At 58.4% G+C, this 41,999-nt stretch carries 32 protein-coding genes, 1 tRNA gene and 1 rRNA gene (1 of these 34 running past the window's edge); 15 read left to right on the forward strand and 19 right to left on the reverse strand.

The features are described from left to right. The 3 genes in view from K334_RS0102885 to K334_RS0102895 are tightly spaced (at most 54 nt apart) and all read left to right on the forward strand, a layout consistent with a single transcriptional unit that may run on beyond the window. Positions 1 to 2,568, forward strand: the 3' portion of a protein-coding gene (locus K334_RS0102885; protein WP_027444482.1) for a calcium-translocating P-type ATPase, PMCA-type. It extends 18 nt beyond the left edge of the window; only the last 2,568 of its 2,586 coding nucleotides appear in the window; its start codon lies off the left edge, out of view; its stop codon occupies positions 2,566 to 2,568. A gap of 5 nt (positions 2,569 to 2,573) precedes the next feature. After that, positions 2,574 to 3,515: a bifunctional riboflavin kinase/FAD synthetase gene (locus tag K334_RS0102890; RefSeq protein WP_027444483.1), complete on the forward strand. Its 942-nt coding sequence runs from the start codon at positions 2,574 to 2,576 to the stop codon at positions 3,513 to 3,515. 54 nt (positions 3,516 to 3,569) lie between these two features. Then, positions 3,570 to 4,400 carry a CPBP family intramembrane glutamic endopeptidase gene (locus K334_RS0102895; RefSeq protein ID WP_025881612.1) on the forward strand — a complete coding sequence of 277 codons (831 nt, stop codon included), beginning with the start codon at positions 3,570 to 3,572 and terminating at the stop codon, positions 4,398 to 4,400. Positions 4,401 to 4,790: 390 nt separating this feature from the next. On the opposite strand, the gene K334_RS0102900 is transcribed toward K334_RS0102895, so the two are convergent. After that, the gene (locus K334_RS0102900; RefSeq protein ID WP_027444484.1) at positions 4,791 to 6,053 is read right to left on the reverse strand and encodes a peptidase U32 family protein; all 1,263 of its coding nucleotides are present in this window, start codon (positions 6,051 to 6,053) and stop codon (positions 4,791 to 4,793) included. 236 nt (positions 6,054 to 6,289) lie between these two features. On the opposite strand from K334_RS0102900, the gene K334_RS0102905 reads away from it, so the two are divergent. The 5 genes from K334_RS0102905 to K334_RS0102925 are packed head-to-tail and all read left to right on the forward strand — an operon-like array spanning position 6,290 to position 9,981. Continuing rightward, on the forward strand, positions 6,290 to 6,709 hold the full coding sequence (locus K334_RS0102905; protein ID WP_025881610.1) for a hypothetical protein: 420 nt from the start codon (positions 6,290 to 6,292) through the stop codon (positions 6,707 to 6,709). Positions 6,710 to 6,716: 7 nt separating this feature from the next. Then, a complete protein-coding gene (locus K334_RS0102910; RefSeq protein WP_025881609.1) occupies positions 6,717 to 7,259 on the forward strand; it encodes an RNA polymerase sigma factor in 543 nt (180 codons plus the stop codon). Then, positions 7,256 to 8,473, forward strand: coding sequence for a hypothetical protein (locus K334_RS0102915; RefSeq protein WP_027444485.1), 1,218 nt, complete (start codon positions 7,256 to 7,258; stop codon positions 8,471 to 8,473). Before K334_RS0102910 ends, K334_RS0102915 begins: the two co-directional genes overlap by 4 nt. Before the next feature lie 14 nt (positions 8,474 to 8,487). Beyond that, positions 8,488 to 9,141 (forward strand): hypothetical protein, encoded by a 654-nt coding sequence (locus tag K334_RS0102920; RefSeq protein WP_154655533.1) that lies wholly within the window; start codon positions 8,488 to 8,490, stop codon positions 9,139 to 9,141. Positions 9,142 to 9,156: 15 nt separating this feature from the next. Further along, complete coding sequence (locus tag K334_RS0102925) at positions 9,157 to 9,981, forward strand: hypothetical protein (protein WP_025882280.1); 825 nt, start codon at positions 9,157 to 9,159, stop codon at positions 9,979 to 9,981. 46 nt (positions 9,982 to 10,027) lie between these two features. Here the strand turns inward: K334_RS0102925 and K334_RS0102930 are convergent, their stop codons facing one another. Further along, positions 10,028 to 11,968, reverse strand: coding sequence for an AAA domain-containing protein (locus tag K334_RS0102930; RefSeq protein ID WP_025882281.1), 1,941 nt, complete (start codon positions 11,966 to 11,968; stop codon positions 10,028 to 10,030). Between the two features lie 52 nt (positions 11,969 to 12,020). Next, the gene (gene dinB / locus K334_RS0102935) at positions 12,021 to 13,109 is read right to left on the reverse strand and encodes a DNA polymerase IV (RefSeq protein WP_021589889.1); all 1,089 of its coding nucleotides are present in this window, start codon (positions 13,107 to 13,109) and stop codon (positions 12,021 to 12,023) included. A gap of 424 nt (positions 13,110 to 13,533) precedes the next feature. Here dinB and K334_RS0102940 point away from each other — a divergent pair, with 424 nt between their 5' ends. The 7 genes from K334_RS0102940 (at position 13,534) to K334_RS15375 (ending at position 22,609) form a co-directional block, all read left to right on the forward strand. Then, positions 13,534 to 14,022 carry a hypothetical protein gene (locus tag K334_RS0102940; RefSeq protein WP_025882282.1) on the forward strand — a complete coding sequence of 163 codons (489 nt, stop codon included), beginning with the start codon at positions 13,534 to 13,536 and terminating at the stop codon, positions 14,020 to 14,022. Positions 14,023 to 14,036: 14 nt separating this feature from the next. Continuing rightward, positions 14,037 to 16,247 carry a TonB-dependent receptor gene (locus K334_RS0102945; RefSeq protein ID WP_027444487.1) on the forward strand — a complete coding sequence of 737 codons (2,211 nt, stop codon included), beginning with the start codon at positions 14,037 to 14,039 and terminating at the stop codon, positions 16,245 to 16,247. 29 nt (positions 16,248 to 16,276) lie between these two features. Beyond that, a complete protein-coding gene (locus K334_RS0102950) occupies positions 16,277 to 20,500 on the forward strand; it encodes a cobaltochelatase subunit CobN (RefSeq protein WP_036889844.1) in 4,224 nt (1,407 codons plus the stop codon). Continuing rightward, positions 20,500 to 21,237 (forward strand): hypothetical protein, encoded by a 738-nt coding sequence (locus K334_RS13405; protein ID WP_025882166.1) that lies wholly within the window; start codon positions 20,500 to 20,502, stop codon positions 21,235 to 21,237. The genes K334_RS0102950 and K334_RS13405 overlap by 1 nt, the downstream gene beginning before the upstream one ends. 27 nt (positions 21,238 to 21,264) lie before the next feature. After that, positions 21,265 to 21,819: a MotA/TolQ/ExbB proton channel family protein gene (locus K334_RS0102960; RefSeq protein ID WP_021589906.1), complete on the forward strand. Its 555-nt coding sequence runs from the start codon at positions 21,265 to 21,267 to the stop codon at positions 21,817 to 21,819. Next, positions 21,816 to 22,145 (forward strand): DUF2149 domain-containing protein, encoded by a 330-nt coding sequence (locus K334_RS0102965; RefSeq protein ID WP_021589910.1) that lies wholly within the window; start codon positions 21,816 to 21,818, stop codon positions 22,143 to 22,145. The genes K334_RS0102960 and K334_RS0102965 overlap by 4 nt, the downstream gene beginning before the upstream one ends. A gap of 329 nt (positions 22,146 to 22,474) precedes the next feature. Then, the gene (locus tag K334_RS15375) at positions 22,475 to 22,609 is read left to right on the forward strand and encodes a hypothetical protein (RefSeq protein WP_262499399.1); all 135 of its coding nucleotides are present in this window, start codon (positions 22,475 to 22,477) and stop codon (positions 22,607 to 22,609) included. A 963-nt stretch (positions 22,610 to 23,572) separates the two neighbouring features. On the opposite strand, the gene K334_RS13410 is transcribed toward K334_RS15375, so the two are convergent. The 16 genes from K334_RS13410 to rrf form a co-directional block, all read right to left on the reverse strand. Beyond that, on the reverse strand, positions 23,573 to 25,024 hold the full coding sequence (locus K334_RS13410; protein ID WP_025882169.1) for a glycosyl hydrolase family 18 protein: 1,452 nt from the start codon (positions 25,022 to 25,024) through the stop codon (positions 23,573 to 23,575). Between the two features lie 122 nt (positions 25,025 to 25,146). Then, the gene (locus K334_RS0102980; protein ID WP_027444489.1) at positions 25,147 to 27,069 is read right to left on the reverse strand and encodes a SusD/RagB family nutrient-binding outer membrane lipoprotein; all 1,923 of its coding nucleotides are present in this window, start codon (positions 27,067 to 27,069) and stop codon (positions 25,147 to 25,149) included. 48 nt (positions 27,070 to 27,117) lie between these two features. Further along, positions 27,118 to 30,327 carry a SusC/RagA family TonB-linked outer membrane protein gene (locus tag K334_RS0102985; RefSeq protein WP_081658014.1) on the reverse strand — a complete coding sequence of 1,070 codons (3,210 nt, stop codon included), beginning with the start codon at positions 30,325 to 30,327 and terminating at the stop codon, positions 27,118 to 27,120. Positions 30,328 to 30,911: 584 nt separating this feature from the next. Then, a complete protein-coding gene (locus tag K334_RS0102990) occupies positions 30,912 to 32,453 on the reverse strand; it encodes a YifB family Mg chelatase-like AAA ATPase (RefSeq protein ID WP_021590333.1) in 1,542 nt (513 codons plus the stop codon). A 153-nt stretch (positions 32,454 to 32,606) separates the two neighbouring features. Continuing rightward, positions 32,607 to 33,620, reverse strand: a complete 1,014-nt coding sequence (locus K334_RS0102995; RefSeq protein WP_025882172.1) for a TlpA disulfide reductase family protein — start codon at positions 33,618 to 33,620, stop codon at positions 32,607 to 32,609. Next, entirely contained in the window at positions 33,617 to 35,293 is a 1,677-nt protein-coding gene (locus tag K334_RS0103000) for a tetratricopeptide repeat protein (RefSeq protein ID WP_027444491.1), read from the reverse strand. Before K334_RS0103000 ends, K334_RS0102995 begins: the two co-directional genes overlap by 4 nt. 26 nt (positions 35,294 to 35,319) lie before the next feature. Continuing rightward, positions 35,320 to 35,405 (reverse strand) — tRNA-Leu (locus tag K334_RS0103005). Positions 35,406 to 35,483: 78 nt separating this feature from the next. Beyond that, the gene (locus K334_RS0103010; RefSeq protein ID WP_027444492.1) at positions 35,484 to 36,062 is read right to left on the reverse strand and encodes a hypothetical protein; all 579 of its coding nucleotides are present in this window, start codon (positions 36,060 to 36,062) and stop codon (positions 35,484 to 35,486) included. Further along, positions 36,034 to 37,374, reverse strand: a complete 1,341-nt coding sequence (gene argH / locus K334_RS0103015; RefSeq protein WP_025882351.1) for an argininosuccinate lyase — start codon at positions 37,372 to 37,374, stop codon at positions 36,034 to 36,036. The genes K334_RS0103010 and argH overlap by 29 nt, the downstream gene beginning before the upstream one ends. A gap of 314 nt (positions 37,375 to 37,688) precedes the next feature. Further along, positions 37,689 to 37,916: a hypothetical protein gene (locus K334_RS14720; RefSeq protein ID WP_154655534.1), complete on the reverse strand. Its 228-nt coding sequence runs from the start codon at positions 37,914 to 37,916 to the stop codon at positions 37,689 to 37,691. A gap of 79 nt (positions 37,917 to 37,995) precedes the next feature. Further along, positions 37,996 to 38,409, reverse strand: coding sequence for an SRPBCC family protein (locus tag K334_RS0103025; protein ID WP_025882349.1), 414 nt, complete (start codon positions 38,407 to 38,409; stop codon positions 37,996 to 37,998). 46 nt (positions 38,410 to 38,455) lie between these two features. Further along, the gene (gene pyrE, locus K334_RS0103030) at positions 38,456 to 39,088 is read right to left on the reverse strand and encodes an orotate phosphoribosyltransferase (protein WP_025882348.1); all 633 of its coding nucleotides are present in this window, start codon (positions 39,086 to 39,088) and stop codon (positions 38,456 to 38,458) included. A 96-nt stretch (positions 39,089 to 39,184) separates the two neighbouring features. After that, entirely contained in the window at positions 39,185 to 39,889 is a 705-nt protein-coding gene (locus K334_RS0103035; protein ID WP_051218639.1) for a ComF family protein, read from the reverse strand. Beyond that, positions 39,870 to 40,382 carry a regulatory protein RecX gene (locus K334_RS0103040; RefSeq protein ID WP_021590299.1) on the reverse strand — a complete coding sequence of 171 codons (513 nt, stop codon included), beginning with the start codon at positions 40,380 to 40,382 and terminating at the stop codon, positions 39,870 to 39,872. Before K334_RS0103040 ends, K334_RS0103035 begins: the two co-directional genes overlap by 20 nt. Then, entirely contained in the window at positions 40,372 to 41,244 is an 873-nt protein-coding gene (prmC, locus tag K334_RS0103045; protein WP_025882346.1) for a peptide chain release factor N(5)-glutamine methyltransferase, read from the reverse strand. The genes K334_RS0103040 and prmC overlap by 11 nt, the downstream gene beginning before the upstream one ends. A 472-nt stretch (positions 41,245 to 41,716) precedes the next feature. After that, positions 41,717 to 41,829: ribosomal RNA gene (rrf, locus tag K334_RS0103055) — 5S ribosomal RNA — on the reverse strand. Positions 41,830 to 41,999 lie beyond the last annotated feature (170 nt).

Consider the following 41,999-nt stretch of genomic DNA (forward strand, 5'->3'; position numbering starts at 1 on the left):
GGTAACCATTCTTTGGCGGGACTGTCCGACGAACAGGTCGCCGCCAGCAGGGCACGGCACGGCGAAAACGTGCTGACACCGCCCAAGAAGACATCCCTATGGACGCTTTATCTCGACAAATACAACGACCCCATCATCCGGATACTTCTTGTGGCGGCGGCGATTTCGCTTGTATTCGCCTTCATCGAACAGGATTTCGTCGAGACGATCGGCATTTTCCTGGCCATCGTTTTCGCCACCACCGTGGGCTTCTATTTCGAGCGCGACGCCGCCAGGAAGTTCAACATGCTCACGGCCATGGACGACGACCAACAGGTGAAGGTGCGCCGGGGCGGCCGTGTGGTTGAAATCAGACGGCGCGACGTGGTCGTGGGCGACATCGTCCTGATAGAGACGGGCGACGAGGTGCCCGCCGACGGACGCCTGGCGCAGGCCACCGACTTGCAGATTGACGAGTCGTCGCTCACGGGCGAACCCATCGCCGACAAACGCGTACAGGTCGATGAGGCCGAAACCGACGCGGCCGACGGGGCCACTTATTCGGTCGACATGGTGCTGCGGTCGACGATGGTGATGGCGGGGCGGGGCGAATACGTCGTGACGGCCGTCGGCGACGCCACCGAGATAGGGCAGGTGGCCCGCAAGTCGACCGAGATGACGGCCGTGAAGACGCCGCTCAACGTGCAGCTCGACAAGTTGGCCGTCATGATTTCAAAGGTGGGGGCGGGCGTGGCCATCGCCGCCTTCGTCCTTTTCCTGGGCCATGACATCCTGACCGACAGCCTCTGGCACACACGCGACTACATGCACATGGCCCAGATGGTGCTCAAATACTTCATGATGGCCGTGACGCTCATCGTGATGGCCGTGCCCGAAGGGCTGCCGATGGCTGTCACGCTGGCCCTGGCGCTCAACATGCGGCGCATGCTCAAGTCGAACAACCTGGTCAGAAAACTGCACGCGTGCGAGACCATGGGGGCCGTGACGGTCATCTGCACCGACAAGACCGGCACGCTGACGCAGAACCGGATGCGTGTGGCGCAACCTGCCGCAGCCACTGCCGCAGCAGACCCGTTGCTCGACATCGCCATCGCGCTCAACTCCACGGCCGAACTCAATGGGCAGGAGGTCATCGGCAACCCCACCGAGGGCGCGCTGTTGCTGTGGCTCCAAGACCGTGGCGTCGACTACCGCGTCCTGCGGCGGCGTTACGAGCCGACAGCCCGCGAGCCGTTTTCCACCGAACGTAAGTATATGTCGACCACAGTCATGGTCGACGGCACGGCGCACCGCTTTGTGAAGGGCGCGCCGGAAATCGTGATGGACATGTGCGCCATGCCGCCCGAAGAGCGGACGGCCATCGAGCAGAGGCTTTCAGCCTATCAGCGGCAGGCCATGCGCACGCTGGCCTTCGCCGTGGACGGCCGCTTCCAGCAGGTGTTTGCCATCAGCGACCCCGTCCGCGAGGAGGTTCTCGCCGCCATCCGCCGGTGCCACGACGCCGGGATAGAGGTGAAAATCGTCACCGGAGACACCGCCGCCACGGCCGCGGAGATAGGAAGACAGATTGGCGTCGTCGGCAAAGAAGAGCTGTCCACCAACCCCCACCATCCCGAAGACACCCTAATCACCGGCCCCGCTTGGGCTGCGCTCTCCGACGAGGACGCGTTCCGGCTGGCCCCCTCCATCAAGGTGATGAGCCGCGCCCGTCCGTCGGACAAGCAGCGGCTGGTGGAAATGCTGCAACGGCACGGCGAAATCGTAGCCGTGACGGGCGACGGCACCAACGACGCGCCCGCCCTGCATCATGCCCACGTGGGTCTGTCGCTCGGTTCGGGCACCAGCGTGGCCAAGGAGGCCAGCGACATGACGCTGCTCGACGACTCCTTCGGCTCCATTGTCAATGCCGTCATGTGGGGACGCTCCCTCTACAAGAACATCCAGCGGTTTCTTTACTTCCAACTCGTCGTCAACCTGACGGCCCTGCTGCTCGTGTTGGCCGGTTCGTTGGTGGGCACCGAACTGCCACTGACCGTGACGCAGATTCTCTGGGTCAACCTCATCATGGACACTTTCGCGGCCATGGCCCTGGCGTCGCTGCCCCCTTCGCGCGAGGTTATGGGTGAAGCGCCCCGCAACACGGCCGATTTCATTCTCTCGAAGGCCATGTTCCGTGGCATTGTCTTCACGGGAGCGGCGTTCTTCGTGGTGCTGTTGGCCTTTCTCATCTATTGCGAACGGATACTTCCGGGCGGCATGGGCACCCATGAACTGACCCTCTTCTTCACCACTTTCGTCATGTTGCAGTTCTGGAACCTGTTCAACGCGAAATGCCTGGGCGGCCACCACTCGGCTTTCAGACGGCTGTGGACCGACCGCGGCCTGCTCTTCGTGCTGCTCATCATCCTTGGCGGCCAGTGGCTCATCGTCGAATTTGGCGGCAGAATGTTCCGTACCGACGGCATGTCGGCCCGCGAATGGCTCATGGTCGTGGGCGCCACGTCGGCCGTGTTGTGGCTGGGCGAGGCCTATCGTGGCGTCTGCCGGCTTCTGGAGAGGAAACGATAAAGCGTATGGAAATCATCAAAGTCAACCCCGACACGGGCAACCTGCCGCCCACGGTGGCCACCATCGGCTTCTTCGACGGCGTCCATCGCGGCCATCAATACCTCATCCGGAACATGGTGGAGGAGGCCCGGCTGAGCCACATGGTGTCGACCGTCATCACCTTCGACCGCCATCCCCGCCAAGTGCTGCAGAGCGACTACCAGCCCCGCCTGCTGACCCCGCTCGACAGCAAGCTGCTGCTGCTCTCCAAGACCGGTTGCGACCAGGCGGCCGTGCTCCCGTTCACCCGCGAGATGGCCGCGCTCTCGGCCCACGACTTCATGCGTCGGGTGCTGGTCGACAAGCTCAACGTGCGCAAACTCATCATCGGCTACGACAACCGCTTCGGCCACGACCGCACGGAAGGCTTCGACGACTACGTGCGCTACGGCCGCGAGATGGGCATGGAGGTCATCCGCAACCGGGCCTTCGCCATCGAAGGCGCGCATGTCAGTTCGTCGATGATACGGTCGTTGCTCGAAGAGGGCAGGGTCGACATGGGCCACCGGTGCCTGGGCTACCCCTATACGCTCTCGGGAAAGGTCGTCGGCGGCTATCGAAACGGCCGCAAACTGGGCTTTCCCACGGCCAACATCGATGTTGCGGGGACATGCCAACTGATTCCCGAAGCGGGCGTCTATGCCGTGCGTGTCAGGCTGGAGCACAGCGTGGCGCAGCTGCCCGGCATGATGAACATCGGCGTCCGTCCCACCTTCGGAGGGCAGGCGCAGACGCTCGAAGTCCACATCTTCGACTTCGAAGACAATCTCTACGGGCGGCAGGTCATGGTGTCGTTCGTACAACGCATCCGTTCGGAGCGCAAGTTCGACAACCTGTTGCAGCTGACCGAACAGCTGAAGGCCGACCGCGCCAAGGCCGCCGAACTGCTGGGGCTGAAGGAGTTGTAGGCCCGGGCGGCGCGAATTGCGGCATGTTTATAGTTTAACGCAAATGAAATACGTATGAAACCCATCGTGAAACAATCCCTCAACGTCCTGTTTTATGTAGTCATCTTCTTTCTCCTGCAAATCGTCACGATGCAGTTGGCCACATGGGGCTACTACATCCGTCAAGGCAGCGGCGTGTCGGAAGCCTTTGCGCAGTTGACGCGACACGGCCCGTTGCTCAAGGGGCCGGTGGTGTTGGCCGCCACGGTGCTCAGCAGCGTGATGACGATCGTCCTGTTCCTGCGGCTGCGCTGGACGCCCGTCGGCCGCGACTATCTCCGCAGCCGGCCCTGGACGGCCCTGGTCTGGACGGGGGTGGCCACGTTGGGAACCATCATCCCCTCGATATGGCTCAACGAACAGCTCTCGCTCGACATGCCCGAGCACGTGGAACGTCTGCTCGTCGACATCATGCGCCAGCCCCTGGGCTATCTCTTCATCGGCATACTGGCCCCCGTGGCCGAGGAAGTGGTGTTCCGAGGCGCCGTCTTGCGCAGCCTGCTCACGGTGATGGAGGGCCGCTGGCGCTGGGGAGCCATTGCCGTTTCGGCCGTCATCTTCGGTGCCGTCCATGGCAACGAGTCCCAATTCCTGCATGCCGTATTGACGGGCGTGCTCCTGGGGTGGATGTATGAGCGCACCCGCAGCATTGTTCCGGGCCTGGTCTGCCATTGGGTCAACAATTCATTGGCCTTCCTGGCCACCAATCTCGCCCCCGGCATTGACGACATGAAGCTCGTCGACCTGGCCGGCGGCAGCCAGTTGCGCGTCGTCTTATGGCTCTTCTTCTCGCTTTGCATCTTCGTGCCCGCGCTGTATCAGATGAATCGGCGGTTGAAACGATGAAAGGTAAAAGGGTAAAAAAGTAAAAGGCTTTTGGAAAGGTAAAAAGGTAAAAAAGTAACAAGGACTCCGTGAAAGCTGGCCCGTGGCGTTGTGAAAGCTGCCGTTTCAGAAAGCAAAAGCTGCCCTTCTGCCTTGTGAAAGCAGCCCTTTCGTCGGCTAACGGCGGCCCTTCCGCCCAGGCTTTTTCACCCTTTTACTTTTTAGATGGCTTCACCCAAGTGGGCGATGGTATCGCCCACTACACCGAACAACCTGGGAGGATGAACTGCTTGAAACTTTGCGCCTTTTCTTTTTACCTTTTTACCCTTTTACCTTCTCTTTTTTGCCCTTTTACCTTCTCTTTTTTACCCTTTCACCTTCCCCTTTTCCCCTTTTCACCCTTTTATCTTTTCATCCTTTCACCTTTCCTTCCACGCTTGTCAATTTAAACAGCTTGTCGTTGGGGCGCACCTTGCCCGGCACGGGGATGGAAACGCGCCACCCCTTCTCCGCCTTGTCCACCGGTTGGAGGTCATAGCGTATCTCCTTGGCGTCGAAAAACAGCACGCCGGTGGTCGGACCGGTGACCAGGAGCCTGTCGCCCAGGCTCACTTCAGACGCCTCGACGGCCATTTCGGCCACGCCGAGCTTGGAGAAATACTTCACGACCTTGCCCACCAGCACCTTCTTTTCCGTGGCCGCACTGCCGTAGTGCTCGTTCCATTCGCCCAAGGTCTGGCCCTGGTAGTAGCCATCCCAGAAGCCGCGGTTGAACACGGTGGCCAGCCGTTCGTCCCAACGGTCTTTCTTTTCTTCGGTGAAAGTGCCGTCGAGTACGCTCCGAATGGCCTCCCGATAGCAGCTGACGACGGTGTGTACGTATTCAGGACCACGTGCCCTGCCTTCTATTTTAAACACCCTGACGCCGCTCTCCATCATCCGGTCGATGAAGCGGAGGGTCTTCAGGTCCTTCGGACTCATGATGTATTTGTTGTCAATCTCAAGCTGGTTGCCCGTCTCGTTGTCGGTGACGGTGTACGACCGTCGGCATATCTGCACGCATTCGCCACGGTTTGCCGAGCGGTTGGCGTTGGCCAGGCTCATGTAGCACTTGCCGCTGACGGCCATGCAGAGGGCGCCGTGGCAGAACATCTCTATGCGGATGGGTTCCCCCTTGGGGCCGCGGATGTGCTGCTCGTCGATCTGTCGGTGGATGGCCGCCACCTGGTCCATGTTCAGTTCGCGCGCCAGCACCACCACGTCGGCAAACCGTGCGTAGAACTTGAGGGCTTCTATGTTCGAGATGTTGAGCTGTGTGGAGAGGTGAACCTCCACGCCCACCTCGTTGCAGTAGGCCATCACGGCCACGTCGCCGGCGATGACGGCCGAGATTCGGGCCTCTTTGGCGGCGTCGACAATCTCCCGCATCGTTCCGAGGTCTTCGTCGTAGATGATGGTGTTGACCGTCAGATAGGTCTTGATGTCGTGTTCGGCGCACGTGGCGGCTATCTCCCGCAGGTCGTCGATGGTGAAATGGTTGGCCGAATGCGACCGCATGTTGAGTTGGCCAATGCCGAAATAAACCGAGTCGGCCCCGGCTTGGATGGCTGCCGCCAGGCTTTCGCGCGAGCCTACGGGAGCCATGATTTCAAAGTCGGATATTTTTTGTTGCATAGTCTTTTATTTTAATGAGAAATGTGAAGTGTGAAATGAGAAGTGTGCAGTGTGAAATGAGAAGTTGCTCTCACGTTTTCACATCCTCATTTCACACTTCTCATTGCCTGCAAAAGTACGAAAATAAAGTGACAAGGCCGTTTTTTCATGCCGCAAATCATTTTTTTGCGTTTTTACATGCAAGATTTGCGGCACCAAAGAGTTATGAAGGTAGAACAACCAAAAGACGACAGAGCATGAGACAATATCTATTCGTACTGCTGCTGACCTGTCTCGGCGTCCTCACGGGGTGCGCGACGGACGGCGACAACATGGGTGGATCGAACCAGGAGAACCCCGGCGCGGCGCAACGGTGGCTGGGCGTGTATGCCATCGACGTGACCGACAGCCGCGGGGAGACCACCCAGACCACGCTCAAGGTGACCGGTACGGAGATGACCTTCAGCCGGCTGCCGGGCTATGGAGCCTCCGTGACGGCCTACTATATGCACACGGGCAGCTCCGAAAGCAACGAGTATTTCGACCTGACGGTGAAGGACGACCTGACGGCGGGCAAGTGGATGGCCGTCTATCAGAAGAAGACGGGCCTGTGGAGCGGCTTTGTAAGCCCCGGCGGGCAGACTTGCCGGTTCACGGCTACCAAACGGGTGCGTTGAAAGACGGATGGAATCGGAAGAAATCATCTTGGACGGAATCCGGCGGGGCGACCGTCGGGCCATGAAACAGCTGTATGACGGTTGCGCCGCACGTGCCATGGCCGTCAGCCACCGCTACGTGGCCGACACAGACGCCCGCAAGGACATCGTCCAGGAGAGCTTCATCCAGGTGCTGACGCACGTCAATGACTTTCAATATCGGGGCGAAGGCTCGCTCACGGCATGGCTGTTGCGCATCGTCGTCAACCGGTCGGTGGACTATCTGCGGAAACACGAGCGATGGGTGTCGGCCGACAGCATGCCCGAGTTGCCCGACGAGGACGAGCCGCCTGTGGAACAGGTGCCCCCCGAGGCCGTCGCCGACATGCTGGGGCAGCTGCCCGCCGGCTATCGGACGGTCTTCAACCTCTACGTTTTCGAACAACGGTCGCACAAGGAGATAGCCCGACTGCTGCATATCAAGGAGAACAGTTCGGCTTCGCAATACTCCAGAGCCAGGAAAATGCTGGCCCACATGATTAAGGAATACATCAAGACGCAAGGACAATGAAACAAACGGATTGGACAGACAGGCTGCGCAAGCGGATGGAACGGCAGGAAGAACCTGTCGGCGACGAGTTGTGGGCCGGCATTGAGCAGGCGCTCGACGACAGGTCGGTCGCCGTGGCCGCCCGTCGGCTGGCCTTGCGTCGGTGGGTGGCGGCCGCAGCCGTCGTCGTGGCGGTGGCAGGGGGCGGCATTCTCTGGCTCAGTCGCCACAAGGAGCTGACCGACAGGCCGATGGCTGCAGAGCAAACGCTGCTGCAAAGGCGCGACGCCATCCGGCAATCGTTGGGCCTCGTGCCGTCGGAACCGGCCGGAACATCGGCTTTCGTGGCAAAGAACGAGCCTTCGCCGCATGGACAGGTGGCGCCCTCCACCTCGCTTTCACCCTCCATGGTGGCCGTGACGAAACCCGATTGCAGTGAGCCGACGGTGCCGCCTGTGGCCGATGAACCGACGGCGACGCCACGCCCTTCGCAGCCGAAGCCTGCCCCCGACATGCTGCCGCAGCCTGCCGAGCCTATGGACGGGCACCTGCCGCGCCGTGCGTCGGCCTCTTCCGTCGGCCTGCGGCTCCACGCCACCAACGGACTCTTGGCCTACACCCGGCACGACAGGGTGGAGATGGCCCCCGAACGGCAGAACGAATATCATGCGGCCAAGGCCAACCGGCTGCCTTCGAGGGCGGCCGGAACGGGCGACGAAGCCCCTGCCTACCTGGTGGGCTATGGCGAAAAGGCACGCCACGACCTGCCCGTTTCGGTGGGGCTGACGGTCGACGTGCCGCTCGGCGGGGGCTGGAGCCTGACCACGGGCGTGGTCTACACCCGGCTGAACGCCACCTTCACCCAGCAGATGCGGGGCCTGACCATCGAAAGCCGGCAGCAACTGGACGACGTGGGACTGCCGTTGCAGTTGAGCCACAGCCTTTGGCACAGCCGCCGGCTGGCCGTCTACGCCACAGGCGGTGGCCAAGTGGACTTCAATGTCAGGGCACGCATGCGGACCGAAGGCTCCCGTCAACCCATGAAGCGTGACCGCCCGCAGCTGTCGGCAGTCGTCGGCGTGGGTGCCGTGTGGCGACTGACGCCTGCCGTGGGCCTCTATGCCGAGCCGTCGGTGCGCTATTCGCCCGACAACGGCAGCGGCGTTTCCACCTATTTCAAGGAGAAACCCTTCAGTCCCGCCTTGCAATTGGGACTCAAGATACAAACGAAATGACACAACATGACCCTATGAAAACAATCTTTATGAAAGCGGCAAGGCCTGCACAGAGGTGCTTGCTCGCGCTGTTGCTGGCCCTGCCGGTCGCAGCCGGCGCGCAAAACGACGACATCCCCACCCGCGAAGTGTCGGTGGGCATGGGCTTTGGAACCTCCAATCTGGGCTGGGACCTCAGCCGCAAGGATGTCTACGGTATGGATTCGGGCCACGACATGCCGCTCGGCACCTATCGGAGTCTGAGAATCTACGACGACGGCAGCGTGCAACCGCCCTGCTTCGCCATCGGTTATCGGCGCGACTTCAAGGCCGGCTGCTGGCTGGCCTACGGCGTGACGGCCTCGTATGAGTGTAAGGAAAACAAGTGGAAGGAGCGCGTTTCCGACCGAACCGTGGCGTCGTCGCGCGACAGCTACTGCACCCTCATGCCGGCCTTGCGCCTCTATTACCTACGCCACAGGGGCTTCCGGATGTACGGCGAGGTCGGCGTGGGCGCGTCGCTGCGCTATGTTCGCCAAGAGGGGGAGGCCTCGGGAAGCCGCAGCGTCCACTTCATGGGCCACTTCACGGGCTTCGGAATGCAGGTGGGCAGGCGGCTGTTCTTCGGCACCGAACTGGGCTACGGCAGCCTTGGCGTGGCCCGGATGACGGCCGGCTATCGATTCTAACTTTAAAATGACAAGATGATGAAGAAGATTTCATACCTTTTCGCGGCCCTCTTCGCGGCTGCAAGCTGCCTGACCGGTTGTTTCTACTGGTCGCCAAACGGCTACGAACCTCGTTCGGCGGAGCGGGCGGCCTACAATTATGTGCAGAACAGCAACCAACCGCTCACCGACATGCTCTTCACGGCCTATCTGTCGCACCGCTATTTCGCCCTGTCGACCGACGCCGACCGCAAGACTTTCATGGATACATACTTTCCGGAGTGCCAAATCTACGACACGCTGAAGGCTGACGGCACCCGCAACTGGCGGCTGGAACGCCGCAAGGCCGACTATCATTTCGACCACTTCCTGTTCTCCGAGACGCCGCAAGGGCTGCTTCGGGCCACCTTGCTCGGCGCGCATCAGAGCACGGAGATCAACACGAAGTACCAATTCACGGTTCGGCAAGGCGCCGACGGGCATTGGACGCTGACCGACTATGCGGCCGTCATCCGTAACGATTACAGCGACCGAGGCTACGGAAGGCTGGCGTTCGACATCAGCAGCAAGCAGTTGGACGTGGTCTGGACGCAGCCGAAGAACGATTCGCTCTACTGCGAACTCACGGGCACCATCCAAATGGCCAGTGCCGAGACGCCGTCGCTGCTGATAGCGGCCGAAATCCAGGAGCCGCTGCGGGCACGGGTGGGCAAAGACCACTTCGCCGTCGTCAGCTATCCTTGGGTGAAAGGGCGGCTGTCGCTGGCCGTGACGGATGGCGGAACCCACCAGACGGACTACGTGAGCGTGGTGTTGTCGGGCAACGACGACGGCCAGGCGTTGGTGGAGATGAAGAAGTGACGGGTCTTCGTCCGTCCGTCTCTCGCCAACCCTTCGTTTCCGCCCCTCATTCCCCGTTCGCCGTTTCCCCATCGCTCACCGCGTATTCGTAGAGTTTCTTGTAGAAAGGGTGTCGGGTCAGCGTTCCGACGTCGCCGAGGATGATGAGTTTCATGCGGGCGCGGGTGATGGCCACGTTCATTCGCCGCAGGTCGCGCAGGAATCCAATCTGTCCTTCGTCGTTGCTGCGCACCAGCGACACGAGGATGACGTCGCGTTCCTGTCCTTGGAAGCCGTCGACCGTGTTGACGCTGATGAGCTGCCGGTAGGGTTTGAAGAACGCTTCGTGCTTGATGAGGCCGCGCAGATACTGCACCTGCGCCCGATAAGGCGAGATGACGCCCACGTCGATGCGCTCGTCGAGCAGCCGTTGCCGGCCGATCTTCGTGAAATAATCCTGCAAGGTGTCGAGCGTGAGCCGGGCCTCGGCCTTGTTGACGCGGCCGAAAGAACTGCCCACGAAGGACTCGCCGTAGGTTCCGGTGGCGTTGTCCAGGCCCTCCTGGCCGGCAGGAGCTGTGTCGGCATGCCGGCTGTCGCGCCATTCGATGGGGCGGTCGTAGTCGAGTATGCCCCTATACTTGATTTGTGGCGCGCTCTCCACCTGTCCGTGATAGAACCAGTCGCTCGAAAATCGCATGATTTTCTCGTTCATCCGATATTGTATCTTGAGCAAAGTGACCACTTCGGGCTTGTTTTCGACGATGCGTTCCATGAGCGTCTTGCCCAGTCCGGCCCGCAACGCGGCGATACTTTTCACCGTCGGAGGCAGCTGGCAGTGGTCGCCCGCCAGCACCACGCGCGTCACGCGTCGCATCGGAATCCAGCAGGCAGCCTCCAGGGCCTGTGCCGCCTCGTCGATGAAGAGCGTTCCGAACTTCATTCCCTCAAGCGTTCGATGGGTCGAACCCACGAGGGTTGAGGCGATGACACGGGCTTCGCCGAAGAGGTCGGCGTTGATTCTGATCTCCAGTTCGGTGGCGCGCGCCTTCAGCCGCTCCATTTTCTGATGGCGGTTTTCGCCCCCTTTCCGCCGTTGGGCGCGCAGTTCGCGGATGGCCTTGCGCAGACTCCACAGCTGCGGGTAGTCGGGATGGGCCTCGAAACGCCGCTCGTAGGTGAAGCCCAACATCTTGTCGTTCACCCGGGTGGGGTTTCCGATGCGCAGCACGTTGACCCCTCGGTCCACCAATTTCTCACAAATCCAGTCCACCGCCATGTTGCTTTGCGCGCAGACGAGCACCTGGCTCTCGCGCATCAGCGTCTCGTTGATGGCTTCCACCAGCGTCGTGGTCTTGCCGGTGCCCGGCGGTCCGTGGACAACAGCCACGTCCTTGGCCCGCAACACCTCGTTCACGGCCCGCTCCTGGGTGGGGTTGAGCCATGGGAAGGCCGTCGGCTGAAAGGTGAATCGTTCCGCTTTCCGGTTGGAATGGAACAGCTCGCGCAGGTGGGCCAGCCGATTGTCCTTGGCCGTCATCACCCGGTCGAGCGCGTCGAACATGGCCTTGTAGCTCGTCTCGTCGAACGACAGCTGCACGCCCATGGGCGTTTCGGCCGACTGGAGGTCGAGCAGAGGCGCCGAGTCGGGCACGATGACGACCATGCGGTCGCCGTCGACGTAGGAGACGGTGCCCGTGAACAAATAGGTGATGGGTTGGTGGGTGGTAGGTTGTGGGGGCTTTTCGCGGAAAAACATGACCGGACGGCCGAACTCGAAGTTGTGTTCGATGTCCTGGTCGGTGGTGCGGAACACCTCGATGGCCCGCTGGTTGAGCGAGTTGTAGAAGCTCTTGCCCATCCGCAGCGGGAACCACGCGTCGCCCCGCTTCACCTTTCGGGCCATGCCGGCGGCCTCGGTCTGTCGCCGAAACTCCTCTTTCTCCGCGTAATACTCCATCTGGAGCAGCAGTTTCTGGCGTTTCAATTCTTCAATGGCTGCGTGCATGCTTCTTGTTTTTGTGCAAAGGTAGTTCAATTTTGCGTGTTCTCTGCCGCGTTCAATCCTTAAATTCCAATTCCAACTGCACCCACTCCCGTCTTTTCTGTTCATCTCCGTCGCCCGGATTCGACACCGACAGGCCGATGAGACGGATGGGATGGGCCGCTGAATAGTCCACTTCGGCCATCAGTTTCTTGGCCAACGGCAGGATGTCGGCTTTGCTTTTCAGGAACTTTCGCTGCGTCGCGCTGCGCGTTATCTGCTGGAAATCGTTGTATTTCACCTTCAGTGTGAGCGTCTTTCCTTCGAAATCGTCCTTGGCAATGCGCTCCGTGAGTTCGAGCACGGTGTGATATAGCTCGATGACGACGGCCGACCGGCTGCCTATGTCCTCCATGAACGTGTGCTCGCAGCCCACCGATTTGCGCACGCGCTCCACCACTACAGGCCGTTGGTCAATGCCCCGGGCGAAGTCATGGAACAGCTGTCCCGCCTTGCCGAACACCTCTTTCAGGTGTTCGAGCGAGCATTTGCGCAGGTCGCGGCCCGTGAAAATGCCCATGTAGTGCATGCGTTCGGCCGTCTTGGGCCCCACGCCCCACAGCTTTTCGACGCGCAGTCGGGCGATGAAGTCGAGCGCCTTGTCGGGATGGATGGTGCAGAGGCCGTCTGGCTTGCGCTCTTCCGAAGCGATCTTGGCCAGCAGCTTGTTGTAGGAGACGCCCGCCGAGGCCGTCAGCTGCAGCTCGTCCCTGATGCGCCGCTTGATTTCGCGGGCGATGTCGACCGCCAGTTCCATGCCGCGCTTGTTCTCCGTCACGTCCAGGAAGGCCTCGTCGATGGACAGCGGTTCGATCATGTCGGTGTAGTCGTGGAAGATGGCCTGCACCTGGGCCGACACTTCGCGGTACACGTCGTAGCGCGAGGGCACCACGATGAGCTGCGGGCACATGCGTTTGGCCATCATCATCGACATGGCCGAACGCACGCCGAACTTCCGCGCTTCGTAGCTGGCCGTCGACACGACGCCCCGCTCGCCGTCATAGCCGATGGCGATGGGCTTTCCGCGCAGCTCGGGATGGTCCCGTTGCTCCACGCTGGCGAAGAAAGCGTCCATGTCGATATGAATGATTTTGCGCTGCGGCACGCTTGTCAGGGGCTACCTGTTGACGAGTAGCCATACAAAAGTACGCAAACTTTTTGTTTTCTTCGGCTATACCTAAAAGAAATGAAGTGAAGGGATAAAGGTAAAAAAGGTAAAAAGTGAAAGGGTAAAAAGTGAAAGGGTCGCTTTTAGCTTGTAAAAAGGCTGCTTTTGGCGTGTAAAAGGGCAGCTTTTAGCGGCTGAAAGGATAGCTTTTGGAGCCTAAAAGGGCTGCTTTTGAAAATCCGTTGCATGGCGGGCCTTGGCCGGGAACCATCATTTGTAGGTATCGGCGGGCCGCTTAAAATCACGATATATGGTGATTGCAGGGCTTTCGCAGGCGTTTTACCTTTGCATCGTCATTCCGACAACAGCTGGGATGGCTGTTCTCATCAACCTATTTTTTATCAAATTAAAACAAAAAACAATGAAACTCAAACTATTTCTTTTCATGGCGCTCGCCACATTCTTCTTCTCTTCATGTAGCAAAGACGACAACAAAGAACCCGTCAAGACCTCTGCCGACAAGGTGACAGGCGTGTATGAAGTTCATACGGCGGCCGCTTTCTCCAAAGTTACCAAGCCGATGGAGAACGACGGCGACAAGGTGACGGTGACGAAGGTGGGCGACAACACGGTCAACGTCATTTACGCGGGCAAGACCTGGGGCGCCGGCACCTTTGAAAAGGTCACCGTGGCCGCCAGCGCCGACGGCAAGGAGTATGCCATTTCGGGGCAAGGTACGATGAAGATGGCCATGCGTGGCAACGCTCCCAAGGACTATCCGGCTACGCTGAAAGCCACCGTTCAGGAGGGAAAGAAAGTCTTTAATTTCAAGATTACGGTGCCGGACGTCATGGGTGGAACGGTTATTACCCTTACACCGGCCTCCAACGCTCCGCAAACTGGTAAATAATCAGCCCCCAGTCTATGCGATTTAAGTTATTCATGCTGTCGATTCTGTCGGCACTGACCTTGTCCGTGTCGGCCGAACCGATAGTCGGCGGTCCCTCTGTCACCATCAGGGGGACCGTTGTTGATGAAAAGGGTCAGCCGCTTCCGGCCGCTTCGGTGGTGGTGGAAGGCACGACCATCGGCACGGGAACGACCAGCGACGGTCGCTTCACGCTGCAGCTGCGCCACGCCAACCCCGTGCTGCGCGTCAGCTTCATGGGCTATCAGACCCAACGCTGCAAGATCACCAACACTCGGGATGACATCAAGGTGCGCCTGACGCCGTCGGACAACCAGCTGAACACCGTCGTCGTGACGGGTTCGCGTGTCGAGCGGCAGCTGAAAGACGTGCCCGTCATCACCCGGGTCATCTCTTCGAGAGACATCCAGCGCATCAATCCCGTCGACCTCGCCCAGCTGTTGCAATACGAGTTGCCCGGGTTGCAGATCGGTTACAACACGATGAGCCAGACCGAGGAAATCAGTTACCAGGGTCTGGGGGGCGAATATGTGGTGTTTCTGCTCGACGGAGAGCGCATATCGGGCGAGGGCGCCGACCACAACATCGACTTCTCGCGCTTCAACATCAACGACATCGAGCGCATCGAGGTGGTTCGCGGCGCGGCTTCCACGCTGTATGACAGCAACGCTCTGGGCGGGGTTGTCAACATCATCACCAAGAATGCCAACCGTCCCGTGACCGCCAACGTGGCCGCCCGCTATGCCGGCAGCCACGGACAGAACTACTCCTTGCAGGCCGGAACGCGCCAAAGCCGGCTCACGACGCTCACGTCGGTGGGCTACCGGCAGCGCGACAGCTACACCATCGAGGAGGAACAGGGCAAGAAGATGACCACCGTCAAGCCCGACGGCAGCCGGGAGACCGAGCAATATGCCGGCATTCCCACCACCATCCACGGTTACGAAATCTGGGATGTGAGCCAGAAGATAGGCTACAGCCTCACCGACCATCTCAAGGCGGAGGTGAAAGCCGGCTACTATCACAACCGGAAGGCCCACCGGTTGGGCGAGACTTACCACCGCATCTTCCAAGACTACACGCTCGGCGGACGGCTCAACTGGATGATGAACGCCAACCATCAGATGAACTTCGTCTATCAGTTCGACCGCTACGACAAGAACCAGGACACCATCAGAGGGGGCTCCGGCAACATCTACAGCAACCGAATGCACGTGGGACGGCTCAGCTATTCGGGCCACATGGGCCGTCACCGGCTGTCGGCCGGCATGGAATATACGCACGAATATCTGCACCATTACTTCATGCCCGACTCGGGATCGGCCAGCCGCTATCAGGCCGCCGCCTTCCTGCAAGAGGAGTGGCAGCTGACCGACGGGCTGACGATTGTGGCCGGACTGCGGGCCGACATCGAGAAGCTCTACCACTTCCACCTGACGCCGAAGCTCACGGTGATGTACCGTCCGTGGCGCGACTTCACTTTCCGAGCCAACTACGCGGAGGGCTATCGGTCGCCTTCGCTCAAGGAACTCTACCAGGAATACGACATGGGAGGCCTGGGAATGTTCACCCTTTGGGGCAATCCGAAGCTGCGACCGGAGAAGAGTCGGCAGTACAGCGCGTCGGTGGAGTACAACCACAACGGGCTGAACGCCTCGGTGTCGCTCTACCACAACCGCTTCAGAGACAAGATTTCCTACGCCCGAATGGACAACGGCACGCGCGACATGCAGTATGTCAATGCCGAGAAAGCACGCACCACGGGCGTCGAAATCATGGCCCGCTACCGCCTGGCGCAGAACTTCGACCTCACGGGCAGCTACGCCTATGTGGACGACTACGAAGAGACCGACGGGCTGAACACCAGCTATGTGCGCCCCCACAGCATGACCTTCGGGGCTTGCTATCGCAGAACGTTGCTGAAAGTGGACTGGACAGCGGCTCTTAACGGGCAGTGGACATCGCGCCTGCGCACCAATACGCTCAACCGCGACGGCAGCTACTACTACGTCGTCTACGACCCGCGGACGATGTGCAATCTCAATCTTTCGGCCCGTTTCCTGCGTGGCGTCACGGCAGGACTCATGATTGAGAACCTCTTCGGCTATCAGGACAAGTCGAGCGACCGCGCCGTGCAGGTGCCGCAGCAGGGCCGCAACTACGTGGCCACGCTGCGTCTGGACCTGGCCGACGTGTTCAAGTGGTGACATCTTATCATTCCCAAACACTCAAACTGATGAAACGACTTTTCAACAAACGCTTTTTATGGGCCTTCGGGCTGCTTCTTCTCGTGGTCTTCGCCGTCTACGGATGGCGCCATTGGATTGGTTCCACGCGGATAGCCTTCGTCAACTATCAGGCCATCGAGCTGGGACAGATCGCCAAGGCCAACGACAACGCCTCCATCAAGGTGGCTCAGGTGGACGTGGAACACCTGGACGAACTGAAGGACTACGACATGATCATGGTCACGGCGATGGGCCTTCAGCTCGACTCCGCGCAGCGCGAACAGCTGCGCGAGGCCTCGCTGTCCGTGCCCACCTTCACCCGGCTGGTCACGAATCCGGCCAACGACATCAACACCGTCGACTCCGTGGACGGCGATTTCCTGCGGCAGTATCTGGAAAACGGCAGCCGCCGCAACTATCGCAGCATGCTCAACTACATCCGAAAGTTCATCGACGGCAAGAAATTCCGCAGCATTGAGCCGGATGTGGTGGAGCTGCGGCCCGACAACATGCTGCTGCATGTCGACCCGAAGCACCCCGACGACGATGAACTGGGCTTCAACACGGTGGCCGACTACAACGCTTTCCTGCGCCGCAACGGCCTCTATCGCCCGCATGCGCCAAGCATTTTGGTCACCGGAATGATGGGAATCGCCTCGTCGTTGGTCGATGGGTTTGAACGTCAGGGCTTCACGGTCTATCGGGTGAACAGGCTCCGTGAGTTTGTCATGAACCATCACATCGACTCCATCCGCCCCGCGGCCGTCGTCAACATGGCCCACGGGCGCGTCGGCGACTATCTGGTGCGCTATCTCGAAAAGGCCAACATCCCCATGTTCGCGCCGCTCAACGTGAACCGCCTCGTCGACGACTGGCAGAACGACAAGCAAGGCATGATGGGCGGATTCCTGTCGCAGAGCGTCGTCGTTCCCGAGATCGACGGCGCCATCCGGCCCTATGTCGTCTTCGCGCACCGCGTGGGCAAGGACGGACTTCATGAGGCCTTTGCCGTTCCGGAGCGGCTCGACGCGTTTGTCAAGACCGTCGGAAACTATGTCAGACTGCAGTCCAAGCCCAACCATCGCAAGCGGGTGGCCATCTATTATTACAAGGGTCCCGGCACAAGCGCGCTCACGGCGTCGGGCATGGAGGTGGCACCTTCCTTGTATAACGTGCTGAAACGCATGCACGCCGAGGGCTACAACCTCAGCGGTCTGCCCGCCAGTGCCGAGCAATTGGAGCACGGCATACAGCAACATAGCTATGACCACAAGCCCATGGTCTTTGGAAATGTGGCGTTGTTGCCCCAGCTGATGAGCGGCGAAGGCACCGACTCGTTCAAGATTATCCATGGAACCAACCAGGATCCGCCCCAGGCTTACGTCCGTTCCTACCAATGGACGCAGCGTCATTTCAAAGCCGACGCGCTCATCCACTTCGGCACCCACGGTTCATTGGAGTACACGCCGCGCAAGCAAGTGGCCCTTTCCGGCAACGACTGGCCCGACCGTCTCGTCGGAACCATGCCCCACTTCTACATCTATACCATCGGAAATGTGGGCGAAGCGATGATTGCCAAGCGGCGTTCCTACGCCCAAATACAGAGCCATCTCACCCCTCCTTTCATGCAGAGTGGGCTTCGGCAGACCTACGCCAGGCTGAGTGACGCCATCGAACTATATAATAAGGAGATGCAGCAGGCCGACAACCGCCCGACGCAGGCTTCACGACAAGCGGCTCTGAAGGTGAAGAGGCTGACGGTGGAGATGAACATCGACCGCGACCTGGGTCTCGACCGGAAGCGCATGGACGTGCCTTATACGCAGTCGGAGATTGAGCGCGTCGAAGCCTTCGCCGAGGAACTGGCCAACGAAAAGGTGACAGGACAGCTCTATGTGATGGGCCGGCCCTACGCGCCGGAGCGCGTCGTGAGCAGCGTCTACGCCATGTGCACCGACCCGATAGCCTACGGCCGCCTGTCGATAGACCGCCTGAAACAGCGCGCCGACGGCCAGGTCGACCGCCATCAGGGCGTCTTCGACCGCCGCTATCGCCAGCCGGCGCACGCGTTGGTGGCCCGACTGTTGGCCAACCCCCGCCTGGCCACCGACGAACTCGTGCGCCGTGAGGCCGGCATCACACGGCAGGAACTGGCGATGGCACGTGAGGTGGACCGCATGCAGCAGGCCCCCGACGCCATCTCGATGATGATGCAACTGGGCGAAGGCATGGCGCAGAAACCCGAAAAGGCCAAGAAGCGCGAGCGACTCACGGTGAGCCAGCTGCGCGCGAAGGGCGTGAAGCGCGAGAAGAAAGTGCAGCAGATACCGAAGTTCGTCTACGACAAGATGGCGCAGACGGGCAAGTTCCCCGAAAAGATGATGTTGGCCATCCGCCGACAGCAGAAGTGGTACCACGGCAGCAAGGAGGAAGCGCAGGACAAAGCCATGGCGGCCAAGGGCGCAAAGGGCATGGACAAGCGCGGCCATGCGGGCGGAATGGGCAACCACAGCGGTGCCCGCAGGAAGTATTCGCAGCAGCAGGTGCAGCTGGCCCAGGCCATCATCGCGCTGGAAAAGGCCGTGAAGAACGTGGACCTGTACCGCCGTGAAATCGCCGAAGCCCCCGAAGCCGAGATGCGTTCGCTCATGAACGCGCTCAACGGAGGCTACACGCGGCCGTCGTCGGGCGGCGACCTCATCGTCAACCCGTCGACCTTGCCCACCGGCCGCAACCTTTATGCGGTCAACGCGGAGACCTGTCCCACCGAAAACGCGTGGGAAAAGGGCTGCCAACTGGCCGAAAACGCCATCCAACTCTATCGCCAACGTCACGGCGGACAATATCCTCGCAAGGTGAGCTACACGCTTTGGAGTTCGGAATTTGTCGAGACCGAGGGCGCCAGCGTGGCCCAAGTGCTCTACATGTTGGGTGTGGAACCCGTGTGGGACGCCTTCGGCCGCGTGAACGACGTGCGCCTGATACCCTCCGAAAGGCTTGGTCGGCCCCGCATCGACGTGGTGGTTCAGACCAGCGGACAGCTGCGCGACCTCGCCGCCAGCAGGCTTTTCCTTATCAACAAGGCCGTTCTCCTGGCCGCAAAAGCCGGCAACGGCAAGTATGGCAATGAAGTGGCCAAGGGCGTGAAGGAGTCTGAACGGACGCTCGAAGACGCCGGAATGTCGCCTGCCGAAGCCCGCGAGGTGGCCACATACAGGGTCTTCGGCGGCATGAATGGTGGATATGGAACGGGCATACAAGCCATGGTCGAGCAGGGAGACAAGTGGGAATCGGAGCGTCAGATAGCCGAAGTGTACCTGCACAACATGGGCGCTTTCTACGGCGACGAGAAGCGTTGGGAAGACGTTCGGCAGTCGGCTTTCAAAGCCGCGCTCACCCGCACCGACGTCGTCATCCAGCCCCGGCAGAGCAATACGTGGGGCCCCATCAGCCTGGACCATGTATATGAGTTCATGGGAGGCCTCAACCTGGCCGTCCGCAACGTGACGGGCAAGGACCCCGACGCCTATATGAGCGACTACCGGAACCACAACCGCATGCGGATGCAGGAGGTGAAGGAAGCCATCGGAGCCGAAAGCCGCACCACCATCTTCAATCCCAACTACCTCAAAGAGAAGCTGAAAGGCGGTGCCACCACAGCGGGCGACATCGCGGAGACCGTCACCAACCTCTACGGATGGAACGTGATGAAGCCCAAAGCCATAGACAAGGAGTTGTGGGACGCCGTCTACAAGACCTATATCGACGACCAGTACAAGCTCGGCACACGCGAGTTTCTGGAGCAGAAGAGCCCGGCCGCGCTCGAAGAGATGACCGCCGTGATGATGGAAACCATCCGGAAGGGAATGTGGAAGGCCACGCCCGAACAGACACGGGAGCTGGCCCGCCTGCATGCCGCCACCGTAGCGAAGCACGGAGCCTCGCAATCCACGTTCGTGACGAGCAACGAGAAGCTGCGGGCGTTCATCGACGCGAAACTCGACGCGCAGCAGCGGCAGGCCTACCGCGCCCAAATGAAGTCGGCACGGCAGCGCGACGACAACGCGAAGGCCGGCAAGGGAACCGTGATGGAGAAGCAGGAACTGACATCGGAACAGGTGAAACAGCGGCAGCAGTTCATCAACGGGGCCATCACTTTCGCGGTGACGCTGGTCGCGCTGGTCGTCATCGGCTGGTGGCTGCGCCGTCGCCGCAGACAAATAGGAGGCTGATGGAGACGGTCGTAACCCTCATGATGTTGCTCACGGTGGGCTGTTTCCTTCTGAAACAGACCTTCATGGGCGTGCGGCAGATACTCGTCACGGCCGTCGTTGTCATGATGTTCGTGGCACTGATGTGGCCTTTTGCCATCACGCAGAGCAAGACCCAGATCGCGTCGTGGCTCTCCAATCCGCAGCTTATGCTGGATGTGGCCGTGCTGTTGAGTGTCGACATCGCGCTCGAAATAGCCTTTTGTGTGACCGATGTCGACGTGCGGACGTCGCGGAAGGTGAGTCGCAGGAAGCGGATGTGGTTCCGTTTTCTGCGCCATTTTCCCGGTCTGCTCGTTTTCCCCGTCTTCTTTGCGGTGCTCGTGTGGGCCATTTTCGCCCTGCCCGGCGTCGACTTCGCACTGGTCGGCTGGTCGTTGGGCGTGGCCCTGCTGTTCGTTCTCCCGCTGCTCGCGTATCTGTTGCGCCGCCTGGTGCCTGAGGAGGAACTGCGGTTGGAACTCCTTTTCCTATGCAACCTGCTGCTCGGAGGCCTCGGGGTCATCGCGACGGTCAACGGAACGACGGCCGTCAATGGCGTGTCGCAGGTGAACTATGCCGCGCTGGGGGCCATGGCGGCCCTCATCCTCGTGTTCGGCGGTGTCGGATTCGTGGCGCGGCGCGTCCGCCAGAAACGTGCCGTCGCACGGCTGCAACGTAAACAATACGGGCGGACAGCGTGTCCGTCCCATCCATAAGAAACTTATTTTAGAATAGAAAAAGACATGAAATTTATTTCCGACATTTTGTTTTGGATTTCCTCGGGCCTGCTCGTGCCCGTGGTGGTGCTGCTCATTTATTTCTTCGGGCGCAGCCTCTTGCTGCTCGGCAGCTTCTTCGGCCAGTATCTGAGCATGCGCAAGGAGAGTGCCATCGAGGCCGAACAGTTGGCCGAAGGCAAATCGGTGGCGGCCGCGTATGCCCGCCTGGTCATTGAAAACAGGCAGAGTCAGGCCCGCATGGAGCACCTTCTGGCCGAGTATGAAACCTATTGCGAGAAGGAGCTTTCGCTGCCGAACACGCTCATCAAGATGGGCCCCATGCTCGGACTGATGGGCACCTTGATTCCGATGGGCCCCGCGCTCGTGGGCCTGTCGACGGGCGACATCGCCACCATGGCCTACAACATGCAGGTGGCTTTCGCCACGACCGTCATCGGACTCTTTGCCGCCGGCATCGGCTTCGTCACCAAGCAGGCGCGCCAACGCTGGTATAAGAAGAGCCTGAACGACCTCACCTATCTCGTCGACTTGCAGCAGGAAGGGGGAGAAAAGGCATGAGGCGGCGCAGACGGTATGGCTTCATGGGTGAGGACGACGACCCCATGAGCAACGTGGGCAACCTTTTCGACGCGGCGATGGTGTTTGCCGTGGCGCTGATGGTGGCCCTCGTGACACGTTACAGCATGACGGAGATGTTCTCGAAAGATGATTTCACGATGGTGAAGAACCCGGGAAAGGAGAACATGGAGATTATCTCGAAGGAGGGAAAGAAAATCAACCGCTACACGCCGTCGAAGAATCAGAACGCCAAAGGCTCGCGAGGAAAGAAGGTGGGCGTAGCTTATGAGCTGGACAACGGCGAGATCATCTATGTGCCGGAATGAAAGAAAGGTAAAAAGGTGGCCCTTGGAAAGGTAAAAAGGTAAAAAGGCCTTTTTAGCCTTTTAGAGTGTGTAAAGTAAACCGTGTCGGGTCGGTGCATGGGAGCATAGCCATGGTGCATTGCGCACTACCGCCTTGGCGGTTGGTCCTTTTAGAGGGCGGGGTTGCGAGCGAAGCGAGCTACCCTGCCTGGTTTGCGGCGGAGACATCTAGGCCGAAGGTCTTGGTCTTTTTTACGTTTGTGGTGGGATGTTGTCGGGTGTAAAGGGTGAGCCGTCGGAATTGTCAATGGCTTTTGAAGCATGCAAAGGCATGAGCGACAAGGGCGAATATGAAGGGTATGGTTGCCGGCGGCTACCCCTGGATGGCGGGTGGGCAGACTCGCCCGACGGTACCCGAGGCTTTCCTGCGGGCGTTGAAGCCGGCGGCTTCACCTCCTGCACAGCTTGCGACAGGCATTTCTTGATACCCAATGGTTCATTGCACCATGACCATATACCAATGAACCGATTTGGGATAAAAGGACCAAGACCTTCGGCCTAGATGTCTCCGCCGCAAACCAGGCAGGGTAGCTCGCTTCGCTCGCAACCCCGCCCTCTAAAAGGACCAACCGCCAAGGCGGTAGTGCGCAATGCACCATGGCTATGCTCCCATGCACCGACCCGACACGGTTTGCTTTACACGCTCTCGTTTCCCGGGGTTCGGAAAGTCCGCCGTCATTTGCCGGGACGTTTGCCCACATTGGGCATTCAACATCTGTTTTGCCTTGACGTTTGCTCAAGTTGAGCATTTAACATCTGTCTTGCTTTGACGTTTGCTCAAGTTGAGCATTTAACATCTGTCTTGCTTTGACGTTTGCTCAAGTTGAGCATTTAACATCTGTCTTGCTTTGACGATTTCTCCCGCCGCGCATTCAACGTCTGTTTTGACGTGACATCTTCCGAGCCACGATTTTCGATTTTCGAGAGTGTGTTGTTGGCTTCCATCATCATTCATTCGTTGATTCTCCCTCCTTTGGGAGGGTCGGGGTGGGTTTTTCAGTTGTGATTGTACTGCTGTTGGCTTCCTCTGTCTTATATTGAAATTCTTCGAGAGGTCAGAAGAGAAACTCCCATGTCTTTCTTGGCCGCCTGCGGCCCCTATGTCTTTGTCCTTGCTGCTCGAAAAACAGAGAGTGTAAAGTGAACCGACCTGACACGGTTCACTTTACACTCTCAATCCCCAACAACTGGTCGCTTTGGCATGAAGGCTTGCGCTTCAAATCCCAACAATCAATTTGAGTTGAAGGGATAAAAAACAAAAAAGGACAGAACAATCGCATGGAAAAGCGAAAGGCAAATCACTCAGAAAGAACGATGAAGAGCTATCATAGTCGTTCTTTCGGAGTGATTCTTTCAGCCGAGCCTCTTGTCAAGATTGACGATGGGCGCTACTGGTGCAGCAACCACTTGACGGCCTGCTCCGTGGCAGCCACGTCGCTGACGGCGCGAGGCATGTAGCCGAGGGGCGCGTCGCGCTTGTAAAGGACGGTGCGGACATGCTTGTCGTAGTTGTGGCGATAGAAGTCGGTGTACCACTTCCAGGTGGTCGCCGTGTCGGCATGGAGAGCCAGGTAGCTGCCACGGGCCTGGTCGATGTATTTCTCGAAGTCGGCACGGGCCTCGGCCGGCCACTCGTCGGGCTGCAGGCCGGCGTCATAGACGAGATGATAGCGGTCGAAGAGGCGGGGCGTGTAGGCGTCGCCCTTGCGGAAAGCCTCAACCTCGAAGCCGTTGGAGGCACCCATGCGGTTCAAGGCGTCGAGCGCGGCCGGGTCGTCGCCAGCCGTGAGCAGCAACACGCGTTTCTGCGGCACCGTCGCACGGCCGTTCCGCATGAGCGAAAGGTGGATGGTGCGCATCAGGTCGAGCTGCGCGTTGTCTTCGGTCGTCTCCCAATACATGCCGCCCAGCAGGCCCCGATCGATGATGTACTGGCACTTGGCGGCGATGGAACGGGGATTCTCGGCGCCCCATACGAGCTGGCCCGACCAGTCGGTGAGGTAAGGCACCTGGCCGACAGCGTCCCAATGTTCTTGGTAGAGGCCAGCCGTGTAGCCCGTCTTCATGTACTTGTCGAGGATGGCATTGCCGTGATCGCCACGTCCGTAGAGCGGCATGCCGAGGCAGAGTTTCTCCTTGGGCACGCCATTACGGATGTGAGCCTCAACGGCTTCGCTAACGGTGATGCGACCCGAGAGGGGCGAGCGGAAGAGCGTTGTGTGATGTTGGGGCGGATTGGCCACGTCGTAAGCCATGATGTTGACAAAGTCCATGTACTTGATACAGGCCGGGAAATCGACATACTTGCCATCGGCGATGGTGGCACAGGTGAGGAGTTTGTCCTTGCCCAGCACCTTACGCAGGTCGCGCATCAAGAGAGTGAAGTTCTTGGTGTCGTCGGGCGACGAGGAGATTCCGGCCTCGCTGCTCGTGGGATATTCCCAATCGATGTCGATACCGTCGAGTCCATACTCCTTGACGATGCGTCCGCAGTCGCGCGCAAAGGCCATGCGGCATTTGGCATTGGCGGCCATTTCGGAGAAGTTACCACTGGACCAACCGCCTACCGATAGCTGAATTTTCAGACCGGGCTTCAGCTTTTTCAAGCCCACCACTTTCTTCAGGAACTCCGGATTCTGCACATCGCAGCCGTCGAAGGTCTTGTTTACATGACCGAAAGCATAGTTGATATTGGTCATGAGCGACGGGTCGGGCAGGCGCAGGTCGGTCCATGAGCACACGTAGGCTACCACAATTTTCTGCTTGGGCTGAGCCGTCACGGCACCGAAGGCCGGCAACAGCAGACAGGCAAGCAAGATGCGGGAGAGAAATTTCATCATGATGATTGAGGATTTGTTGTGGAATGAAATGAAAAAAGAATGAGAGGATGTGCCCAAACAAGCACATCCTCTTCCTATAGTCTAATGCGTGGGCAGGCAAGTGTGCCTTTTATCCCTCCACATTATTTCTTGATGGCCCACCACAATGGAGTCATCATGGTATTTTGCTCTGCTCCCAACAACTTCAGAGCATTCTGATATTGTTCTTTGTCAGAGTTTTCAAATACAGAGGGGTATCTCATGCGCTGTGTGAAGTGATACCATTTCTGTCCATTCTTGTAGCTGTCAGGCGCGAAGAGGCCGTCGAAATCAGAACCGGTTTGGGTCGTTTCGTTTCCAGGCACTTCAAAGAACGGCAATCCCAGGCGACGACGGTCGTTCCAACTTTGAACCACACCATAAGGCGTATTGGCGATATACTTCTGCGTGATGATCTTGGTGAGCTTGTCGTTGAGCTTATGACCCTTGTACAGAATCTTGCTTGCGTCAGGATAGTGGTAAGTCATCTTCTTGGCTTCTTTGGTATAGCCGTCTTTATAGTCAGCTTCAAAGTCTGTCGGCTCCGTCGTATGGTCGAAGTTGACCGATGTGCCTACTCTGTTGTAGTTGGTGGAAGCAAGGTATTTGTCGGCATATTTGTCAAGGCCGTAATAGGTAAAGTTGACTTTCACACCCTTTTCGTATGCCGCTTTGGCCGTCATCGGGGTCGTCCAACCGTAAACTGCACCTTCGGCCAGCAGGAAGCAGGTCTCCCAAGGAGCCATCCAAATGCGCTTCTTGCTGTTGTTGCGGTATTCCTTGCTGAGCATGGGCGTCGTGTCCCACGCGTTGTTCAACACCTGGTTGAACGCAAATGTTTCAGGATTCCACGCACTGCGTGAGCCGGCAGGGTAGCCGTTCCACGTAAAGGCTGCGTCAACCTTCACCAGAATCTTTTTCTTATCCTTGTCTGTGGGGTCAATCATACCATATTTCGCATGGTTCTTTTTCCCTTGTGCTGCCTGGTCAGGCCAGTTGGTTGCGGTTGTATCATTGGTAAGACACCACACCACCAAAGCGCGCGGGTCGAGATATTCGGGAATGCCGTCCATCCACAACTGCTTGGTCGGATTGTCGGTCAGGGCCGGAAAATGCTTCTCATATTTTTCGCCCACATAGGTCATTGGCTTGGTGTGCTTTTCCAAGTCGGGACGAATCGTTTTCACGGGAACATCTCCCAAACCGGCCAAAAGGTTGCACATGGTTGACGAGATGCAGTGGTCGCTCCATCCGCGGTTCATCACCCCTTCATAGGCAGACCATCCGCCATTCTCTTGAAAACCGAACAGGTCGCCGGCTTCGGTCAGGAGCGGCAGCTTTGCAGCCTCTTCAAACTCGCTCTTGGCTTTCGCGTTGTCCACTTCCGTCAACTGGAGCGCATAGCGCAGGCGCAGGCTGTTGGCGAGTTTCTGCCATTGTGTGGCGTTGTATTTGAAGGCAGGGTCGCCCTTAGCTTCTGCGTCTGTCGGGGTTACCTTCAAATCAAGCGAACTACTTGCTTCTTTCAGTTCGGTGAAGAAGAAGTCGAAGACCTCTTTCTCCGAATTGAATTTGGGAGCCACGCCGGAGAAAGCATTGAGAGGATAAGGACCGAAGGAGTTTACGAAATCGGCAATCAGCATGACACGCCATATACGTGCTATCTGCTTTACGTTCTTATAGAATCCTATTTCGTGGTCGTTCGAGCCCTTGTTCTTGTCCGCCAGCTCGATGGCCGCAGTCGCGCTTTTAATCCAGTTTGAAGAATAGGTGTACAAACGGTCGTTGAATTGATCGTTGTATCTTGCGGTGGCACCCATGGTGTTTTCGCCCACGACACGGGCGATGGAAGCCCAGTTGTAGACGAACACACGCTCGGCGATGTCCGGGTCCATCTGTGCCTCATAGAAAGACTTGTTCAATGAATAGTCGGGATGCACGGCGTCGTCGCCAGCAGCCGACGGGTCGACGTTGATTTCTTCGAAATCGGAACAAGAGCCTAACATGGCGACAGCCAATGCTGCCATTGACAAAATTTTATATGTTGCTTTCATATTGTTCTTTATATTAAGTTTTTAGAAACCAAGTGAAACATTGAAGATGAACGTGCGTGACGTGGGAGGAGCCGCATATTCGAAGCCCGTTGCGTTCGTGTTGGTCGCAAAGACCGATTCCGGGTCGACACCGTGCAGATGGCTCTTCAACATCAATACGTTGTTGCAGGAAACACCAAGCTTGACTTGTTGCAACAACATGTTCTTTGGTTTGAAGCTGTATGACAGCGAAACGTTGCGCAGGCGCACGTTCGTTGCGGAATAGAGGTTGGCTTCGCCGATACCCAGGTTTCCGGCACCGGTTACGGCCGCCCAATATTGCTGCTGCGTGATTTCCTTCGTGTTTGCGGTATAACCACCCTTTCCGTCAGCTATCACGCCGTCCACAACCAGCTTCTCGCGCTTGCCGCCGGGAGCGGTGACGGCAGCGACACCATTTTTCTGGAGCAACATGTTGGAACCGGAGAAGATGTGACCGCCGAACCGACCGTCGATCATGAAGCTCAACGCGAAGTTCTTGTAGGTGAAAGTGTTGGTCCATCCCAAGAGACAGTCGGCCTGCTGGTCGCCAATCTTCTTGACTTTCGGGTCGGCCTGTGGAAGACCGTTTGCGTTGAGCAGCAGCTTGCCATAGTCTGGACTCTTCTCGTCGGTGACGCGGAGGTATGTGGTTCCCCAGATTTCACCATAGTTTCCACCAGCCTTGGCAATGATTTTCATATTGTCATAGCCACCGAGGATGTACTCTTCGATACCATCGGTGAACTTGATGATCTTGTTCTTGTTGTTCGAGAAGTTCACCTGGGTGTCCCAACGGAAGTCTCTTGTCAATACAGGGTTGGCGTTGAGCATGATTTCAAAACCTGAGTTCTGGATGTCACCCGCATTGATTTTCCTCTGCTCGTAACCGGACAAGGAGTTCATCGGCAGGTTCAGCAACTGGCGGCGTGCGTTGGATTTGTACCAAGCCACGTCAAGTCCCAAACGATTGTTCAAGAAACGGATTTCCAAACCGGCCTCCCATGAAGAAATCAACTCGCTGCGCACGTTGCTGTCATACAGCGTGGAACCCATTGAGGCTCCGACACCTTCTGTATACGGTATGCTGCCAATGGAATAAGTGTTGTAGAGTTGATAGGGGTCAAGGTCGTTACCCACCTGCGCGAACGAAACGCGCGCCTTCGCGTAGCTGAACCACTTGGGAAGCGGGTTGTCCATCTTGTTCAACATGTCGCTGACCACCCATGAAGCACTGACAGACGGATAGAAATAAGAGCGGTTGTCCTTGCTCAATGTGGAAGACCAGTCGTTGCGGAAGGTTCCTTCGAGAAAAGCCCAGCCGTCATAGTTGACGCTCAACGAACCGTAAACGGAGTTGGTCTTGCGATGGCTGTACGAAGGACTTACCGTAAGGTCAGAGTTCTTGCCATTTTTCAACCAGAACAGGTTTGGCGCGATGAGCTCTTTGAGCGAGTTGGAGAGGCCCGTGCTCTTGCGTTCCATCAGGTTGCCACCCAATGTGACTACACCACCGAACTTGCCGATTACGTTGTCTTTCTGCGCGGTGAGCAACAGGCTGAAGTTGTTCTCGTAGAACTTTTGCTCGCCGAACGAGTACTTGCCTGTCTTGGACGAAGGACTTCCGGCATACAGCTTGGTCTCGCTTTCGGTGAAATACATGTCGCTTCCGGCTTTCGCCTCTGCGCTCAGCCAGTCGGTGAACTGGTATTTCAGAGCGAAGTTCAGCAAGAAACGGTTGCGGGTGTCTTCGTTCGTGTTGTAGTCTTTTGACCAATAGGGGTTCTGACCGTTACCTTTCTCCCACCAGTACATGTTTCCGTTCTCAGGATTGACAGCTTGTTTGAACTGTCTGATGTCCAACGAAATGGGCATGGCGAACATGTTGTAGAAATAGTTGTTGACATTGGCACCCGATATAGGACGGTTCTTGGCGTAGGAACGGATGTACTGTATCTTGGCGTCAAGGCTCCACCGGTCGTCGTTGCCGAAGTTGGTGAAGATGCGCGACATCAAGTTGGTGCGGTTGTATTTCGCTCCAGGAATCTTGCTGCCGTCGTCCATGCGCGTACCTGAAACATAGACTGACGTCTTGTTGAATTGCTGCGAGAAAGCTGCGCTCTCAACCAAGTTGACACCCGTCTTGAAGAAGTTCTTCACGTTGTCGAAGTACTGCATGTTCTGTTCCTTGCCAGCCCAGTCGGTATATTTCTGTCCGGCAATCTCCGGTCCCCAGTTGCTTCCCGACGTAGGGTTGTGGATACCTTCGCTACCCTGTCCGAAAGTCGTCTGACGGTCAGGGGTGAGGAAGAGTCCTTCGATGGACAGGGAAGAGGAGATGGTGATACCGAGTCCTTTCGACTTGGACCCCTTCTTGGTTGTAATCAGGATGACGCCGTTGCCCGCACGCGAGCCATAGAGAGCCGCGGCCGACGCGCCTTTCAACACGGAGAGCGACGCAATGTCCTCCGAATTGATATCCGCCAGACCGTTACCCATGTCGGTTCCTGGATTCCAGAAGTCGTTGTTGCCCGTTCCGGTGAAGTTGTCCAACGGCACTCCGTCGACAACAATCAGCGGTTGGTTCGTACCCGTCACGGAGCTGCTACCACGCAACTGAATCTTCGACGATCCGGCAGGGCCGTTGCTTGAGCGGATGATCTGCAAACCGGAAACCTGACCCGTCAGCGCGTTGGCCAAGTTGTTTTCTCGGGCAGCCACCAGCTGGTCGCCTTTCACCTCCTGAATGGCATAACCCAATGCTTTCTTCTCACGTCTGATACCGAGGGCGGTCACCACAACCTCATCGATACTCTTGCTGTCTTCCTTCAAGACGATGTTCATCTCTCCCCGACTTGAAGCGGCTACTTCCTGGGCGGTATATCCGATGTACGAGATTTTGAGCTTTGAACCAGCCGCTACGTCGATGGAGAACTTTCCATTGACGTCTGTGACAGTTGCCTTCTTGGTTCCGACAGCGGCGACGGTCACGCCGACAAGCGGCTCTCCACTGGCGTCGGTAACAACTCCTCTGATTGCGGTCGACTTTTGTTGTGCAACATTGCTTTCAGGGGAAACTGCTGCTGACGCAGACACGCAGACAGAACCACTTACTAAAAATCCGAACGCAAGCGCCAACACCTTCGTATTGGCCGGCAATGGACAATGCCAAGACTGGAAGCGTTCCAAATAAGTTAACTTGGACTTTTTCATTTTTACATTGTTTGGTTTTTAATTATATATATTAAGGCAAATTTTGAGCGCTGTAAAGGTAATGTGTTGTAACTGATACAGTATCTTTTTATTCGTTAAATATATCTAAAAGGCCGCCTATCAGGCGAATTATACCACAAAATGCCTATTTCCAAGCGACGCATGAGTGCCCCAAACAGACTTTCATACGCCAAAAACGACGACTTCAAGACCTAATATACGCGCAGCCCGTGCTTCTCATCCGAAGCTCCGCATATATATAATTAGGTATAGCTTAACGTTGTGTAAATTCGTATCTCTATCACAGTATTCCATTGTAGTCCGGTATTGTTCTACGGATAATCATTAAATAATCCGTAGAACATTTGAACTTATTTACAGACGAGTTTGTAAATGACAACAACCGACAAACCCAATGGAAGCTGTTTCTCAAAAAGATTCAGTGGAAAGAATCTCTTGACTTCGGTACAGTCATGCAAGTCATTGATGAAAGGCTGAAACCTATGGCAGATAAATATTGGAAGAGCCAAAAACAACAAATGGCGGTAGGTAGAAACATCTGCCGCTTTTCCTTTCAGAACAGACTATCTTTCCGCCCAGTCGCCACGGTCGAGGCGGCGGTAGTTGATGGCTTCGGCCAGATGGGTGGTCGTCACGCGGTCGTTGCCGGCCAGGTCGGCGATGGTGCGGGCCACTTTCAGGATGCGGCTATAGGCACGGGCCGAGAGCGAAAGGCGTTCCATGGCCAGGCGCAGCAGGTCGATGCCGTCCTGGTCGGGCTCGGCATACTGATGAATCATGCGCTCGGTCATCTGGGCGTTGCAGTGTACGCCCTTCACGGCCTTGAAACGTTCGGTCTGGACGGCACGGGCACGAATCACACGCTCACGGATGGCCGCGCTGGGCTCGCCCGGGTCGGCCTTCGAAATTTCCTTGAAGGGCACGGGGATGATCTCCACCTGGATGTCGATGCGGTCGAGCAGCGGACCGCTGATCTTGTTCATGTAGCGGTGTATCTGGCCGGGCGTGCAGACGCAGTGGTGCGTGGGGTCGCCATAGTAGCCGCAGGGACAGGGGTTCATGCTGGCCACGAACATGAAACCGCAAGGGAAGTCGACGTGATACTTGGAACGCGAGATGGCGATGTGGCGGTCTTCGAGGGGCTGGCGCAGCACTTCGAGCGTGTGCTTGTTGAACTCGGGCAGCTCGTCGCAGAAGAGCACGCCGTTGTGGGCCAGCGAAATCTCGCCCGGCTGCGGGCTATTGCCGCCGCCCACGAGGGCCACTTCCGAAATGGTGTGATGGGGCGCACGGAACGGCCGCCGGCTGATGAGCGACGTGTCCTTGCCGGTCTTGCCGGCAATGCTGTGAATCTGGGTCGTCTCCAGGCTCTCCGAGAGCGACAGCGGCGGCAGAATGCTCGGCAACCGCTTGGCCATCATACTCTTGCCAGAGCCCGGCGGGCCCACCATGATGAGATTGTGGCCCCCGGCGGCGGCCACTTCCATGGCCCGCTTCACGTTTTCCTGTCCACGAACGTCTGCAAAGTCGAGGTCGAAGGCATATTGTTTTTCATAGAACACACGTCGGGTGTCGATGACGGTGGGCGCAAACGACTTCGCGCCGGTCAGGAACTGAATCACCTCGACGATGGACTCCATGCCGTAGACGTCGAGGTTGTTGACGACAGCCGCCTCGTTCACGTTCTGCTTCGGCACGATGAGCCCCTTGAAATGTTCGGCGCGTGCCCTGATGGCGATGGGCAACGCTCCGCGAACGGGCTGCAAACGCCCGTCGAGTCCCAGTTCCCCCACCAACATGTAGCGCCCGAGTTCCTCGGCTACGATGGTGCCGTTGGCGGCCAGGATGGCGATGGCCAGCGGCAGGTCGAAGCTACTGCCTTCCTTGCGGAGGTCGGCGGGGGCCATGTTGACGGTGATGTCGGCCTTCGGAAACTTGAAACCGTTGTACAGCAGGGCGGCGGCAATGCGGTCGCGGCCCTCGCGCACGGCCTCGTCGCCCAACCCCGTGAGATGATACATAACACCGGGATTGAGGCTGACCTCTATCGTGATGGTGGTGACTTCCAGGCCGTTGACGGCCGCACAGTAGGTTTTGACAAGCATGGCATTAAAAGGTTGGACCCACCCCGGCCCTCCCAAAGGGAGGGGGAATCAACAGGCACAAGGGGCCTGGTCGACGCATGGGAATGGGTGTAGAAAGTATTATCGACAAATGGAGATGGGCGCATGGCCCTTTGCGAGCGGTCAGTCCACCCTTCATTTGGGAGAGTCGGGGAGGGTCAACGCCTGCTCTATCTCCTGCGCCGAGCGCCCGCGGGCGACGACATTGCCGTTCTTCAGGATAATGTTGTCGGGGATGGAGGTCAGACCGAGCCGTCGGATGAGCTTGCCGTCGAACATGCGGCCGTCGCAGACGGTGGGCCACGAGATGGAATCGTTCTTCATGGCGTTGCGGCATTCCTGGGGCGACGCGTCGACGTTGATACTCAGCAGCTTCAGGCGGTGGCCGTTCTTGCGCTGCAAGGCCTTGAGCCGCCGCTGGATGTCCATGCTCTCATAGCTCCACGAGGCCCACACGTTGACGACGGCCATGGGGGCGGCCTTCAGGTCGGCGGCCGACACGGGGCGGCCGTTCATGTCCGTGGCCTGGAAATCCTTGAGACGACCCGCAAGCGTGACGTCCTTCATCTGTCGGGCGGCGGGCAGCAGGCGGTTGAGATAGCCGTTGCGGGGCTGCTCGGGGGCCATGAGCGTCAGCAGCCGCAAGGCCTTGGCATAGTCGGGACGGGGCGTCTGCATGAAATACAGGTCGACGAGATAGGGCGACACGGCCGACTCGGGATGGTCTTCGACGAATGTTTCAGCATACTTCTTCATCTCGGGCGGCGACGCGTCGGCCACTTGCCGGCGGAACTGCGTCATCAGTTCGTTGTCCTTGGTGCCCTTCACCTCCAACTCCTTCAGGTGGGAGGCGTCGCCCCTGAGGTCTACCTGCTTGCCCGGAGCCGCGAAGACGGGCTGCCGGGAGAAGTTGGGGAAGACGACGACCAGCACGCACGGCTGCTCGCAGGGCATGTCGTAGACGAAGCGGCCGCCGTCCACCTTGATGGTGTCGACACCGGCCAGGCCGCCGTCGGGGCTGTACACATAGAACTCACCCTGGTTCAGGTTGATGAGCCGGCCTTCAATCTTGAAATGATGGTCGTCAGTCCCACAGGAAACCAGAACCAGGGTGAGCAGTAAAAGCAGCGTTGAGCTTATTTGTTTCATCTATTGATCTTGGCAAATTCCAGATCCTTGTCGGCATAGCCTGCCAGCGACGGGTCTTTCTGCAACGCTTCCTTCAGGTAGGAGCCGGCGGCATAGCTGTTGCCTTGGCGCGCGCTGACGATGGCGTGCAGGTAACTGGTCATGGCGTCGGGGTTCTTAATGCTCTTCAAGGTCTTCTTGGCGGCGTCGTAGTCCTTGGCCAGCAACTGGGCGAGGGCCGCGCTGTTGCAAGCCTCGTCCTTCAGTTCGTCGGCGGCACGGCTGTAGTTGCCACGCGCGATGTCGAGGTTGCCGAGCACCTTGTTGAAGCCGTTGGCGTTGACGGCATTGGACAGATGGCCTTCGGCCTCCTCCAGCTTGCCTTTCTGCAAACTTATGAGGGCCTTGTTGGCATAAGGCTCCTGGGCCTTGGCGTCGACGCGCAGCGCACGCTCGAGATAGCTTTCGGCCGTGGCGTCATCGCCCTTCTCGAATGCCAGCGCAGCCAGGTTGTTGTAGGCGCGATAGTCCTTGTCGTAGAGTTCGGCGGTCTTCTTGTAGATGGCTTCCTTCTTGGCTGCGTCGTTTTCGAGCGAAGCCGCGTAGAGCAGTTCCTCGATGTCGAGCTTGGCCGGGTCGGCGGCATACTGCGCCTGGATCTGTTCGTCGCTGCGGCCGATGGTCTCGTAGTTGATGATGAGGCGTGCGCGGCGCAGTTCGGGCAGAATCTGGTCGGCCAGTTCGCGGAAGCCTTCGCTCATGTTGCGAATCTGCTGCTCGCGCTCCTGCGGGTCTTTATACATGGAGAGCACGCGCAGGATGACGTCCTTGTCCTGGATGTTGCTGGCCTGCACCAGCTGCTGGAAGCCGTCCCAGTCCTGCGCCGTGTAGTGGGCGTCGATGTCGGTCTCCACCTTGGTGCTCTTGAGCTGTCCCTTCACGTAGCTTTCGCTGACGTCCTGGCGCTTGTTGGCCAGCTTGTCGTTGAAGCTGAAACCGCCTTCGGGCGACGCATAGGCGGCCACCTCGACATTCTTGATGGCCAGCCGCTCACGGTCGGCGTTGATGGCGCGCAGCATTCTGACGAACTCCTGCACGCTGTTGTTCTTCAGTTCGCTCTTGCGCAGGTTGGCCTGGTTGATGAGGAAGCGCACGTTGGCCTCCTGCTTCCTGGCGTTGACGCGCTGGAAGGAGTCGGGGGCGACACAGGCGCCGCCGTTCATCATGGTGCGGCGGTAGAGCTGCGACGTGGCGAGCACGCCGTCGGCCACCTTGACGGCCGGAATCTGCACCTGCTTCTTGTCCACGCGGGCCTTGAAGGTGAGGTACATTTCGCTCTTCTGCATCTCGGGCACGTAGTCGAACGACGTGTTCATCGTGTAGCGACCGCCCAGGCGATAGGAGATCGTCTGGTTGTTGCCCATCACCTTCTCGCCCTGGAACGTGGCACCGGTGCCTTGGGCGGTGCGTCCGTCGGCATAGCGGAGTTCGGGAACGACGGTGACCGTGGCGTTCTTCTTCAGATACTTCTCGGGGAACTGGCCGGTGATGGTGGCCGGCACTTTGCCGCCCGTGGTTTCGAGCGGGTTGGGCGCTACGTTGAAGTTGTCGGCCGACAACGCTCCCATCTTGGAACAAGAGGAAAGAAGGACGAAGGAGAATGCTGAAAAGACAAGGATTAGATTCTTACGCATGATCATAAAATGAGGTTTGTAATACGTGCCGCGAGCGGGACTCGAACCCGCACAGCCATTACTGGCCAAGGGATTTTAAGTCCCTCGTGTCTACCAATTCCACCATTGCGGCCTTTCGAATTGTTAAAAAATGAATTTTCTGTGCAAAGATAGCTGTTAATCCATGAACGGCCAAAGGCTATTAACATTTTTAATATTTATTGTGCACCAACAGGAAGCGGCCTGTAGACTGGGCCACATACTCCATCAGCTTCTTGCCTGCGGGCCCTTCGACAACGGCTCCGTGGTCGTGCAGGCTGTAGGCGCGGCGGCAGCGCGGGCAGGCGAGCCGCGCACCGGCGGCTGCGAAGGCGAGGGGGCGGCCCGTCTGCCCGCTCTCGGCCAGGCAGTTGGGGCATTGGGCGTCGTAGGCCAGCAGGCCGTTGTGGTAGCTCTGCCCCACCACGATGCCGTTGTCCGCGCCCAGGATGCAGGCGCGCTGCCGCTCTTCGGCCGTGGTCAGGGCCACGCTCTCGGCCGTGCCGGAAGCCAGGCGCAGGTCGATGTGGCGGACGCCGCCCTGCCAACGCTGGCTGACATGGACGAAAGTGCCCGGGACGAGGGGGTTGACGACCTGGTTGAGGAGCGTGTTGTTGTGGACGGACAGGTCGAACTGGAACTGGCAACGATAGTCGTTGCTGTAGAGCCGGTCGCCTCCGCAGGCCGTCAGACCCAGGAGAACCGGCAGCGTCCATGCCATTCTAACGGCCCAGCAGCGCAGCTTCGGCATGGTTGGCTCGTTCGAAATGGAAACCGCGCAGCGTCTCGTCCATCAGCTCGGATATGCGGTCGTTGCAAAGGTTGCCCATACTTCCTTCGTGGGTGTGGGCCACGTGGCGGTCGGCGTGGAACCGGCCGGCCTCCACCGCCAGCCCCACCTGCCTGTAGGCGTCGCGGAAGGGCATGCCGGCGGCGGCCAGGCGGTTCACCTCCTCCACCGAGAAGATGGGGTCGTAGAGAGGGTTGTCGAGGATGTGGCGGTCCACTTCCATCCTGCCCGTGATGTAGGCGGCCATCCGCAGGCAGTCGGTCAGTTCGCCGAAAGCCGGCAGAAAGACCTCCTTGATGACCTGGAGGTCGCGGAAGTAGCCGCTGGGCAGGTTGTTCATGACGAGCGTCACCTGCTGGGGCAGCCCCTGGAGCTTGTTGCTCTTGGCCCTGATGAGTTCGAAGACGTCGGGGTTCTTCTTGTGGGGCATGATGCTCGAACCGGTGGTGCACTCCTTGGGCAGGCTGACGAAGCCGAAGTTCTGCGAGCTGAAGAGACAGGCGTCGAAGGCGAGCTTGGCCAGCGTGGCGGCGACGGTGGCCAGGGCGAAGGCCACGTTGCGTTCCATCTTGCCGCGACCCATCTGCGCATAGACCACGTTGTAGTCCATCGAGTCGAAGCCGAGCAGGCGGGTGGTCATCGCCCGGTCGAGAGGGAACGACGAGCCGTAGCCCGCGGCTGAGCCAAGGGGGTTGCGGTTGGTCATCCGGTAGGCGGCCTGGAGGAAGAGCATGTCGTCGGCCAGGCTCTCGGCGTAGGCCCCGAACCAGAGTCCGAAGCTCGAAGGCATGGCGATCTGCAGGTGGGTGTAGCCGGGCATGAGCACATCCTTCAGCTCGTTGCTCCTGGCGAGGAGCACGTCGAAGAGCTTCCTCACGTCGTCGACGACCTCTTGCAGGGCGTGGCGGGTGAAGAGCTTCAGGTCGAGAAGCACCTGGTCGTTGCGCGAGCGGCCGGAATGTATCTTCTTGCCCATGTCGCCGAGGCGGCGGGTGAGCAGCAGTTCCACCTGCGAGTGCACGTCCTCCACGCCGTCTTCGATTTCGAACGCCCCCCGCTCGCAAACGGCGTGGATGTCCTTGAGCTGAGCCAGCAGAGCGGCCAGCTCGTCAGCGGCGAGCAGCCCCACGGCGTGGAGCATGGTGATGTGGGCCATGGAGCCGAGCACGTCGTGCTTGGCCAGGAGGAGGTCGAGTTCTCGGTCTCGGCCTACGGTGAACCGCTCTATCTCACGGTTCACCTCATAGTTCTTTTCCCAGAGTTTTTTTGTCATAAGTCTCTATTGTCGTTTGCTGTGGGGGTCGGGGTGGACGAATCGGACAGGCCGGAAGAGCCTGCCGGGGCCACCCCATTCCGCCCCCGCCCTGCTTTCATCGACCATCTCCGCGCCTTCGGTTTGGCATTGCTGCGCCTTTGGTTTGCCATCGTTGTGCCTTTGGTTTGCGAAAGGGCTGCTTTTGAAAGGCGAAAAGGCTGTTTTCAGAAAGTGAAAGGGCTGTTGTTAGAAATTGAAAGAGCGATTTCCAGAAGTGAAAGGCCTGTTGCCAGACTGCGACAAGACTGTTGCCTGAAGTAAAAGGCCTATTGTCAGAAAGTGAGGGGGCTTGTTGCCAGACTGTGACAAGACTGTTGCCAGAAAGTGAAGGGGGCATTGTCAGGCAGTGAAAGGCCTATTGTCTGAAATCGAGGGGCCTGTTGTCTGAAATCGAAAGTTTTTTTTTCAGAAAGAGAAAAGGCTTTTTGAGAAGGCGAAAGGACGTTTTTCAAAATGGAAAGGACTGCTTTCAGCAAGGTTCGTTCTTCCTTGTTTCTCATCGTCCATTACCATCCCTCACTTCCCATTCCTCATTCCTCACTTTCCACTTCCCATTTCACACTTCACATTTCACATTCCTCACTTCCCATAGTCTATGAGTTGCAAGGCGTCGGCGATTTTCTCGACACCTTCCTGCAAGGGTTTCGACACCATGCCCTTGATGAAGGGGTTGAGGTCGGCCTTGATGGTGAGTTTCATCTTGCTCGTGGCGTCGGTCACGGGCAGTATCTGGATCCAGAAGTGGAAGGGCAGCGGACTCTGTACGGTCTCGAACTTGATACATTTGGGTTCGTCGCGGTCTACGATGCGGAGCTTGATGGCCCCCATGGGCGTGGCCACGGAGATGGAGTCGGTGTCGAACACGAGGTCCTTGGCCTTGCCTTCGGGCAGCCGGCTCTTCACACGGTCGATGTTGCTGAGGTCGCTCAGCATGTCGTAGACGTTCTGCTGCGGATGGCTGATGGGGCGTATGGTACTTTCAAAAGTGGACATGATTGATGCGTATTAAGTGTGTGTGTGGGCGGGCTCCCCCCTCTCTCTAAGCCTTCCATCCGGCGGGATTCTTCCGCCATTCGTGCAAGACGGTGACGTCTTCCTCTGAGATGTAGCCCGTTTCGAGCGCCTGGGCCACCACGTGTTCATAGTCGGTGAGCGTCTCCAGCTTCACCTGGGCCTCGTCAAAGGCCTTCTTGGCCACGGGGAATCCGTAGGTGTAGCTGGCCACCATGCCGATTACGTCGCATGCATTGTTGCGGATGGCCTCGACGGCTTTCAGGCTGCTGCCGCCTGTCGATATAAGGTCTTCCACCACTACGACCTTCATGCCGGGCTTCAGCTCGCCCTCGATGAGGTTCTCAAGGCCGTGGTCTTTGGGTTTGGAACGCACATAGACGAAGGGAAGGTTGAGCTCGTCGGCCACCAGCGCGCCCTGGGCGATGGCTCCGGTGGCCACGCCCGCGATGGCTTCGGCCTGGGGGAACTTGTCGAGGATGACGTGTACAAGCTCCAATTTCACGTAATCGCGCAGCTCGGGATAGGAAAGGGTCTTGCGGTTGTCACAATAAAAGGGCGATTTCCATCCGGAAGCCCACGTAAAAGGATTGTTGGGTTGAAGTTTGATGGCTTTCACTTTCAACAATCTGGAAGCGAAATCCTTTTTCAAATTGTCCATCATATCTATGGGTTAAATAAATAATATGTATTGCAAAGTTAATCGAATTATGCGACAAATTCAATAAAGTGCCGCTTTTTAAAGTTATTTATCGCTTTACAAGGGTTGGGTGAAGCCCAGACTCAACAGGCTGAACTTCACGTTGCCGGCCTTCTGCAAGGCTTTGCCCACGGCCAGCATGGTGGCGCCGGTGGTCACCACGTCGTCGACGAGCAGCAGGTGGCGGCCGGCGACATGGTCGGGACGCCGCAACCGGAAGGCGCCCTCCACGTTCTCCATCCGCTCCTGACGGCTCTGCTGCTGCGTCTGGCTGGCGGTGAAGCCTGTCCTGACAACGGCCCTGGTCAACGACGGCAGTCCCGTGGCGCGGCAAAGGCCCTCGACGATGGCCTCGCTCTGGTTGTAGCCGCGCTCGCGCTGTCGGGCGGGGGCCAGCGGCACGGCCACGATGGCGTCCATGCCGTCGAAGAAACCGGTGGGCAGAAAGCGGCGGCCCGTCAGCACGCCCAGCTGACGGCCGTACTGGGGACGGCTGTGGTACTTCAGGTCGTAGATGACTTGCGCAGCAGGCGAATGGGGGGTGTGGTAGAAAAGGGCGGCGGCTTTCTCCATCGGAAGCTGTCCCCAGAAGAGGCGGGCCATCGCGTTGTCGAACGGCGTGTGCTCGAAGTTCGTGAACGGCAGCCGCAGCAGGCAGTCCATGCAGAGAGTGGACTCCTCGGGCGTGAGGCGACGGCCGCAGACGGCGCAGGGTCGCGGGGCCAGGAGGTCGGTCAGGCGGCTAATCCAGTGGGTCATCATCGGACAGTTCGGCGGCCTCGGGGCCGGTCATCTTGTCTATGCACTTGCGGATGATGTCGAGGTCGAAGCCTCGGCCCATGGCAAAGCGGATCAGTTTCATCGAACGCTCATAGTCGTTGCGGCCTGTCGTCGTCTTCCACTTGGCTTCCAGCAGGGGCAGGAGCACCTCTTCGTAGGTCGTGTCGTCGATTTCGGCAAAGACGGCGTCAGAGACCGACGGGGGGATTTGCTTCTGGCGGAGGGCCATCTCGACCTTCCTGCGGCCCCACTTGTTAAAACGTAGCTTGTCGTTGACGAAGAAACGGGCGAAGCGGGCGTCGTCCACATAGCGCTCTTTCACCAGATAGGCGATGATTTCGGCCTGGTCGGACGCGTCGATTTCCCACTTGCGCAACTTCTCCAGCAGATCGGCCGTGCAGTGCTCGGACTGCGAACACAGGGCGGCCAACTTGCCGAGGGCTTGTTCTTTGGTTGTCTTTTTCTTAACGATCATGGTGGTTGGCTAAGATAAAACGCTGTTTTCCGTATGTATCGAGGTGGATTTCCACTTTTTGCCAGCCTTCCTGTTCCAGCCAATGCTGCAATTCCGTGGCAAAAAGCGGGTTGATTTCAAAGGCCAGCAGCCCGTCTTTCTTCAGGCTGTGGCAGGCCATGCGGGCGATGGCATGATAGAAAAGGAGCGGCTCTTCATCGGGGACGAAAAGTGCCTGATGGGGTTCGAAGTCCAGCACACGCCGTTCCATGTCCTTGCGCTCCTGCCGGCGGATGTAGGGTGGATTGGAAACGATGATGTCGTAAGCGGCAGCCTGTACTTCGTCGGGACTGAGTTGGAGCACGTCGTGCAGCTCCAGATTGACCCGGGCGTCAAACCGCCTTGCGTTCTCGCGGGCCACCAGCAGCGCGTCGCCCGAGATGTCCCAGGCCGACACCTCGCTGTTCCAAAGGTCGAGGGCCAGCGTCACGGCGATGCAACCGCTCCCCGTGCCGACATCCAGCACCCGCAATGGCTCGGGAGGTTGCAGCGCGCAATAAGGAAGATTGTAGCGGTCGGTCAGCAACCGGCACAATTCCGCCGTCTCCGGCCGTGGTATCAGCACGTCACGGCTCACCAGAAACATCCGCCCGGCAAACCCGGCTTCTCCCAAAACATACTGTACCGGCTCGCCCAAGCGCAGCCGTCCCATATAGTCTTCAAGCCTTTCCGTTTCCGCTTTGCCCAAGGAAGCCAGCTTGCCACAAGCAAGATCCGTAAAAGAAAGGCGAAAGCCATCTTCCAGCAACAACCTGACGACAGCTTTCGCCTCCCCCTCTTCATACATGGGGGTCAACCTCCTATACAATTCTTGATAAGTCATAAACCATGTTCTTGATAAATAACAAACATGAAAAGCCCTCCCGCATCCAACCATGCAGTCATCCAGCAATGCAATCATACAGTCATGCAGCAATACAGTCATACAGAGTCATACAGCAATACAGTCATGCAGCAATGCAAGGCCTTCCAAGCCCTTACAAAGTTAAGACTTTCACCAATATTATCCAAGCATATCCACTTATATTCCACCCAACGCCCCCATAATCTCCATCTCCCATCCCCCCACAACCAACAACCTCAACACTCTCCACCCCCATGCCGTCCTGTGTAGACAGCCGCAATGCGGCTGTCCCCGCCTCCCCCCGTCCCCACCTGCAAGAGGCCGTCCCCCTCCCCCTCCTTCTCCATCCTTCTTCTCCCTCTCTTCCCCCTCCTCTCCTCCCCCTCCTCTCCTCCCCCCAAAAACGCAAAGAGCCCCGGCCACTGTGAAGTGACCGGGGCTCGGCTCTGAAAGAAGGCGGCGACCTACTCTCCCGCATTGCATTGCAGTACCATCGGCGCAGGCAGGCTTAACTTCTCTGTTCGGAATGGGAAGAGGTGGGGCCCTGCCGCAAGAACCACCTGATTTTATGGTTTGACATCGGGACACAGGCAAGGACGGAAGGAAGAACGAAAGACCATCACCGCACGACAGCCAAAAGGATGGAGCGCAAGGAAAGTTTCGGGCAATTAGTAGCGCTCGGCTGTGACGTCGCCGTCTATACACCTGCGCCCTATCGACGTCCTAGTCTCGGA

It is taken from the genome of Segatella baroniae DSM 16972 = JCM 13447 (assembly GCF_000426585.1).
Classification (GTDB): domain Bacteria; phylum Bacteroidota; class Bacteroidia; order Bacteroidales; family Bacteroidaceae; genus Prevotella; species Prevotella baroniae.

What these genes read in the sequence shown, in the direction of transcription:
- K334_RS0102950 (WP_036889844.1), top strand. Translation starts at nt 16,277, where the DNA reads ATGAAACGACTTTTCAACAAACGCTTTTTATGGGCCTTCGGGCTGCTT.
- K334_RS0103025 (WP_025882349.1), bottom strand. Translation starts at nt 38,409, where the DNA reads ATGTCCACTTTTGAAAGTACCATACGCCCCATCAGCCATCCGCAGCAG.
- K334_RS0102985 (WP_081658014.1), bottom strand. Translation starts at nt 30,327, where the DNA reads ATGAAAAAGTCCAAGTTAACTTATTTGGAACGCTTCCAGTCTTGGCAT.
- K334_RS0102895 (WP_025881612.1), top strand. Translation starts at nt 3,570, where the DNA reads ATGAAACCCATCGTGAAACAATCCCTCAACGTCCTGTTTTATGTAGTC.
- K334_RS0102890 (WP_027444483.1), top strand. Translation starts at nt 2,574, where the DNA reads ATGGAAATCATCAAAGTCAACCCCGACACGGGCAACCTGCCGCCCACG.
- K334_RS0102995 (WP_025882172.1), bottom strand. Translation starts at nt 33,620, where the DNA reads ATGAAACAAATAAGCTCAACGCTGCTTTTACTGCTCACCCTGGTTCTG.
- K334_RS13405 (WP_025882166.1), top strand. Translation starts at nt 20,500, where the DNA reads ATGGAGACGGTCGTAACCCTCATGATGTTGCTCACGGTGGGCTGTTTC.
- K334_RS0103035 (WP_051218639.1), bottom strand. Translation starts at nt 39,889, where the DNA reads ATGATGACCCACTGGATTAGCCGCCTGACCGACCTCCTGGCCCCGCGA.
- K334_RS14720 (WP_154655534.1), bottom strand. Translation starts at nt 37,916, where the DNA reads ATGAGAAACAAGGAAGAACGAACCTTGCTGAAAGCAGTCCTTTCCATT.
- K334_RS0102990 (WP_021590333.1), bottom strand. Translation starts at nt 32,453, where the DNA reads ATGCTTGTCAAAACCTACTGTGCGGCCGTCAACGGCCTGGAAGTCACC.
- K334_RS0102965 (WP_021589910.1), top strand. Translation starts at nt 21,816, where the DNA reads ATGAGGCGGCGCAGACGGTATGGCTTCATGGGTGAGGACGACGACCCC.
- prmC (WP_025882346.1), bottom strand. Translation starts at nt 41,244, where the DNA reads ATGACTTATCAAGAATTGTATAGGAGGTTGACCCCCATGTATGAAGAG.
- pyrE (WP_025882348.1), bottom strand. Translation starts at nt 39,088, where the DNA reads ATGGACAATTTGAAAAAGGATTTCGCTTCCAGATTGTTGAAAGTGAAA.
- K334_RS0102930 (WP_025882281.1), bottom strand. Translation starts at nt 11,968, where the DNA reads ATGCACGCAGCCATTGAAGAATTGAAACGCCAGAAACTGCTGCTCCAG.
- K334_RS0102920 (WP_154655533.1), top strand. Translation starts at nt 8,488, where the DNA reads ATGAAAACAATCTTTATGAAAGCGGCAAGGCCTGCACAGAGGTGCTTG.
- K334_RS0102960 (WP_021589906.1), top strand. Translation starts at nt 21,265, where the DNA reads ATGAAATTTATTTCCGACATTTTGTTTTGGATTTCCTCGGGCCTGCTC.
- K334_RS0103000 (WP_027444491.1), bottom strand. Translation starts at nt 35,293, where the DNA reads ATGCGTAAGAATCTAATCCTTGTCTTTTCAGCATTCTCCTTCGTCCTT.
- K334_RS15375 (WP_262499399.1), top strand. Translation starts at nt 22,475, where the DNA reads ATGAAGGGTATGGTTGCCGGCGGCTACCCCTGGATGGCGGGTGGGCAG.
- K334_RS0102910 (WP_025881609.1), top strand. Translation starts at nt 6,717, where the DNA reads ATGGAATCGGAAGAAATCATCTTGGACGGAATCCGGCGGGGCGACCGT.
- argH (WP_025882351.1), bottom strand. Translation starts at nt 37,374, where the DNA reads ATGACAAAAAAACTCTGGGAAAAGAACTATGAGGTGAACCGTGAGATA.
- K334_RS0102915 (WP_027444485.1), top strand. Translation starts at nt 7,256, where the DNA reads ATGAAACAAACGGATTGGACAGACAGGCTGCGCAAGCGGATGGAACGG.
- K334_RS0103040 (WP_021590299.1), bottom strand. Translation starts at nt 40,382, where the DNA reads ATGATCGTTAAGAAAAAGACAACCAAAGAACAAGCCCTCGGCAAGTTG.
- K334_RS0102905 (WP_025881610.1), top strand. Translation starts at nt 6,290, where the DNA reads ATGAGACAATATCTATTCGTACTGCTGCTGACCTGTCTCGGCGTCCTC.
- K334_RS0102940 (WP_025882282.1), top strand. Translation starts at nt 13,534, where the DNA reads ATGAAACTCAAACTATTTCTTTTCATGGCGCTCGCCACATTCTTCTTC.
- K334_RS0102925 (WP_025882280.1), top strand. Translation starts at nt 9,157, where the DNA reads ATGATGAAGAAGATTTCATACCTTTTCGCGGCCCTCTTCGCGGCTGCA.
- K334_RS0102900 (WP_027444484.1), bottom strand. Translation starts at nt 6,053, where the DNA reads ATGCAACAAAAAATATCCGACTTTGAAATCATGGCTCCCGTAGGCTCG.
- K334_RS0103010 (WP_027444492.1), bottom strand. Translation starts at nt 36,062, where the DNA reads ATGCCGAAGCTGCGCTGCTGGGCCGTTAGAATGGCATGGACGCTGCCG.
- K334_RS13410 (WP_025882169.1), bottom strand. Translation starts at nt 25,024, where the DNA reads ATGATGAAATTTCTCTCCCGCATCTTGCTTGCCTGTCTGCTGTTGCCG.
- K334_RS0102945 (WP_027444487.1), top strand. Translation starts at nt 14,037, where the DNA reads ATGCGATTTAAGTTATTCATGCTGTCGATTCTGTCGGCACTGACCTTG.
- K334_RS0102980 (WP_027444489.1), bottom strand. Translation starts at nt 27,069, where the DNA reads ATGGCAGCATTGGCTGTCGCCATGTTAGGCTCTTGTTCCGATTTCGAA.